Origin of the sequence: Enterococcus sp. FSL R5-0957 (assembly GCF_038008005.1) — a bacterium.
Lineage (GTDB): Bacteria > Bacillota > Bacilli > Lactobacillales > Enterococcaceae > Enterococcus_B > Enterococcus_B faecium.
In genome coordinates this window covers 115344-173014 of record NZ_JBBOYG010000001.1, presented here as the reverse complement: position 1 = coordinate 173014, position 57671 = coordinate 115344, and the positions used below count along the sequence as shown (strand labels likewise).

At 38.8% G+C, this 57671-nt stretch carries 56 protein-coding genes, 1 pseudogene and 1 riboswitch (2 of these 58 cut by a window edge); of the genes and pseudogenes, 18 read left to right on the top strand and 39 right to left on the bottom strand.

Features of this window, described 5'->3' with window-relative positions; genetic code table 11:
• A protein-coding gene (locus MKX69_RS00870; protein ID WP_341008358.1) for an ABC1 kinase family protein crosses the window boundary here: on the top strand, window positions 1-1178 show its 3' portion. Its footprint begins 568 nt before the window's first position; the window shows 1178 of its 1746 coding nt (coding positions 569-1746); the start codon falls outside the window, past its left edge; the stop codon is at window positions 1176-1178.
• A 248-nt stretch (window positions 1179-1426) separates the two neighbouring features.
• On the opposite strand, the gene MKX69_RS00865 is transcribed toward MKX69_RS00870, so the two are convergent.
• The 7 genes from MKX69_RS00865 to MKX69_RS00835 form a co-directional block, all read right to left on the bottom strand.
• Window positions 1427-1894: a YaiI/YqxD family protein gene (locus MKX69_RS00865; RefSeq protein ID WP_002307386.1), complete on the bottom strand. Its 468-nt coding sequence runs from the start codon at window positions 1892-1894 to the stop codon at window positions 1427-1429.
• On the bottom strand, window positions 1878-3251 hold the full coding sequence (locus MKX69_RS00860) for a hypothetical protein (protein WP_341008355.1): 1374 nt from the start codon (window positions 3249-3251) through the stop codon (window positions 1878-1880). Before MKX69_RS00860 ends, MKX69_RS00865 begins: the two co-directional genes overlap by 17 nt.
• Window positions 3252-3573: 322 nt before the next feature.
• On the bottom strand, window positions 3574-4062 hold the full coding sequence (locus MKX69_RS00855; RefSeq protein ID WP_341008353.1) for a GNAT family N-acetyltransferase: 489 nt from the start codon (window positions 4060-4062) through the stop codon (window positions 3574-3576).
• A 21-nt stretch (window positions 4063-4083) separates the two neighbouring features.
• On the bottom strand, window positions 4084-4686 hold the full coding sequence (locus MKX69_RS00850) for a TVP38/TMEM64 family protein (protein WP_341008351.1): 603 nt from the start codon (window positions 4684-4686) through the stop codon (window positions 4084-4086).
• 503 nt (window positions 4687-5189) lie between these two features.
• Window positions 5190-5819 (bottom strand): uridine kinase, encoded by a 630-nt coding sequence (udk, locus tag MKX69_RS00845; RefSeq protein ID WP_002289751.1) that lies wholly within the window; start codon window positions 5817-5819, stop codon window positions 5190-5192.
• Between the two features lie 83 nt (window positions 5820-5902).
• Window positions 5903-6598, bottom strand: a complete 696-nt coding sequence (locus MKX69_RS00840; protein ID WP_341008348.1) for a YjjG family noncanonical pyrimidine nucleotidase — start codon at window positions 6596-6598, stop codon at window positions 5903-5905.
• A 12-nt stretch (window positions 6599-6610) separates the two neighbouring features.
• Window positions 6611-7327, bottom strand: a complete 717-nt coding sequence (locus MKX69_RS00835) for a 16S rRNA pseudouridine(516) synthase (RefSeq protein ID WP_228173428.1) — start codon at window positions 7325-7327, stop codon at window positions 6611-6613.
• A gap of 329 nt (window positions 7328-7656) precedes the next feature.
• Between MKX69_RS00835 and MKX69_RS00830 the strand changes: the two genes are divergently transcribed.
• The 3 genes from MKX69_RS00830 (at window position 7657) to MKX69_RS00820 (ending at window position 10466) form a co-directional block, all read left to right on the top strand.
• Window positions 7657-8265 (top strand): 50S ribosomal protein L25/general stress protein Ctc, encoded by a 609-nt coding sequence (locus MKX69_RS00830; protein ID WP_002299254.1) that lies wholly within the window; start codon window positions 7657-7659, stop codon window positions 8263-8265.
• Between the two features lie 325 nt (window positions 8266-8590).
• On the top strand, window positions 8591-8914 hold the full coding sequence (locus MKX69_RS00825; RefSeq protein ID WP_002289744.1) for a DUF960 domain-containing protein: 324 nt from the start codon (window positions 8591-8593) through the stop codon (window positions 8912-8914).
• A 181-nt stretch (window positions 8915-9095) separates the two neighbouring features.
• Entirely contained in the window at window positions 9096-10466 is a 1371-nt protein-coding gene (locus MKX69_RS00820; protein WP_002289277.1) for an MATE family efflux transporter, read from the top strand.
• 129 nt (window positions 10467-10595) lie between these two features.
• On the opposite strand, the gene MKX69_RS00815 is transcribed toward MKX69_RS00820, so the two are convergent.
• The 5 genes from MKX69_RS00815 to rpsO all read right to left on the bottom strand — a co-directional run bounded on the left by MKX69_RS00815 (window position 10596) and on the right by rpsO (window position 17744).
• On the bottom strand, window positions 10596-11897 hold the full coding sequence (locus MKX69_RS00815) for a hemolysin family protein (protein ID WP_341008343.1): 1302 nt from the start codon (window positions 11895-11897) through the stop codon (window positions 10596-10598).
• A 353-nt stretch (window positions 11898-12250) separates the two neighbouring features.
• Window positions 12251-14242 (bottom strand): KUP/HAK/KT family potassium transporter, encoded by a 1992-nt coding sequence (locus MKX69_RS00810; protein WP_341008340.1) that lies wholly within the window; start codon window positions 14240-14242, stop codon window positions 12251-12253.
• Between the two features lie 143 nt (window positions 14243-14385).
• Window positions 14386-14652, bottom strand: a complete 267-nt coding sequence (locus MKX69_RS00805; RefSeq protein WP_002289280.1) for a GlsB/YeaQ/YmgE family stress response membrane protein — start codon at window positions 14650-14652, stop codon at window positions 14386-14388.
• 508 nt (window positions 14653-15160) lie between these two features.
• Window positions 15161-17287 carry a polyribonucleotide nucleotidyltransferase gene (gene pnp / locus MKX69_RS00800; RefSeq protein ID WP_341010473.1) on the bottom strand — a complete coding sequence of 709 codons (2127 nt, stop codon included), beginning with the start codon at window positions 17285-17287 and terminating at the stop codon, window positions 15161-15163.
• Window positions 17288-17474: 187 nt separating this feature from the next.
• Entirely contained in the window at window positions 17475-17744 is a 270-nt protein-coding gene (gene rpsO, locus MKX69_RS00795) for a 30S ribosomal protein S15 (protein ID WP_002289282.1), read from the bottom strand.
• 250 nt (window positions 17745-17994) lie between these two features.
• On the opposite strand from rpsO, the gene def reads away from it, so the two are divergent.
• Window positions 17995-18558, top strand: a complete 564-nt coding sequence (def, locus tag MKX69_RS00790) for a peptide deformylase (protein ID WP_341008337.1) — start codon at window positions 17995-17997, stop codon at window positions 18556-18558.
• Window positions 18559-18810: 252 nt separating this feature from the next.
• Here the strand turns inward: def and MKX69_RS00785 are convergent, their stop codons facing one another.
• Genes MKX69_RS00785 through MKX69_RS00775 form a run of 3 tightly spaced genes read right to left on the bottom strand, consistent with a single transcriptional unit; the run spans window position 18811 to window position 20895 of the window.
• The gene (locus MKX69_RS00785) at window positions 18811-19332 is read right to left on the bottom strand and encodes a transcription repressor NadR (protein ID WP_002294232.1); all 522 of its coding nucleotides are present in this window, start codon (window positions 19330-19332) and stop codon (window positions 18811-18813) included.
• A 2-nt stretch (window positions 19333-19334) separates the two neighbouring features.
• Window positions 19335-20177, bottom strand: a complete 843-nt coding sequence (locus MKX69_RS00780; RefSeq protein WP_002294234.1) for a chorismate mutase — start codon at window positions 20175-20177, stop codon at window positions 19335-19337.
• Complete coding sequence (locus MKX69_RS00775; protein ID WP_002297083.1) at window positions 20170-20895, bottom strand: NAD-dependent protein deacylase; 726 nt, start codon at window positions 20893-20895, stop codon at window positions 20170-20172. Before MKX69_RS00775 ends, MKX69_RS00780 begins: the two co-directional genes overlap by 8 nt.
• Before the next feature lie 175 nt (window positions 20896-21070).
• Here MKX69_RS00775 and MKX69_RS00770 point away from each other — a divergent pair, with 175 nt between their 5' ends.
• The 4 genes from MKX69_RS00770 (at window position 21071) to MKX69_RS00755 (ending at window position 25797) form a co-directional block, all read left to right on the top strand.
• Window positions 21071-21367, top strand: a complete 297-nt coding sequence (locus tag MKX69_RS00770; protein ID WP_086324352.1) for a hypothetical protein — start codon at window positions 21071-21073, stop codon at window positions 21365-21367.
• 255 nt (window positions 21368-21622) lie between these two features.
• Window positions 21623-21797: riboswitch (Lysine riboswitch) on the top strand.
• Window positions 21798-21934: 137 nt separating this feature from the next.
• Window positions 21935-23527: an ABC transporter permease subunit gene (locus MKX69_RS00765; RefSeq protein ID WP_002297081.1), complete on the top strand. Its 1593-nt coding sequence runs from the start codon at window positions 21935-21937 to the stop codon at window positions 23525-23527.
• A gap of 12 nt (window positions 23528-23539) precedes the next feature.
• Window positions 23540-24280: an amino acid ABC transporter ATP-binding protein gene (locus tag MKX69_RS00760; RefSeq protein WP_002317066.1), complete on the top strand. Its 741-nt coding sequence runs from the start codon at window positions 23540-23542 to the stop codon at window positions 24278-24280.
• Between the two features lie 167 nt (window positions 24281-24447).
• Window positions 24448-25797, top strand: a complete 1350-nt coding sequence (locus MKX69_RS00755; protein WP_341008332.1) for an amino acid permease — start codon at window positions 24448-24450, stop codon at window positions 25795-25797.
• Window positions 25798-25924: 127 nt separating this feature from the next.
• On the opposite strand, the gene MKX69_RS00750 is transcribed toward MKX69_RS00755, so the two are convergent.
• Complete coding sequence (locus MKX69_RS00750; RefSeq protein WP_341008330.1) at window positions 25925-26515, bottom strand: TMEM175 family protein; 591 nt, start codon at window positions 26513-26515, stop codon at window positions 25925-25927.
• 146 nt (window positions 26516-26661) lie between these two features.
• Here MKX69_RS00750 and brnQ point away from each other — a divergent pair, with 146 nt between their 5' ends.
• Window positions 26662-28014 carry a branched-chain amino acid transport system II carrier protein gene (brnQ, locus tag MKX69_RS00745; protein ID WP_341008329.1) on the top strand — a complete coding sequence of 451 codons (1353 nt, stop codon included), beginning with the start codon at window positions 26662-26664 and terminating at the stop codon, window positions 28012-28014.
• 735 nt (window positions 28015-28749) lie between these two features.
• Here brnQ and MKX69_RS00740 read toward each other — a convergent pair.
• The 7 genes from MKX69_RS00740 to treR form a co-directional block, all read right to left on the bottom strand.
• Window positions 28750-29124, bottom strand: a complete 375-nt coding sequence (locus MKX69_RS00740; protein WP_002289815.1) for a hypothetical protein — start codon at window positions 29122-29124, stop codon at window positions 28750-28752.
• A gap of 116 nt (window positions 29125-29240) precedes the next feature.
• Window positions 29241-29723: a low molecular weight protein-tyrosine-phosphatase gene (locus MKX69_RS00735; protein WP_002307364.1), complete on the bottom strand. Its 483-nt coding sequence runs from the start codon at window positions 29721-29723 to the stop codon at window positions 29241-29243.
• 51 nt (window positions 29724-29774) lie between these two features.
• Entirely contained in the window at window positions 29775-30353 is a 579-nt protein-coding gene (locus MKX69_RS00730; RefSeq protein ID WP_002289813.1) for a TetR/AcrR family transcriptional regulator, read from the bottom strand.
• A gap of 28 nt (window positions 30354-30381) precedes the next feature.
• Window positions 30382-31383: a Holliday junction branch migration DNA helicase RuvB gene (gene ruvB, locus MKX69_RS00725; RefSeq protein ID WP_002289812.1), complete on the bottom strand. Its 1002-nt coding sequence runs from the start codon at window positions 31381-31383 to the stop codon at window positions 30382-30384.
• A 12-nt stretch (window positions 31384-31395) separates the two neighbouring features.
• On the bottom strand, window positions 31396-31998 hold the full coding sequence (gene ruvA / locus MKX69_RS00720) for a Holliday junction branch migration protein RuvA (RefSeq protein WP_002290528.1): 603 nt from the start codon (window positions 31996-31998) through the stop codon (window positions 31396-31398).
• Window positions 31999-32167: 169 nt separating this feature from the next.
• Complete coding sequence (gene msrB, locus MKX69_RS00715) at window positions 32168-32614, bottom strand: peptide-methionine (R)-S-oxide reductase MsrB (protein WP_002294252.1); 447 nt, start codon at window positions 32612-32614, stop codon at window positions 32168-32170.
• 76 nt (window positions 32615-32690) lie between these two features.
• Window positions 32691-33404 carry a trehalose operon repressor gene (treR, locus tag MKX69_RS00710; RefSeq protein WP_002294254.1) on the bottom strand — a complete coding sequence of 238 codons (714 nt, stop codon included), beginning with the start codon at window positions 33402-33404 and terminating at the stop codon, window positions 32691-32693.
• 222 nt (window positions 33405-33626) lie between these two features.
• Here treR and treP point away from each other — a divergent pair, with 222 nt between their 5' ends.
• The gene (treP, locus tag MKX69_RS00705; RefSeq protein ID WP_341008320.1) at window positions 33627-35615 is read left to right on the top strand and encodes a PTS system trehalose-specific EIIBC component; all 1989 of its coding nucleotides are present in this window, start codon (window positions 33627-33629) and stop codon (window positions 35613-35615) included.
• Window positions 35616-35699: 84 nt separating this feature from the next.
• Here the strand turns inward: treP and MKX69_RS00700 are convergent, their stop codons facing one another.
• The 8 genes from MKX69_RS00700 to MKX69_RS00665 all read right to left on the bottom strand — a co-directional run bounded on the left by MKX69_RS00700 (window position 35700) and on the right by MKX69_RS00665 (window position 44940).
• A complete protein-coding gene (locus MKX69_RS00700; protein WP_341008318.1) occupies window positions 35700-36260 on the bottom strand; it encodes a Maf family protein in 561 nt (186 codons plus the stop codon).
• A 21-nt stretch (window positions 36261-36281) separates the two neighbouring features.
• Window positions 36282-38390: a DNA mismatch repair endonuclease MutL gene (gene mutL, locus MKX69_RS00695; protein WP_341008316.1), complete on the bottom strand. Its 2109-nt coding sequence runs from the start codon at window positions 38388-38390 to the stop codon at window positions 36282-36284.
• Between the two features lie 17 nt (window positions 38391-38407).
• Window positions 38408-41053 (bottom strand): DNA mismatch repair protein MutS, encoded by a 2646-nt coding sequence (gene mutS, locus MKX69_RS00690; protein WP_002297135.1) that lies wholly within the window; start codon window positions 41051-41053, stop codon window positions 38408-38410.
• Window positions 41037-41450: a YlbF family regulator gene (locus tag MKX69_RS00685; RefSeq protein ID WP_341008313.1), complete on the bottom strand. Its 414-nt coding sequence runs from the start codon at window positions 41448-41450 to the stop codon at window positions 41037-41039. Before MKX69_RS00685 ends, mutS begins: the two co-directional genes overlap by 17 nt.
• Window positions 41428-42225, bottom strand: a complete 798-nt coding sequence (locus MKX69_RS00680) for a TIGR00282 family metallophosphoesterase (protein ID WP_341008310.1) — start codon at window positions 42223-42225, stop codon at window positions 41428-41430. The genes MKX69_RS00685 and MKX69_RS00680 overlap by 23 nt, the downstream gene beginning before the upstream one ends.
• A 407-nt stretch (window positions 42226-42632) precedes the next feature.
• The gene (locus MKX69_RS00675) at window positions 42633-43406 is read right to left on the bottom strand and encodes an HAD family hydrolase (RefSeq protein ID WP_341008308.1); all 774 of its coding nucleotides are present in this window, start codon (window positions 43404-43406) and stop codon (window positions 42633-42635) included.
• Between the two features lie 19 nt (window positions 43407-43425).
• Window positions 43426-44061, bottom strand: coding sequence for a DNA alkylation repair protein (locus MKX69_RS00670; protein WP_002297142.1), 636 nt, complete (start codon window positions 44059-44061; stop codon window positions 43426-43428).
• 27 nt (window positions 44062-44088) lie between these two features.
• Window positions 44089-44940, bottom strand: a complete 852-nt coding sequence (locus MKX69_RS00665; RefSeq protein ID WP_341008303.1) for a formate/nitrite transporter family protein — start codon at window positions 44938-44940, stop codon at window positions 44089-44091.
• Window positions 44941-45201: 261 nt separating this feature from the next.
• Here MKX69_RS00665 and rpsD point away from each other — a divergent pair, with 261 nt between their 5' ends.
• Window positions 45202-45813: a 30S ribosomal protein S4 gene (gene rpsD / locus MKX69_RS00660; RefSeq protein WP_002294265.1), complete on the top strand. Its 612-nt coding sequence runs from the start codon at window positions 45202-45204 to the stop codon at window positions 45811-45813.
• A 139-nt stretch (window positions 45814-45952) separates the two neighbouring features.
• Complete coding sequence (locus tag MKX69_RS00655) at window positions 45953-46492, top strand: biotin transporter BioY (RefSeq protein ID WP_002297927.1); 540 nt, start codon at window positions 45953-45955, stop codon at window positions 46490-46492.
• A 74-nt stretch (window positions 46493-46566) separates the two neighbouring features.
• On the opposite strand, the gene MKX69_RS00650 is transcribed toward MKX69_RS00655, so the two are convergent.
• From MKX69_RS00650 to MKX69_RS00625, 6 genes are all read right to left on the bottom strand, one after another.
• Window positions 46567-47076, bottom strand: coding sequence for a QueT transporter family protein (locus MKX69_RS00650; protein ID WP_341008300.1), 510 nt, complete (start codon window positions 47074-47076; stop codon window positions 46567-46569).
• A gap of 506 nt (window positions 47077-47582) precedes the next feature.
• Window positions 47583-48344, bottom strand: coding sequence for a 3-oxoacyl-ACP reductase (locus MKX69_RS00645; protein WP_341008298.1), 762 nt, complete (start codon window positions 48342-48344; stop codon window positions 47583-47585).
• Window positions 48341-48562 carry a DUF2829 domain-containing protein gene (locus MKX69_RS00640; RefSeq protein WP_002290506.1) on the bottom strand — a complete coding sequence of 74 codons (222 nt, stop codon included), beginning with the start codon at window positions 48560-48562 and terminating at the stop codon, window positions 48341-48343. The genes MKX69_RS00645 and MKX69_RS00640 overlap by 4 nt, the downstream gene beginning before the upstream one ends.
• A gap of 18 nt (window positions 48563-48580) precedes the next feature.
• The gene (locus MKX69_RS00635; RefSeq protein ID WP_341010471.1) at window positions 48581-50167 is read right to left on the bottom strand and encodes a helix-turn-helix domain-containing protein; all 1587 of its coding nucleotides are present in this window, start codon (window positions 50165-50167) and stop codon (window positions 48581-48583) included.
• Entirely contained in the window at window positions 50167-50868 is a 702-nt protein-coding gene (locus MKX69_RS00630; protein ID WP_271134759.1) for an LrgB family protein, read from the bottom strand. Before MKX69_RS00630 ends, MKX69_RS00635 begins: the two co-directional genes overlap by 1 nt.
• Window positions 50861-51271: a CidA/LrgA family protein gene (locus tag MKX69_RS00625; RefSeq protein WP_002294274.1), complete on the bottom strand. Its 411-nt coding sequence runs from the start codon at window positions 51269-51271 to the stop codon at window positions 50861-50863. Before MKX69_RS00625 ends, MKX69_RS00630 begins: the two co-directional genes overlap by 8 nt.
• Window positions 51272-51596: 325 nt before the next feature.
• Between MKX69_RS00625 and MKX69_RS00620 the strand changes: the two genes are divergently transcribed.
• From MKX69_RS00620 to MKX69_RS00600, 5 genes are all read left to right on the top strand, one after another.
• Window positions 51597-52331 carry an MIP/aquaporin family protein gene (locus MKX69_RS00620; protein ID WP_002290500.1) on the top strand — a complete coding sequence of 245 codons (735 nt, stop codon included), beginning with the start codon at window positions 51597-51599 and terminating at the stop codon, window positions 52329-52331.
• Window positions 52332-52482: 151 nt separating this feature from the next.
• Window positions 52483-53442 carry an IS30 family transposase gene (locus MKX69_RS00615; protein WP_002330482.1) on the top strand — a complete coding sequence of 320 codons (960 nt, stop codon included), beginning with the start codon at window positions 52483-52485 and terminating at the stop codon, window positions 53440-53442.
• A 255-nt stretch (window positions 53443-53697) separates the two neighbouring features.
• On the top strand, window positions 53698-54156 hold the full coding sequence (locus MKX69_RS00610; RefSeq protein WP_341008292.1) for a helix-turn-helix domain-containing protein: 459 nt from the start codon (window positions 53698-53700) through the stop codon (window positions 54154-54156).
• Window positions 54157-54229: 73 nt separating this feature from the next.
• A complete protein-coding gene (locus MKX69_RS00605; protein WP_131774227.1) occupies window positions 54230-55189 on the top strand; it encodes an IS30-like element IS6770 family transposase in 960 nt (319 codons plus the stop codon).
• An 89-nt stretch (window positions 55190-55278) separates the two neighbouring features.
• Window positions 55279-56235, top strand: coding sequence for a hypothetical protein (locus MKX69_RS00600; protein ID WP_341008289.1), 957 nt, complete (start codon window positions 55279-55281; stop codon window positions 56233-56235).
• 46 nt (window positions 56236-56281) lie between these two features.
• Here MKX69_RS00600 and MKX69_RS00595 read toward each other — a convergent pair whose 3' ends face one another.
• Window positions 56282-57241 (bottom strand): IS30 family transposase, encoded by a 960-nt coding sequence (locus tag MKX69_RS00595; RefSeq protein WP_002330482.1) that lies wholly within the window; start codon window positions 57239-57241, stop codon window positions 56282-56284.
• Between the two features lie 94 nt (window positions 57242-57335).
• Window positions 57336-57671 (bottom strand): annotated as a pseudogene (locus MKX69_RS00590) (L-type lectin-domain containing protein) (its annotated part continues 792 nt past the right edge of the window); the annotation flags it as partial.

Below are 57671 nucleotides of genomic sequence, written 5' to 3'. Positions count from 1 at the left end.
AATTCTATCAAAAGAACAATGGCTGGAAAGAGATCCGCAGCCCCAAGATTTATGACGCTTTTTGTTCGAAAAAAGTGATCGTGATGGAAGAAATGTCTGGTAAAAACTTGAATCATTTAATGAACGCCGAAAACAAAACTGAAACTTTTATCACTGGAATTCAAAACAAGCAGCTGAAACAAGAAGTTGCAAAGCTTTTAGTTGAGAACTTTATGAAACAGGTATTTGATGATGGTTTTTTCCATGCTGATCCTCATCCAGGGAATCTGCTATTCCATGTACTAACAAAAGAAGAACAGACACAAGCTAGCCGAAAAACTGAAACAGTCCATGAAAAAGAGTTCGGTTCCTTTACTTTTCGAGCCTCTACTTCTACAGAAGACCCTGTTGCGCCATATACCGTCAACTACATCGATTTTGGTATGATGGGGCATCTTTCTGCAGGGCTTAGGCAAAAACTCACACAAGCCGTTTTAGCGCTGTATACGAAAGATGCTTATCGAATCGAAAAAGCGGTCTTGCGACTTTGTCAGCAAGAAGGCTCGTTTGATGAAAGTCGGCTCCACCAAGAACTGACAAGTTTTCTTGAACAGTATTATGATTCTCCTATTGATGAAATCAACTTGCAAGAAGTATTCACACACGTCGTGACGATTTGTCATCAAAATAATCTGCAGTTCGATCGTGATATCACGCTTTTGCTGAAAGCATTTGGGACATTAGAAGGGGTGATCCGCGTCCTCGATCCTGAAGTTTCCCTCATGGAAGTCGCTTCGCCTTTTGCCCAACATTATTTTCTCACTCATCTGGATGTAGAAGATACATTGAAACAAAGCGGATTAGACTTATTGGAAGGGATGAAGGCTGCGCCTAAGATCCCTCAACAGCTCCACCATCTATTAGAAATGTGGACTTCGGGACAAGGAAAAGTCAATTTGGAATTGAAAAAGCAAGACAAATTATTGAGCAGGATCGAAAGTATGATCAATCGGCTTGTTTTCGGTATGATTTTAGCTGCATTGATCGTAGGGTCCTCCCTGCTTGTCCAAGCAGCACCTGTAGAAAACGCAGAGGTCGTTTCCTTATTAGGGATATTTACGTATGCTATTGCCGCATTCGTCATTATTTTTTTGGCAATCGATGCATTGATCCAAATGTATAAGAAGAGGAAAAAGTAGAAAAAGGTTGTGACAGAAAGAATCAGTTTCAAGAAATAAGAAGGGATTTTGCATAAATTGTTTCTCAAATTTTTGTGAAAATTCGGCTTATTTTTCGAAGAGGCTACTTCTGAAACACCGAGAATAAAAAATGTGAAAAAGCTGTTCTGCACCCAGTAATAAGAACAATCAAAAAGGAACAAGGAATCCATTTATCCTGTTTCCCTGTTCCCTTTTTGATGTATTCGAGCATAAATAAAATACCTTTATTACCTACTATCTTCTGTACTTGGTAAACCTTGGTCAATTGCCTTTTTTAACGCTTGACGAAAAGACATATGATCTTTCTCCGTAAAGGGTTTTGGACCCTTTGTCCTTATGCCAGCTTTTCTTAACTTTCCACTATGATAACGTTGTTCTAGAAGCGTGCCGATATTCGCTTCGTCAAATTCTTTTCCAGAGTGATGGAACACTCGGACGCCCTTCGGCAATACAAGTGAAGCTAAACCATAATCTTGCGTGATCAAAAAGTCATTCTTCTTAACCATACCGACGATTTTATAATCCGCACTATCAGCTCCGCGGTCTACGTAGACGATTTGGACATGATTAGCGTATTCTTTGGTCGTATAATGATCCACACTGGTTACGATAATCACGTCGAGACCATAGGATTCTCCTAATTTTATGACATCTTCTTTTACTGGAGAACCATCTCCATCAATGAATAGCCTCATTCTTTTTCGCCTTCTTCCATAAATGATAAACAGTTACTAATCCGCTCAGTAAAAGACCAACATTGATCCATTTTGCCAAGATAAGCAGTTGTACACTTTCTATCGGCACTGATTCATGGTTCAGCGTGATCAATAATAGATGGATTGGCTCTCCCATTTCTTTTGCTAAAATAAACAAAAGCGTCATCAATAAAAACTGGTGGATCACACTCCCTTTATTTTGAGTAGTATACTTGACAACGATCCGGCGATCCATTGGAATAGCTGCATCAGTTTGATAATATTCCTTATTTAGCCAGCTGCCTGTTACTACGTTCCAGAAACTAAGCAGAAAGACACCTATCGCAAAACCATTTGGAATCAAGAGGACCAATAAAGAAGAACTCAGTCCAAGCAATTGCATAGCCAATGGAGACCATGATAAACGTTTCAAAATCCATGGTCCGACTATTTTTGCTGCAATCAAGCCTGCTGCATAAGGCAAATACATAAAAATCGAAAGTTTTTCTAATCCGTACAGTATGCCAACATAAAAACTGCTAAACAAAAAAAGGAAATTCCCTAGCATTCCATTTAGAAAAGTAAACAGATTTAGCCAGCTTGGCAACTTCCATTCCTTCTTCTGGTGTCCTAAAACAAACACGAACAAGATGAACAGCAGCAAGAAACCATAAATAGCAAGATCAAAAAGCCTTTCATCGAATAACAATCGGGCATTTCTCAAAAGAAACAATAAGCCAAAGAATATCAAAAATAAAACAAGCTCTCGCGTAGCTACCAGATTTCTTTTGATGTCTTTGAAATCCAGTTCGTAACGCGGATAATGACTAACCGTATGGTAGGCCATAACGTAAAAAAGTGTATAAATCGTAAAGCTTGCTGCAATCTGAGTCGGTGCAGGCAACTCAATCGCTTGATACAGGAGAAATAGCCAGATAGCTGCAAATAAGTACTTTTTCCCATCCATATTGATAAAACCTTGCGTCTTTTCGTGAAAATTGACCGTGGTATTAGCAGGTACAAGCCATGCTGCACTCAGCCCTAGCAAAACACTTGAAAAATAAAATAAAGGAAAATAAAATACGCCTAATATTCCAAGCAATGAACCAGCACCACCAATCAGCAGAGCGATCATCAGCAACGTGTAACTATCTAGACCAAATCGTAGACTGTCGACTAAAAATAGTCCAGTCATCCGAAAGGCATAAAACAGCGTAAATGGCAAAATCGTCAGCCAATTATGCGAGTCTGTTAGTCCCAAAAATAAAAGATAAGGAATAAAAATAACCGTGTTACTTAAGATAAAGGGCGTTGTTTGTGTAAAATTACGCCCAAATCGTTTGAGTTTTTCGAACATGACAATGGCTCCCTTAAACAGTCTTATAACTAATCTGCTCTTCGATTTTAGCATTAAAGGGGAAATAAACCAATTTTACAGAATATATTCTTGTAAAAAAAAATGCAGAAAGAAGCACAAGCTTCTTTCTGCATTTTTACGGTACTTGATTACTCAAGCAGACAAGCCCTTCTCCACAAAAGTCTTGCCCGACACCCCTGCATCCGGCAGGTGATAAAGATAGAAATCAATTATCCTGTGCCTCCAAAATCAATTAGGAGCTCTGTAAACCAGAGTCCTTCTCGACCCGTCGCATAAATTTACTTTAACACAGTTCCTATGTTTATGCGAGAGCTTTTTTCATTTTATAATCGACCATTTGAAATCCTTGACCGATATCTGAAATAAGTTCTTCTGTAATCTCAAATCCTTCATGCTTATAAACCTCGATTGCTTGATGATTCCCCTGATTCACTCGCAAAAAGATCTCTCTTTCCTTTGTTTGCGCAGCAAGTTCTTCATACCAGCGAAAAACTGAAGAAGTCAATCCTTGACCACGTACTTTATTTAGCAAATATAATTTACTTAAATAAATTTTTCCATTTATCTCTTCATAAGCAGTGTAACCGACCGTCTTTTCTTCGCTTTTTAATAAAAAGTAGGACACACCTTCTGCCAGTTCTTTTTGAATCTGTTTTTTTGACTGATAAGTTTTCAGCATGTAATCCACTTGTTTTTGACCAATGATCGGCACAAAAGCTTCCGGCCATACTTCTTGTATGACTGCCATCAGCTCATCCAATTCATTTTCTGTTACTTTTATTTTTTCCATACACCCACGTCCTTTTTTACATTATAAATGACCTTGCGCTTGATGGAATAAAAAGAGCATGATCATGCTATACACACCTACCGACCATGGTTTCAAGAAAATCACAATCTGCATAAATTCCCTAAAAGATAATTTCGTCAAACCAGCTACTAGACAGATCAAGTCGTCTGGCGCAAAGGGAAGCAGCAAGGTAACGACTAGTACTTTTTTGATATCTTTCGTTTTTCTTGTCAGCAATTCATCAAATTTCTGATACTTTTTTGGCGATAAAATAAGCTGGACAAAGGCTACGCCATAGTAACGGACAAGTAAAAATCCGATTGCTTCCCCAATCACTAGGCCAATACAACTATATAAAAGGCCAAATCCATTGCCAAACATCAGCATGCCCGCTACTGAGGAGATCCCTCCCGGCAAAATAGGAATGATCACTTGGATCACTTGCAGCAGAACAAATATCATCACTGCATACTTGCCAAATTGCTGGATAAACGCTTGCAAAGACGTGCTCGATCGAAAAATCCCATGATGATAAGCATAAAGAATCAACACAAAGAAAAACAACAGACCAATAATGGGCATGCTCTGAAGACATTTTTGTAAAACTGATCCTTTTTTAGACATCTATATTCCCCACATCTTTTTTCATTTATTAAAACTGCCTCCTTAGGGGGTGCGACAAAAGAGCTTTTTCAAAAAAATAAGTCGAAAACTCACACAAATTCGAGAAATAATTTTCGTAAGTTTCTTCTTATTTATTGCATCTAACCACTTCTGTTACAACCTCTCGTTAAACGGTGTTCAAAAGCTTGCATCTACGATAATAAGCCCAACCCAACGAAAAACGTGAGGAGCTGTTTTATTTGGATGCTCTTATCGCTTGATGCAAAGACAGCTTTTTTACAACCTCTACTTCACGGTGCTCAATCAGCTGACCTTCGGTATTAGCTCAAAAAACGGTAAAATATAAACAGCTATTTTCCGTTTCTTCTTTTTAATACTTAGGTCAAGATGCTGTTTTCACAACCTCTTGTTATAAATAAAAAAACAGTTGGCTGGTGACTGTTCAAAAAGCAGAATCCTTGCTTTTCAAACGGTCGCAGTCCGTTCAACTGTTTCGCTGCGCACTATTTATGGTTTAAGAAACTAGCTACTTTTGTTGTAATCAAATCAATAGCAACGTGGTTTTCTCCGCCTTCTGGAACAATGATATCCGCATAGCGCTTCGTTGGTTCGATAAATTGATGATACATCGGTTTAACAACTGTCAAATATTGTTCGATCACGGAGTCCAATGTGCGTCCCCGTTCTTCCATATCCCGTTTGATACGACGAATGATACGAATGTCATCATCTGTATCTACGTATACTTTGATATCCATCAAGTCACGCAGACGTTCGTCTTCTAAAATCAGGATTCCTTCTAGAATGATCACTTCTTTTGGTTCCTGAATGATCGTTGCCTGACTTCTTGTATGCGCTACATAGTCATACACGGGTTTTTCAATGGCTTTATAGTTCAGTAAGTCGCCTACATGCTGAATCAGCAGATCATTATCAAAGGCAAATGGGTGATCGTAATTTGTGTTCAATCGTTCTTCAAAACTCAAATGGCTCTGATCCTTGTAATAAGAATCTTGTTCAAGCATCATGATGGAATGGTCCGGGAAGTTGTTGAAAATCGCACGGCTGACACTTGTCTTTCCGCTCCCGGATCCACCCGTCACACCAATGATAATTGGCTTGCTTTTTGTCATTGACTAAAACCTCTTTCGTATCCGTTTTTTCATTCTAATCTATTATAGCGAAAAAACACGAAAATGCTATATTTTTCTGAAAATTAATCCTTTTCAATTTCCAATAATGAATAAAGTTCCTCTAATGAATCGATTCGATAAGTAGGCTGGATTTCTTCGATTTCTGGTAATTTATTTCTATTGAACCAAATCGTATCGATCCCTGCCATATTTCCTCCTTTGATATCAGAAGTCAAAGAATCACCAATGATCACAGTTTGCTTTTTATCAAAATTAGGAATGTGGGAAAAGACACGATCAAAAAATTCTTTCATCGGCTTTTGCGCTCCGACAGCTTCTGAGACAAAGATATCCTTGAAGTAATCAAGCATTCCTGCATCTGTCAATCGCTGATGTTGCGTGTGCGACACACCGTTCGTCACAATATAAAGTTCAGCATGCGGATGGACCTTTTTCAGGATTTCTAGACTTCCTGGAACAAGATCATGACCTTGGTTCAAGTAGTGGCGATAGCGTTTTTCCATTTGATCACTATCTACTGTTTTCCCAAATTGCTGGAAAAGTAACCCAAAACGACTGCCTATTATTTCTTCTCGTGATAGTCTGCCTTTTTCAAACTCCTGCCATAAATGATGATTCAAAGCCTTATAGCTGGTTTCGATTTCTGGTGTCAATGTGATTCCTTGTTCTGCAAACAAAGCACTTAAAGCATTGGCTTCAGTTAATTGAAAATCTAACAATGTATCATCTACATCGAACAATAAAGTTTTATATTTCATCTTTTTGACCTCCTATTTAAAATAAATACTTAACTTTTTCATCTCTGCTAATGTCAACGATCGATACTCGCCTACTCCCAGCTGTTCATCTAATTCCAATGGCCCCATGCTTAGCCGTTTCAAGGCGGTCACTTTCTTTCCTTGGGCTAAGAACATCTTTTTGACTTGATGGAATTTTCCTTCTTGGATCGTCAATAAAACCGTACTTTGGTGCTTGTCTGCTTTGAGTATTTTTAAATCAGCCGGCTTACATTGATACCCATCAGCGAATACGATTCCATTTTCAAATGCTGTTACGTCTGCCGGTGTCACCCTTTCGTTCACAACTACTTGATAAGTCTTTGAAACCTTTTTTTCTGGAAGTAGCATTTCATATCCCAATTGTCCATTCGAAGTGATCAGCAATAGTCCTGTTGTATCTCTATCTAGTCTTCCCACTGGATATAATGGTTGGAAACGATCGGCACTTGCAATCAGATCGATTACTGTCGTCTTTTCTGGATCTGATACAGCTGTAACAGCTTTTTCAGGTTTATTGAGAAGATAATAGGACTCATTTGTTTCTAAGCGTTCACCTGCTACTTCGATTTGATGCAGTAAACTATCTACATTTCGATTTTGTCGAAATTCGACTGTGCCATCTATCATCACTTGCTTCAAAGCAAACAGCCGCTTCATTTCCTTGCGTGTCGTTTCTAATTTTTCTTCTATTAATTTATCTAAACGCATGCTGGTTCCTTTCTTATTACTACTAATTAATTATACCTTGAATATTCTTGCTTGCAAATACATCATCATAGTTATTCCTTGACTTAATTAACAGTTCACGTTACGGTTAAATAGTAAAGTGAATTGGATTTCTCATACACAGCGTAATGACCTGGTGGAGAAAAGTTGAATCCTGACTTTCTAAGGGGAGATGCGCGCATCTCTCCTTTTGCGCTTTTTTAAGCGCCCTGCCTTCGATGATGTGCACGAGATTAGCCTTTAGAATTCACTTAAATAAAATCTGTCCGTTACCAAAGCAGACAGTCACATTTTAAGGAGGAATTTTGGTTATGTCAGTATCATTAGAAGTAAGTAAAAGAGAAGTACGTCCCCGTTCTTTAAGAAACAAACTTCGTCACGAAGGGAAAGTTCCAGCTGTTGTTTATGGGTATAAAGTAGAAAGTACCCCTATCTCATTCGATGGTTTGACACTAAGCAAATTGTTGCGTGAACATGGAGCGAACACAGTTATCACGATGGACATCGATGGACAAAAAGTCAATACATTGGTTCACAAGATCCAAACGAACACTTTTACCAATCATTTCGAACATGCAGAATTTCTATCTGTAAACATGTCGGAAGAAACAGAAGTCGAAACAGAAGTCGTTCTTGTTGGCGAATCAGTTGGTGCTAAATCGGGTGGAGTGTTAGCTCAAAACTTGTATACAGTAGTCGTATCTGCTACACCAGACAAATTGCCTGAACGAATTGAAGTTGACGTGACAAACTTGGAATTAGGTGATTCTATTACAGTAGCCGATCTTCCAAAAAACGACGATTACAAATTCGTGACCGACAGTGAAGAGCAAATCGCTGCTGTAGTCGCTCAAAGTGAAGAAGAAGAAAGCACAGGTGAAGGTGGCGAACCAGAAGTGATCGGTTCAACAGAAGAATAATACTGAAACAATCAGGTGGTGTTAGAAGCGGCGGGTCAGCAGCTTTTAACACGCCTTTTTTTCTTTCTAATCGTTTATTTTCATATGAGGCTTCCACTTTTACAAATAGCTTTGCAAACGAAAAATCCTAATTTACCAAGCTTTTCCTCGCATACTTTTATCGTACCTTTATAAAAATTTATACTTTGAAAAAAAGTATTCAATTATTGTTGCATTTTTCCTGATTCTTTATTAGAATGAACCCTCGTTGAAGTAAGTATTTCTAGTTTATCCTAGGATTAATTATAAAAATAAAACATTCGTTGATTCGAAGGAGGTTAAACAGATGTTTGAAAGTTTTGATAGCAGCCGCAACCGTTACGCTTCAGTTGGTGTCGTATCAAGTTTGCCAGATGAATTGATTGACAGTATATGGTTTATTATTGACCTAGATCTTAAGGGAGTCATTCCATTAGAAAATATATTAACCTTTGATTTGATCGAAAATCGTGGAAAAGTGACGATGCATTTTTCTCAAGCAGGAAGCAATGTGGAAATGGATATTGATTTGCCGTTTGCCTATTCGAACCAATTTCCTGCTCAAGTATACGCCTATGATGACGGTACGAGAGAAACGATCCTTTTACCAAGTGAGATCAGACAATATTAAGGTGATAGATAAACGTGGATGTCCCTTATTTTACAGACCAGGCCAAGTTGTTGATTCTTTGACTCAATTCTTGGCTTCTTTTTATGGAGTTTCATAAATTATCATTGATTTCTAATTGGTATTCTCAGGATAAACGCTATATACTACTAACTAAATTTTAAAGATATAAGGAGTTTAAAAGATGCGCGATTTAACAAAAGGAAGCCCCGCTAAACTGATTTTGATGTTCACTGTTCCTTTACTGATCGGAAATGTTTTTCAGCAGTTCTACAATATGATCGATATGATCATCGTGGGTCAGACGCTAGGTAAAAATGCGCTGGCAGCGGTTGGTGCAACTGGAAGCCTGACATTTTTGATCATTGGCTTTGCCCAAGGTTTAACAGCTGGTTTAGCCATTATTACCGCACAACGTTACGGTGCAAAAGATTATCGGGGTCTGAAGAAAAGTTTTGCTGCTAGTGTTGTCATTAGTCTTGTCGTCACTGTGATTTTAACTGTCCTAAGTCTCCTGTTTATTCGTCCGATGCTTCAATTGATGCAAACTCCTCCTGAAATACTTGATCAAGCACAAACATTTATTTCAATTATTTTATTAGGGATCTTTGCATCAGTCAGTTTCAATTTGCTTTCTAATGTCATTCGCGCACTTGGTGACAGCCGCACACCACTATTCTTTCTGATCATTGCGGTCATCATCAACGTCGTACTTGATTTGATCTTTATTATCTATTTTGGCATGGGTGTGGAAGGTGCAGCTATTGCTACAGTAATCGCACAAGTTTCTTCCAGCGTACTGTGTCTAGTGTATATCAAGAAAAAAATGCCTTTGTTACAGTTACGCAAAAAAGATTTCAAATTTGAAAAAGAAGAGTTTGCTGTACACCTAAACGCTGCTTTGCCAATGGCGTTTCAATCTTCGATCATCGCTGTTGGTGCTATCGTGTTACAAGCAGCACTAAATAGTCTAGGGACAGATGTCGTAGCTGCTCAAGCCGCTGCTGGTCGTATCGACCAATTTGCAAATCAGCCGATGATGTCATTTGGTATTGCAATGGCAACTTTCACTGCACAAAACTATGGTGCGAAAGAATATGGCCGAATCTTGCAAGGGGTACGTCAAACTTTACTGATGAGTGTCGGATTTAGTCTCTTAGCAGGTGCTATCGTCATTTTCTTCGGTCATTTCTTTGTTCAATTGTTTGTTAGCCCATCAGAAACACGTGTATTTGAATTAGCACAAACCTACTTCAATATCAATGGGTCTCTTTACTGGATCTTAGCAGTCCTGTTCATTTTACGCTACACACTTCAAGGGCTTGGACAAAGCAAGATCCCTACGATCGCCGGTATGATGGAATTGCTTATGCGTTCTTTTGCAGCTATCGTTCTTACAGGAATGTGGGGATACCCAGGAGCAGCAGCAGCTTCTCCTTTAGCTTGGATCGGTTCTGTTGCCGTGTTGCTTTACTCTTATATGCGTTCGATGAAACAATTGAAACACATGGGTGAAGAGGAACATTTCACATTAGAACATGCAGAAGCAAGATAGCCTTGATTAAAAGAAATCGTTGCGGCTAAAAATGAAAACTTTTATTGAAAATATCTTCTTCGTTTACCGAAAACAGGTTTTTTAGATAACAAAAAGGCTGTGATAAAAAATGTCACAGCCTTTTTTCTTTTATTCTGTTTTTCTTTCCGTGGACTCTACTTTGAAATAATCGATATGTGCATGCTGGTATTCTAATACCGTGAAATGGAATGATGCAATCTCAATGATTGTTCCTGCTTTTATTTCTTTATATCGGCTAGAAGCAAAGCCCGCAAGTGTAGTAAAATTCGTTTCTTCAAACTCTGGAATCTCTACATGAAAATAACGCTGAAAATCATCTAATGTTAGTTTGCCGGAGATGATATAAGAGCCATCTGACTGTTCCGCTATCAATGCTTCGTCCAAATCTGTCTCATCTCGGATTTCCCCGACAATTTCTTCCAAAATATCTTCAATTGTCACTAAACCGCTTGTTCCTCCGTATTCATCTTTTAAGATAGCAATATGCTTTCCCTTTTTTCGCATGATCGTCAATAATTTTTTTATAGGGATCGTTTCAGTTGTTACGATCGGCTCTTCAATCAACTGTTCTACTGTCAGCTGGTCATCTTTATAAGATTGCTTGATCAAATCTGGCAAGGTGACATAACCTAAAACATTGTCTTTTGATTCTAAGATAACCGGATAGCGAGTATGTCCTTGTTCAATCGAAGCTCTTATCGCTTCTTTGACTGTTTCTGAAGCTTCGAATACTTGCATGGACGTACGGTCTACTTGTATATCTTTTGCCAAGGTATCATCAAATTCAAACACGTTTTCCAAATAATGATATTCTTCTTTGGTCAACTCTCCTTTTTCATAAGAATTCAATGCGACTAATGTCAGCTCTTCTTGAGACAATGTCTCTTCTCCTTCAGATACGAGACGCACACCTAAAAGCTTTCCTAGACCCGCTGCCGAATGATTCAATACCCAAATAAAAGGAAACATTACTTTATAAAAATAATGAAGTGGTTTAACTACGAACAAGACGACCTTCTCCGTATTGACGATACTATAGCTCTTAGGAAGCAGTTCGCCAATAACCACATCGATATACGTAACTAAAATAAATCCCAGCGCCACAGAGATTGTACTGCTAATAGCCGAACTAAAAGGTAGTTTACCGATCACTGGTTCTAGTAAAGCCGCGACAGATCCTTCACCGACCCACCCGATGATCAAACCGGTTAGCGTAATTCCTAACTGACTAGCTGATAAATAGTTATCTAAATGGTGTGTAACATGAAGAGCTAGCTTGGCGTTCTTTACATTTTCCTTTTCTAGTTGTTCCAATCTTGATCGTCTGATTTTCACTAAAGCAAATTCACTTGCTACAAAAAATGAAGTAATTGCAATCATCAAAAATAAAATAATGAAATTGATAACCATATTATCCCGCCTTTCTCTTTTTCTATTGTACCCTTTTTCTACAAAAAGATTGAAAATAATGCGTATTCATATTTAGGAATAAAAAAGGAGATGCGGCATTTTTCAGCCACATCTCCTTATCACTTCAAAATCATTGCGTTACTTGTTGCTAAACAGCTTTTTCATGACCTCTGATAAAAACGGTATTCAAAAGCTTGCATCTGCGGCATTAAGCCCAAACAGATGAAAAACATGAGAAGCTGTTTTTATCTGCTCGTTCTTACTGCTTGTTGCAGTACAGCTTTTTCATGACCTCTGATAAACGGTGTTCAAGTAGCTGACATTCGACATTAGTTCAGGTCAAAGCGCTACTTTCACAACCGCTCTTTCAACCATGTTTTCCGAGTATTTCCAATGATAAGCGGAACAGTTTCATGTTTTACTTCGCTGTACTCTAGCCCAAACCATGTTTCTGGCGAGGTAGCGATTTTTTTGATTGCCAGTTTTGCCTGCATGATTTGACGTTGCCATTTTCCTAGAGTTGTCACATTGGAAACTACTTCATCAATCAGGACAAATTGGAAATCGCCAACTTCTCGCCCTGGTGTCAGAGAGTATCTTTGTGGCTGTTTTGGCAAACGGCCTTGTTTCATCAAATCATGGATGACTTGGCGAACATATACGTTGATTTCCTGTTGGACCCTGAAACCTAAGAACAGATTCACTTGGACAATAAAATCAGTGTCCATCATGTCTACTTGATATTCTTTCGTATATGGCTCATCCGTTACTTCAACATGAACAAACCAATAAACTCGTGCTCTTTTAGGCCGTTTATCTAAAATCGAATAGATGAACTGTCGGCCAACTTTATCTTCATCCATATCAGGAACCAAGAAGACCACATTTGTCTGATAGATTGGTAAAGACGTATCATCACGTAATTCTCTAAGCTGCGGGATATAATCTCTCAAAGACACATCCTCGGTTGACGATTCGCGAATAATGTTCCCTTGTTCCCAAATAAACATCACGACTAAGATGATCAAACCAATCAGAACGGCTACAAAACCGCCTCGGAAGAATTTGACAACACTTGAGATAAAGAAAACGACTTCTATCGCACCGAAGAAAAAGGTAACTAAATATGCAAGCCAACGAGAATGCCCATTTTGGATAAGATAAAAGTAAAGCAGTGCTGTTGTCATCAACATCGTCACAGTGATCGATAGACCGTAAGCAGCTTCCATATGATGAGACGTTCGGAATGTGACAACCACTAGAGAACAGGCGATCCATAAAATCAGATTGACTGCTGGGATATACATTTGCCCGATACTGTTCCCAGGATACATGATCTTTAACCGAGGCAGCAGTTTCAACTTGATTGCTTCTGAAACTAGCGTAAACGACCCTGTAATCAATGCTTGCGAAGCAATGACTGCAGCGACTGTTGCAAAAGCAACGCCGATCACGATCCAACTTTGAGGCATCATTTGGAAGAATGGATTCAGGTTCTTGATTTGCTGTGCTTCAGGGTTTTGATAAACATTCAACAACCACGCAGCCTGCCCAAAATAATTGATAACCAAACAAATTTTGACGTAAGGCCAGCTCAGACGAATATTTCGTTTGCCGACATGTCCAAGATCGGAATAAAGCGCCTCTGCACCTGTCGTAGCCAGGAAAATATTTCCAAGAATGAACAAGCCTAATTTGTTATCTGCACTAAAAAGCAGCTGGATTGCGTAATAAGGGTTCAATGCACGGAGAACTGTCCAGTCTTGACTGAAGTTCATTAATCCCATTACGCCTAAAAAAGTAAACCAAGCGAACATGATTGGTCCGAATGCTTTTCCGACAATATCTGTACCAAAGCGTTGGACCATGAATAAAACAAAAATAATAACTAAAGTGATAATGACGATCACGTTCTGGTTATTACCGAACCGGTCAAAAAACTGCGGAATTCCTCGCAAGCCTTCAATCGCAGTCGTTACCGTCACAGCAGGGGTCAATACCCCATCTGCTAGTAAGGCAGCTCCTCCGATCATTGCAGGAATGATCAAATATTTCCCACCTTTTCGGACAAGTGTGTAGAGTGAGAAAATTCCACCTTCACCATGGTTATCTGCATTCAATGCAATCACGACATATTTGATTGTTGTCAGTAGAGTCAATGTCCAAAAAATCAATGAGACTGATCCGATAACAAAATCAGGATTGATTCCTGACAATCCGCCATTATCTTCAATAATCGATTTCATAACGTAAAGCGGACTTGTCCCGATGTCTCCGTAGACGACTCCCATCGCTACAAGCAGGCCAGCCATTGATATCTTTTTGGTATTGTGCGTTGTTGCCACGTTTTTCCCTCATTTCTTGTTATATGGATATCCTTTAGGTAAGCTTGAATGATAGATGATATTCTTATCCATGACACCCGCTTTCCTAAATTGCTTCTAATTATCCAAGTAACACACTGAAGTGTCAACTTATTTGAATAAAATTATTCTTTCTTTGGACGTTCTCTGATACGTCTTGCCACAAATGAATAAAGAGCAAGGCAAAAAATTGCACCCAATAATGCTGGTATCAAATAAAAACCGCCGAGTTCCGGTCCCAGTGGTCCTAGTAAAAATTCGCCGAGCCAACTACCTAAAAAACCGATAATGATATTTCCAGATACGCCTCCCGGGACTTCCTTTCCTAAAATTGCGCCAGCTATCAAACCTAATATACCGCCGATAAATAACGACCATAAAAAATTCAGCATCTCCTTTCCCTCCTTTATCCATATTTCTCACTTTTATTTTACGCTTTATTCAGAAGGACTCCAAAAATATGCGCCAAGAAACTCCAGAAAAAAAAAGTTGTGACAAAAGTGTTCAGCTTATTTCCGTAGAAGCTGCTTCTGGAACACCGTGAATCAGAGGTTGTGAAATCAGCGGTTTGACCTGAGTATTAGAGAAACAAACGGAAAAATAGTTCCTCATATTTTGCCGTTTTTTGAGCTAATATCGAGGGACAGCTGATTGAACACCGTTTATTGGAGAGGTTGTAAAAAAACTGTTCTGCATCAAGTAATAAGAACAGCTAAGTAAAAACAGCTCCTAATGTTTTTAACTTGGCTGGACTTATTACCGCAGATGCAAGCTTTTGAACGCCGTTTATTCGAAAAAAAAGGACTGTGACACGGCTTTTGTCACAGTCCCCTTTTTTCGAATAATTATTGTTCCCCTGTCACCTTCACGATCACAAGTACATTATTCCTATGAATTAAATTATTTTTCTTCATTTTTCGTTGAACCATCTTCGTTCAACATTGCTTTTCTTGACAGATTTACGCGTCCTTGTTTATCGATTTCAGTTACTTTCACAAGGATCTCATCACCTAGTTTAACAACATCTTCGACTTTATTGACACGATCGTTTGCTAATTGGGAAATATGGACAAGTCCATCTTTTCTTTTGATCAAGTTGACGAATGCACCGAATTTTTCGATACGGACAACTTTCCCTAGATAAACTTCACCAACTTTGACTTCTTTGGTCAAATCTTCGATGATCTTGATAGCTTTTTTGATCATTTCTGCATCAGCTGAAGCAATACTTACTTTTCCATCTTGATCGATATCGATTTTCACACCAGTTTCATCGATGATTCCGTTGATCGTATCGCCGCCTTTACCGATAACATCTTTGATTTTAGCAGGTTCGATCTGGATCATTTCGATTTTTGGTGCATATTGGCTTAATTCTTCACGTGGAGCAGCAATCGTTGAAGTCAATTCTTCTAAGATTTCCATACGTGCTTGTTTTGCTTGAGTTAATGCTTCAGTTAGGATTTGTTCTGTGATTCCTTGAATCTTGATATCCATCTGTAAAGCAGTGATACCATCTTTTGTACCGGCAACTTTAAAGTCCATATCGCCAAGATGATCTTCCAGCCCTTGGATATCAGTTAGGATCGTATAGTTTTCACCATCAGAAACAAGTCCCATCGCAATGCCGGCGACTGGTGCTTTGATTGGTACACCTGCATCCATCAATGCTAATGTGCCAGCACAGATACTTGCTTGGGAAGAAGAACCATTTGATTCCAATACTTCTGCTACTAAACGGATCGTATAAGGAAATTCTTCTTCTGAAGGGATTACTTGTGCTAACGCACGTTCACCTAATGCGCCATGTCCGATTTCCCGACGCCCTGGAGAGCCTGCACGTCCTGTAGAACCAACAGAAAATTGAGGGAAATTGTAGTGGTGGATGAATCGTTTGCTGACTTCCACCCCTAAACCATCAATGATTTGGTGCTCTCCTAGAGGTGCGAGTGTACAAGCTGATAAAGCTTGTGTTTGTCCTCGTGTGAACAAACCTGATCCATGTACACGTGGCAATAAGCTGACCTCTGATGACAATGGACGGATTTCATCCAATTTACGCCCGTCAGGACGGATCTTATCGATGGTGATCAATTCACGTACGACATCTTTTTCAAGATCTTCTGTGATTTGTTTAACTTCTTTCAACAAGTGATCTTCATCTTCATGACCTGCAAATTTCTCAGCATAAGCTTCGCGGATATCGATCTTCACTTGCTCGATATTATCTTCGCGAGCAAGTTTTTCTTCAGTCATTACTGCTGCTTTCATTGTAGCGTAAGAAGCATCAAAGATTTCTTTTTTCAATACTTCATCAACTTGCAGTAAAGTCACTTCCATTTTTTCTTTCCCTACTGCTTGAACGATTTCTTCTTGGAAAGCAACTAACTCTTTGATAGCGTCAAAACCAAACAGCAATGCACCAAGCATGTCTTCTTCTGAAACTTCTTTCGCGCCGCTTTCAACCATATTGATGGCTTGTTTCGTTCCGGCAACAGTCAATTCGATATCTGTTTGTTCTGCTTGTTCTACTGTTGGATTCAAGACGTACTCGCCATTTACACGACCAACTTCTACGCCTGCGATTGGGCCGTCAAATGGGATATCTGAGATTGATAGTGCTAAAGAAGAACCTAGCATTGCTGCCATAGCTGGCGAGCAGTCTGTTTCTACACTCATCACGATGTTCGTTACTTGGACTTCATTACGGAAGCCTTCTGCAAACATCGGGCGAATTGGACGGTCGATCAAACGGGCAGTCAATGTGGCTTCCGTACTTGGACGGCCTTCTCGTTTGATGAAACCTCCAGGGATTTTCCCTGCTGCATACATTTTTTCTTCATAATTGATCGTTAATGGGAAAAAGTCTGTATCTTTTGCTTCTTTAGAGGCCACAGCTGCACTTAAGACTACTGTATCTCCATAACGGACTAAAACGGCTCCGTTTGCTTGTTTTGCTAGCTGACCGACTTCGATTTGTAAGGGACGGCCACCCCATGTCGTTTTGAATACTTGTTTTTCTGACATAACTTCTCCTTTTCCTTCTCGTGAAAGCAAGACGCTACTAAACAAATGAAAACTGCCGAAAGCCGTCTTTTGAGCAGCTTTCATTTGGTTAGTAGGAGTCCATCTAGCTTGATCACGGAATTTTACTTAATTGATATACGAGTAAAAAAAGTGAGATTCATGTGAATCCCACTCTTTTTGACTAAAATTAACGACGCAAGCCTAAACGTTTGATCAATTCGCGGTAACGTTGAACGTCAGTTTTACGTAAGTAAGCTAACAAGTTACGGCGGTGACCAACTTTTTTCATTAGGCCGCGGTATGAATGATGGTCTTTTTTGTGCACGCGTGCATGTTCATTCAAGTGGTTGATTTCTTCAGTTAATACAGCGATTTGTACTTCTGGAGAACCAGTATCCCCTTCATGGCGAGCGTATTCGTTGATGATTTCATTCTTGCGTTCTTTTGAAATTGCCATTTCTTTCACCTCTTTCGATTATTCCCCTGCGACTGAGTAAAACGTTGGTGATTCGCTTAACCAAGTGGCAGGTCATGTGCCTAGAGCACACAGCTATACTTTACCTGAAACCGGGTTGAAAATCAAGTAGTTAATCATTAAGAAAAGGTAGTTTTCAAACAATCTTACTACTACTTTTCCATTTTTGTGGTAAACTATAATGCGAAAATAGACTTGAAACACAGTCTTTTAAGAAAGGGGTACATATTCCATGATTACAATGGATGATATCATTCGTGAAGGAAATCCGACCTTACGCGAAGTTGCAAAAGAAGTTTCTCTTCCATTAAGCGAAGAAGATATCTCTTTAGGAAAAGAGATGCTTGAGTTCTTAAAAAACAGCCAAGATCCAATCAAAGCTGAAGAACTACACTTACGAGGCGGTGTTGGCTTAGCTGCTCCTCAATTAGATATTTCTAAAAGAATCATTGCTGTTCACGTACCAAGTCCTGACCCAGAGGCAGATGGACCTTCTCTAAGTACTGTTATGTATAATCCTAAAATTTTGAGCCATTCTGTTCAAGATGCTTGTTTAGGGGAAGGTGAAGGCTGTTTATCTGTTGATCGAGAAGTACCAGGATATGTTGTTCGCCATGCCAAAATCACTGTGTCTTATTATGATATGAATGCTGAAAAACACAAGATTCGTTTGAAGAATTATGAATCGATCGTCGTTCAACATGAAATCGACCATATCAACGGTGTGATGTTCTATGACCACATCAACGATCAAAATCCATTTGCACTAAAAGAAGGCGTATTGGTGATCGAGTAGAGAATTGGCAGGTTCCTTCGATACTATGCTACAAGAAAGCTTTATAAAAAAGGGGAGTGCTCAAAAGCTGCGCTTCCCTTTTTTATGTTTCTCCACTAATCGAAATTTAGATAGACATCTAGAAATCGCAATTCCAAAAAATTCTGTGTATTGGATACGCATCTTTTCTTATTTTTTCTTATTTCTTCCATATGGGTGTTTATCTCAGAGATGATAGAATAGTTTCTAGGATAAAAAGTAGCAGCTACGATGTTATCCTTCGTAGAGGATTCCTGCTTCAGCTAGTTTTTGTTTGATGTTTTTCAGCATATGCTTTTCTGGGTAGCGGATCGTATGCAGATGGATGCCGCCTGTTAATTCGGATAACAAAGTAGCATTACTTTTTTGATAACGTCTCATAAAGGAATCGATATCTTGTGGCGTTTTGATGTGCAAAGTTCCTGCTAACTCACCGTAAAGGGGATGTTCCACAATTACATCAATGATTTCACCACCATTTTCAACGATTAGTCTCAGTTCTTCTTCTGTTTGATCTTTTCCATGCTGGACAGCGATTTTACTGATGTGCCCAGTATTGGTTTCTTCTGTTTCGAGGATATAACCTCTTGCTGTTGCCACGATACTTTTACCTGCAGCTCGTAGTAAAGCAATATCGCCTACAATGATCTGACGGCTGACTCCAAAAGTTTTCGCAAACTTGCTAGCACTCACTGGTTTTTCTGTATTTGCCAAGGTTTGCATGATTTGTTTTCGCCGTGTCTCTCCTTCGATCACACTTATTCCTCCTTCATTTTGTTTTGGTATTCGCGCGAGTGTTTCATCAAATCAACATACGTGTCTGTTATTGTTTCCTTATATCCCTTATTTTTCAGCAGACTAACAACTTTATCCAATACTTGCTGCTCTCTTTTTGCATCATAAACTGCTTGGTTTTCTTCTTTTTTCACTTGTCCTATTTTAGTTACCGTATCCATTCTTTTTTCTAATAAAGCAACCAACTCTCGATCGATCATATCGATCTTATGACGTAATGTTTCAAGAGACTCTTCTGTTAGTTCTTCCTCTACTGTCTTGATGATACGAGCAGGATTTCCTGCAATCACTACATTGTCGGGAAAAGATTTGGTCACAACCGAACCTGCGCCGACTACTACGTTGTCCCCTAGAGTGACACCCGGCGTGACGATAACTCCTCCGCCTAACCAAACATTATTACCGATTTTAATGGGTTTTGCGTACTCCAGACCGCTGTTACGTTTCACTGGATGTAGTGGATGCGTCGCCGTGTAAAGCTGGACATTCGGAGCGAACATGCAGTTATCACCGATTTCAATCGTGCTGACATCTAAAAATGTACAATTGAAATTTGCATAAAAATTCTCCCCAACAAATATATTATATCCGTAATCAAAATTGATAACTGGCTCCATATAGATTTTTTTCCCTGTACGGCCAAAAGTCTCTTTCAACAATTGGGATCGCAGTTCCGCTGATTCTGCTTGGTTGATGATTTGGCTTTGACTTCTTGCAAACATACGGTCGGCAACCAGCTCAGGATCATTGGCAAAATAAAGCTCGCCTGCAATCATTTTTTCTTTTTCGGTTTTGAATTCAGTCATAATCTGCTCCTAATTCTTGTATTTTTTTGAAAACAACCGCTCCGTCTTCTTGAATAAACGTATAAGGCTCCGCTAAATAAACAGGCGTTTGATTGATTACTAAGATTTTGGCTGACGGCTGGCGAAACTGTACCAGATCACAAAACGGATGAACTTGAAAACTCGTTCCAACAATGACGATCAGCTCTGCTTGGCTGACGGCATAAGCCGCCTGCTCCATGACTCCATCTTGAAACCCTTCACCATATAACACGATGTCTGGGCGTATTTGTCCTCCGCATGCTTGATGTTTGTCGCTGTGAAGATATTCTTTCCAGTCTACCGTTTGTTGACACTTTCGACAATGACATTGATACAGACTCCCATGAAAATTGACGAGTTGCGGGCTTTTAGCCTTTGCGTGCAAACCGTCGATGTTTTGGGAAACAACCCAAACATTTTTTTCTTTCGCTAGATGTGCTATTTCCAAATGAATGATATTGGGTTTTGCTTCAGGATGATAAATCTTTTTGACAAATTGATAGAATTTATCCGGTTCATTCACCATTGCTTGATGACTCAGCAAGTATTCCGGCTGCTCCATCCCGTGGTAGATTCCTGACAAAGATCGATAGTCTGGCACTCCAGAAGGTGTGGATACCCCTGCACCGGTCAAAAATGTAATTTGCTGATAAGCTAATATCTCTTTTGCTGCTTCGTCTACTGTTAATTGTTTCATGTTTTGTCACCTCACTTTCCATTATAGCCCATACTCGAACAAATTTATTGTTGAAAAGTCAGAAAAATGGGAATAAAAAAGTGTTATGGGCATTTGAGTAATTTATCACAATGTTCACTGACAAAAGAATGAAAACGTGTTACAATACTGCTGTATAAAAGTGAGGTGAATCGATATGTTACCATTCTTTATTTATTGGGGCGTTATTCTGGCTTGTATCGCCTGGTTAGCGTTAAGCGTTTATTTCTCTGTTTTTTATCTTGTACGCAAAGAAAATGGAAATCTTTGGGCTTTTGCTTTATTCAACGTGATTGCCGCAATTGTTTTAGCCATTACATTAGCCGTATATCGAACATGGGGCTGGGGAATCACCCAATACTCAAGTTTGATTTATCTAATATTAGCCATTTATGGCGTCGTTGTTATTTTGCAAGCGATCCTAGGACGCGAGCCAAAGAAAGCGGCAGCTTAAATGATCGAGATGGAACTGGACACAGGAAATTTTCTGTTTCAGTTCTTTTTTTATTGTATTACATACATTTTTGTGTATAATTATACTATCGTTTACAATGGATAGATGATTCACATTTTGATTCTTTTTTCGGTAAAAGTAAAGATTTCTATATTTATCAGTATTTTTTCAAAAAACAGCAGTTATAGATTGACAAAGCCTTTCGAGTATCGTAAACTTTTTTTGTATAAATAACTGAATACGAGATGCCTCAATCAATGAGGTAGAGGTCGCGAGAATCATTAACCCTGTGGAGTGAAGCAAACATGGAGAAGCAGGAATAGGGAGGATCGCCGAAATGTGCACTTTTTTGCTTGGAGTGTATGTTGGGACGCAAGTTAAGAGCTTGCGGACTGTCTTAGCAGTGATGCTAAGTTGCGCTATGTTTTGTGAGAGGTTTATCACCTTATGGAATTTTAGCGGCCTTTTTATATCTATAAATCGGTCGCTTTTTATTTTTTCAGATAAAGCTTTACCGCATTTCATCTAGACCGCTCGTGTATCATATAATCAGAAAGGGAGAAAAAAATGAAAAAAAATATGGTTTCAGTTGCCGTACTATTTGCTTTTGTCTTCTCACTATTCAGTGTGGGATCTCTGGCAAATGCAGATGAAAAAACACCGAGCGATGAGTTTCGCGTAGGTATGGAGGCTGGGTATGCACCCTTCAACTGGTCTCAACAAACAGATGAGAATAATGCCTTGCCAATTCAAGGCCAAAATAGTTACGCCGGCGGTTATGATGTTCAAATCGCTAAAAAAGTAGCAGATGGTTTAGGGAAAAAATTAGTCATCGTCCAAACGAAATGGGATGGTCTGGCTCCTGCCCTTCAATCAGGCAAGATCGACGCGATCATCGCCGGAATGAGCCCTACTGCTGAACGACGAAAAGAAATTGATTTTACCGATCCTTATTACGAATCACAATTAGTAGTAGTAGTTCAAAAAGATAGCAAATATGCAAAAGCAAAAAGTTTAGCAGATCTTTCTGGAGCAAAGATCACTGCTCAGTTAAATACATTCCACTATACCGTGATCGATCAGATACCAGATGTGCAGAAACAACAAGCAATGGATAATTTCTCAGCAATGAGAACAGCTTTAGCTTCTGGAATGATCGATGGTTATGTCAGCGAACGTCCGGAAGGTGTAACGGCAACTAGTGTGAACAAAGACTTGGAAATGCTTGAATTCAGCGGTGCAGATGGCTTCCAGACAAACCCGGAAGATGTTCAGATTTCTGTTGGTATGCGTAAAGGCGACCCGGATATCCAAAAAGTAAACCAGATTCTTTCTGGCATCTCTAACGATGAACGAACCAAAATTATGGACCAAGCAGTCAAAGATCAGCCTGCTGCAACTGATAGTGAAGAAAAACCTGGCATCATTTCTGATTTCACTACGATTTGGAAACAATACGGTAATATGTTCTTACGAGGTGCTGGACTTACCTTGTTCATCGCATTGATCGGGACAGTTGTCGGTACTACACTTGGATTACTGATTGGTGTCTTCCGTTCGGTACCTGAATCAGGAAATGCACTGACTCGCTTCTTCCAAAAAATCGGAAATGCACTTCTTTCTATCTATGTCGAAGTATTCCGCGGGACACCGATGATGGTACAAGCAATGGTCATCTTCTACGGTCTGGCACTCGCTTTTGGCATTTCATTGAACCGAACGATTGCCGCTTTGTTTATTGTCTCTCTCAATACTGGAGCTTACATGACAGAGATCGTTCGTGGGGGGATTTTTGCAGTAGATGAAGGGCAGTTCGAAGCTGCGCAAGCCATTGGTATGACCCATGGCCAAACGATGAGAAAAGTTGTTATTCCACAAGTTTTACGGAATATCTTGCCAGCAACAGGAAATGAGTTTGTTATCAATATCAAAGATACAGCAGTTTTAAGTGTAATCGGCGTAGCTGATTTGTTCTTCCAAGGAAACTCTGCTTCCGGTGCGAATTTCCAATTCTTCCAAACATTTACGATCGTCGGGATCATCTACTTAGTCATGACCTTTACGATCACCAGAATCCTGCGGGCGGTAGAAAAGAAAATCGATGGTCCTTCAGCTTATACCAAGCTTGAAGAAATCGACAATTCAAATTTGCAGGAATAAGGAGGAAGAATCATGAATGAAAAAATTATTGAAATCAATCATCTAAGAAAAAGCTTCGGTGAAAATGAAGTATTGAAAGATATCAGCGTAACAGTCAATAAAGGTGAAGTTGTGACGATCATCGGTTCTTCCGGTTCTGGTAAATCTACTTTCTTGCGCTGTATCAATTTACTGGAAAAACCAACAGGCGGCGAGATCATTTATAATGGAGAAAATGTATTAGCTCCTAAATATAATTTACCTAAATATCGAACGAATCTAGGTATGGTTTTCCAATCTTTCAACCTGTTCAACAATATGAACGTCTTGGAAAACTGTATGTCTGGTCAAACAACTGTCCTGAAACGAGATAAAGAAACTGCCAAAAAAGTAGCAATCGAAAATCTGGAAAAAGTTGGTATGGATCGTTATATCGAAGCCAAACCAGCACAATTATCTGGTGGACAGAAACAGCGTGTCGCAATTGCTCGGGCATTATCAATGAATCCAGATGTATTGCTATTCGACGAACCTACTTCGGCGTTAGACCCTGAAATGGTTGGTGAAGTGCTTAATACGATCAAAGACTTAGCACATACTGGCTTGACAATGCTTATCGTGACGCATGAGATGGAATTTGCAAAAGATGTATCTGACCGTGTCATTTTTATGGATAAAGGTGTGATTGCAGAAGAAGGTACACCAGAAGATATCTTTGTCCATCCGAAAGAAGAACGTACAAAAGAATTCCTTTCACGTATTTTAAATGCTTAGGATCAATAGCTGATCGAGACAGGGAGCTGCGGTGTTTACCGCAGTTCTTTTTTATGAATTACTCATAAAAGGTAAATTTCTGAAAATTTTGGAATCTTAGTTGTGTTTTTCAGAAAACTCTCTTAATATGGAAGTAATTAAACTTTTTTAGTTAGGATGATTTAAAAATGAATGAAGAGCAAGAACTGCAGCGTGGACTGAAAAATAGACATGTCCAACTGATTTCTATTGGCGGAGCGATTGGAACGGGGTTGTTTTTAGGTTCCGGAAAGTCTATCCAGCTAGCTGGCCCTTCGATATTGCTCGCCTATCTTATTACTGGATGCATCTGTTTTTTCATTATGCGTGCGTTAGGCGAACTTCTGTTATCAAATACCAATAACCATTCTTTTCTGGATTTTGTTGCAGAATATCTTGGCAAAAAAGCGGCTTTCATCACTGGCTGGACGTATTGGTTCTGCTGGGTATCGATTGCAATGGCCGATTTAACAGCCATCGGAATGTATGTACGCTACTGGGCGCCTGGTGTTCCTCAGTGGCTTCCTGAACTGATTGCATTAGGTCTTCTTCTTTGCTTGAATATGGTGGCTGTCTCATTGTTTGGTGAGTTAGAGTTTTGGTTTGCATTGATCAAAGTTGTAGCGATCATTGCCTTTATCCTCGTAGGAGCTTATATGATCCTCACCCACTATACGACAGATATTGGCACAGCCAGTATCACGAATCTATGGTCTCATGGCGGATTCTTTCCAACTGGTGCAAAAGGATTTATCTTAGCTTTCCAAATGGTAACCTTTGCTTTTGCTGGGATAGAATTAGTTGGATTAGTCGCTGGAGAAACAGAAAGTCCTGAAAAAGTGTTGCCGGAAGCTATCAATAATATTCCTATCAGGATCATCTTATTTTACTTAGGATCTCTTTTTGTCATTATGGCAATCTATCCATGGAACAGCTTGAATCCAGATAACAGTCCATTTGTAGAAGTATTTTCGGAAATTGGGATCACGATTGCTGCTTCCTTGATCAATTTAGTCGTATTAAGTGCAGCAGCTTCTGCCTGCAACAGTGCAATATATAGTACAGGACGTATGCTTCGTTCTTTAGCGCAAGAAGGCAGTGCCCCTAAAAAATTCAAAAAGTTAACAACACATCATGTGCCAGGGAATGCTTTGACATTTTCTACTATCGTCATTTTCATTTCTGTTATCTTGAATTATGTTATGCCTAGTGAAGTATTCACACTAGTAAGCAGTATTGCCACTACTTGTTTCTTGTTTATCTGGAGTATGCTTGTCTACACGCACATGAAATATCGTAAAAGTATCCTCGGCAAAAAAGCTCATTCATTTAAAATGCCGTTGTACCCATTTAGTAATTATCTGGTATTTCTTTACATGGCCTTTGTGTGTGTCGTCTTGTTCCTAGGAAAAGATACGAGAATCGCTTTATTACTAACACCTGTGTGGTTCTTGCTTCTATTACTGATCTATCATATGAAATATGAACGTAAGAAGTAAGAAAGTAGTTGTGACAGAAGTGGTCAGCTTCGAGAAATAAGAAGGAATTTACGAAAATTGCTTCTTAAATTTTTGTGAAATTTCGGCTTATTTCTTGGAGTTAAACGCTTCTGTCCCAGCCTCTTTTCTATTTCCCCGGAAACAACCGCTGATAATAGGCATCTGCTTTTTTATAGGAAAAAATCCAAATACCAGATACAAAAAAACGTCCGAATAACCCGATCAACGGTACAAAAAAGACACCGGCAATCAAGCATAAGTTAATCATCATGGAGATAAGACTTCGACGGTCCTTTGACAAAACTCTCACGACATGGGAATCTGGTTTATTTGCTTTCATGATTTGCCTCATCAAGATACCAAAAGAAAAACTCCACATCGTGTATACTAAGACATAAGCCATCTTAGGCCAAAAAGCTTCAGGGTTACGCCCGACCCAACTAGTAACAGAAGGACATAAAGTCAGCCAGAAGAACCAAAAGATATTCGACCAGACCACTCGGTAATTAATTCGTTCTGCCATCTGAAATATACGATGATGGTTCACCCAGATCACCGCAACAAATATAAAGCTGATGGTATAAGCTAATAATGTATTTCGGATGACCCATAAAGAATGAAAGCTAGATGGATTAGGGATCTTGATCTCTAATACAAGAACTGTCAAAACAATGGCTACCACTTCATCAGTAAATGCTTCTAATCTCGACTTTGTCACGATGATTCCTCCTCAGATGATTCAGCGCTTTTATTTTATCACTTACGTTATTAAATAACCATCGTTTTATATAGGAAATTTTCTGAAAATTGTTGCATATTTTTCGAAATTTTGTTACTTTTAAAAAAACCGTAAAGGAGTTATGTATGACAAAAAAATTATCATTTAAAGACTATCTTTTTATAGGCTCCATGCTTTTCGGTCTATTTTTTGGTGCTGGAAATCTTATCTTTCCCGTTCACTTGGGACAAGAAGCAGGCGCAGCTACCTTTTGGGCGAATCTAGGTTTCTTGGTTACCGGTATCGGTCTTCCCTTCTTAGGGGTGATTGCCATTGGTGTATCGAAAAGCTCAGGTGTATATGAATTAGCAAAACGGATAAATCAAACATATGCGATGGTTTTTACCATCTTGCTTTACTTAGTTATCGGACCGTTTTTTGCTTTACCTCGCCTTGCAACCACATCTTTCGAGATTGGTTTAGCACCATTTATCGATCCTAGCAGACAGACGCTATATCTAGCAATTTTCAGTATTGTATTTTTTGTGCTGGCTTGGTGGTTTTCAAGAAAACCGACAAAGATATTAGATTATGTTGGAAAGTTCCTGAATCCTGTATTTTTGGTTTTATTAGGTGCTTTGCTTCTCCTTGCTTTTTTGAATCCACTAGGTTCTGTAAATCAAGCGCCTATTCAGCCAAATTATCAAGAGCATGCTTTTTTCACAGGGTTTACTCAAGGATATAACACATTAGATGCGCTTGCTGCTTTAGCATTTGGGATCATCATTGTCACAACAATCCAAAACATGGGTGTAACAAAACCTGCTGAAATCGCTAAAGACACGATCAAATCTGGTGCGATCAGCATTATATTGATGGGAATCATTTATACTTTGCTCGCTTATTTAGGTGCTATGAGCTTAGGTAGCTTTGCTCTAAGTGAAAATGGCGGGATCACGCTGGCTCAGATTGCTGATCATTATTTAGGTACTTATGGCAGTATCTTATTAGCATTTATCGTTATATTAGCTTGTTTGAAGACCGGTATTGGTTTGATTACAGCTTTTGCAGAAACATTCACAGATTTGTTTCCGCAAAGAAATTACGCATTCTTTGTTGCACTTGCTAGTATCCTTCCTTGTTTAGCGGCAAACGTAGGCTTGACGAATATCATTCAATTTTCGTTGCCTATTTTGATGTTCATCTATCCATTAGCAATGACACTGATTTTACTAGTGTTAGTTGGTCCTTTGTTTAAGCAGCGTACGGCTGTTTATCGAATGACTACTTATTTTACATTGATTGCTTCGATTTTTGATGGGTTGAACGCTTGCCCAGAAACTATCAAACAAACACCTATTGTTCAAAATCTTTTACATGTTGCGGAAAGCTACTTGCCGTTTTTCAAATTGGGGATGGGGTGGATCGTACCAGCAGTTATCGGTTTTGTTATCGGACTGATTTGGAGTTTCGCTAAGAAAGAAGAAGTAGCAGATTGATAAAAGAGGTTGTGAAAGAGACGTTCAGCCTTGAGCAATAAAAAGTAATTTTGAAAAATAGCTTCTCATATTTTACAAAATTGTGCCTTATTGCCGATAGGCTGTCTCTTGAACACTGTTTATTGAGTGGTCGTGAAAAAGCCGCTTAGTTTCGAGTATTAAGAAATATTTTGTGAAAATGGCTTCTCACATTTTTGCATAAATTTGACTTAATACCGAGAAACTGACTTTTGAACACCGTTTATTGAGCGTCTATAAACTGACCTGAGTATTAGAGAAACAAAACGGCAAAGTAGCTCCATATACGTTGCCGTTTTGTTTTGAACTAATACCGAAGAGTAGCTGATCGAACAACATTTCTTTTATAATATAGATTTTAGACATATATATGATATAAAAATAGTTTTCGCAAAAAAAACTTAACAACTTTCGAAAACTTTCGTCACAAAATATTCACAACTAGGGACTATTATATAAGCATACCAACAAACAACCCTAACAACACTTTTTCATTTTTAACTCCTTATCCTGCTAGCTCCCCGGCTAGCAGGACCTTTTTTTATCAAAAAAACTTGTACCATCCAATCGATTCAACTAATCAACCCAATGCTGTCATGCTGTGATACTCATCCTAAAACGTTCCGTTTTACTGATATCAGCTTAAAGCATTCGGTTATTTCTGATTAGTAATGATTGATGGTACAAGCTCATACGTACTTTTCTATCTGGTATAAATTATTTTGATAACCGTTCCTGTTCCCCTGCTGGTGAAAGGATTGTTATTTTTTCAATTTGTTCTACAGGAACCATCCGGATCTGCTGCTCTTCGTTTTGTAGGCGGATCATCACTCGGTCTTTTTCGACCGTTTTTGTCGCCACCCAGCCTGAGATCGTTTCATACTTGCTACTCAAACGATTCGCTCTTACTTGTAAGATAACTAGACTATGTTCAGTAGCAGCTTTTTGCAGCTCAAGAATAAACTTTCCTTGCAATCGTACATTCTTAGCATGTTCTTCAGTGTCATTTACAAAAGAATCAAAAAGTTGATACGAAGTATGAGTAACTAACTTCGTAAGCTTCTTCATTGGCGATACTGTCTCTTCGTTCATCGAATGCACTCCTCCTTTAGCTAAGAAAGTGTTACTTAATTAATTTTATTTTACCTAACATTTTACAAAAAAACAAGGAAATGCTCTAACATCGCCTTAAAAAGAAAACGTTAACTTTACAAATTATTTGTTATTTTATTTCCGTCAATCCAAATATTCCACCAATGATCCAGGCCTTCTGTGATCAAGTGATATGTCTCATCAAAGTTATTGGTATAGTATGGGTCGGGAACATTTTCTTTTTCTTTTCCAGGAATGCTACTTAAAAACAAATGGATTTTCCCCTGCGCTGAGCGTGGTGCTCTTCGTTTCAGTTCTTCTACATTTTCTTGATCCATGCCAATGATCCAATCAAAAGTTTCAAAATCGTGGGGTGTGATTTGCCGAGCAACCATATTCGTCATATCTACTTTTTCTTGGTTTAATATTTTTTTCGTTCCAGGGTGCGGTGTCTTTCCAACTTCATACGTGCTTGTAGCAGCAGAATCCACAAAAAATTCTGCTTCCCTTCCTTCTAATGCTATTCGTTTTCTCAGCAAGCCTTCTGCCATCGGTGAACGGCAAATATTTCCCAAACAAACAAATAAAATTTTTGTCATTTCCCCATCTCCTTTTAGTGATCATTGCTTTTCCAACAAAAAATTTTTCTATTACTGTTCTTCCAACTCTTCTTTTGCATAAAGACGATAAGAATATAATTCCGTATCCTTGGCTAAACGGAAAAGCTGCATAGCGATTTCCATCGGTGTTTCTTCATATTCATTCGTGATCCAATTGACTAATACACCACTGCAACCGTAAGAAAAAAAACGAGCATAAAATAGTTTGTCTCTTGCAGAAAGTTGTCTTTCTTCATCCATTTGTTCAAAAATCTTGATAAATGATTTTTGGATCAGTTGAGAAAACTCTTTTTGTAAAATTTCTGGGTCAGAAAGCACAGTATTTGCATAAAATTCTTTCTTCTCAGCAATTGCTTTCAGCATTTTCAATGCTTGCTCTTCCCAATTATCAAGTGAAAGACATTGTGGATCTAAATAATGCAATGCATCCTCACAATAGACCCAACGAAGCAAATCGTATTTATCTGTAAAATGATAATAAAATGTTTGTCGATTGATTTTTGCTTCATTTGCGATTTTTTGGACGCTGATTTTTCGAAAAGATTGCGTTTGGCACAAATCAATCAATACGTTTTTGATCAATTGTTTCGTACGTGTTGTATCACTCATTCATTTTCCTCCAATCTAAAAGCAAAAATCATATATGATAGTCGTAACCAAAATGTTCATAGGCATAAGCAGTAGCAATTCGCCCTCTAGGTGTACGCTTTAAAAATCCTTTTTGGATCAGATACGGTTCATACATATCTTCTACCGTCTCACGCTCTTCTCCTATGTTTACTGAAAGCGTACTTAACCCTACTGGTCCGCCGCCATATAACTCGATCATTGTTCGCAACAATTTCTGGTCAACATAATCCAATCCAGCCTGATCGACCTGTAGCAAAGTAAGTGCCTGATCCGCTATAGGACGATCGATTTTCCCGTCTCCTTGGACTTGCGCAAAATCACGAACCCGTTTGAGCAAGCGATTAGCAATTCTAGGCGTTCCTCGTGATCGGCGAGCAATTTCCAATGCCCCTTCTTCAATGATCTCTGTTTGAAAAATATCCGAAGAACGTAAAACGATCTCCTGCAGATCCTGTTCGTCATAATATTCCATATGAGAAATGATGCCAAATCGATCTCGTAAAGGTGCAGAAAGCATACCTGCCCGTGTCGTCGCGCCAATCAAAGTAAAGGGAGGAAGAGGGAAATGAACCGGATGTGCGGTTGGCCCTTGTCCTACCATGATATCTACATAGAAATCTTCCATAGCTGAATAAAGCATCTCTTCTACCACTCTAGGTAATCGATGGATCTCATCGATAAACAGGACATCCCCTGCTTCCAGTTCATTCAAGATTGCTACTAAGTCACCCGGACGTTCGATAGCAGGGCCACTCGTCGTACGAATATTTACGGTCATCTCATTAGCAATGACCATGGCCATCGTCGTTTTTCCTAATCCAGGAGGCCCGTACAACAGAACATGATCTAAAGGTTCTTCCCGATTTCTGGCAGCTTCGATGTAAATCTGAAGTTCTTGTTTGACTTTTCTCTGTCCGATATATTGAGAAAGCAGCTGTGGTCGAAGAGATTTTTCCAAACTCAGTTCATTTTCGCCAGATTCTGGTGATAACAAGTATTCATCTGTCATTTGGTCTCCTCCTTATTTTTTCATCATTAGCTTGAGTGCTTGGCGTAGATACTCATCCGTTGTCTGATTATCGACTTCTTTTAATTGTTTTTCTACACGTTTGATTTCTCGATCACTGTAACCAAGAGCCGAGAGAGCTTCCATTGCTTCAGATAGAGCTGTAGCGTCTTTTGTGTTTGCTTCATCAAATAGACTAAAAGGTGTATCGATACTCAGCTCACCGAATTTTCCTTTTAGATCCAAGATCATTTGTTGTGCTGTCTTTTTCCCTACTCCTGGAAATTTCGTCAAATAAGTGACATCACTGGATTCTACTGCTTGAATCAAACCGGAGTGGTCTTCGCTTGCCATGATTGCAAGGGCACTTTTCGGACCGATTCCTGAAACACTTACTAATCGCAAAAACAGTTGCTTTTCTTCTAGCGAATCAAATCCATACAGAAGATGCGCATCTTCACGTATCACCTGATGGACATAAATTTTTATTTTTTGATTTAGTTTGCTACTGTAGCGGTAAGGATTTCCTAGTGCGATTTGGTAGCCGATACCATTGGTTTCTACTACTATGTAATAGGGGTTGATAAAGGTAACCACACCTGTCAGATATTCATACATATTCTAGTCCTCTTTCTTTTGCACACATACGTTCCCTTTATTGTAGCACATTTCACCTTGTGAAAAAAGGAGTCTGGGGAGCGTTTCTTTCAAATAGCAATCGCTTGAATAAAAAAAGAGCGGACGATCGAGTAAATCCCCGTATTGTACCGCTCTTTGTGTATTTCCATTATTCTACAAGTGATTTGAATTCCCCATAACCTAATTCATCCATCTTTTCATATGGAATGAATTTCAGTGAGGCAGAATTGATGCAGTAACGTAGACCACCTTGATCTACTGGTCCATCGGTAAACACATGTCCGAGATGAGAATCTGCTTCTTTGCTTCGAACTTCTATTCGATGCATGCCATGAGAAAAATCGGCTTTTTCGCGCACTTGTCTTTTCGTTATTGGTTTGCTGAATGATGGCCAGCCACAACCTGCATCATATTTTTCTGCAGAGCTGAATAACGGTTCACCGCTGACGATATCTACATAGATCCCCTTTTCGTAAAAATCATCATATTTCCCGCTAAATGGTCGTTCTGTTGCATTTTCTTGTGTGACTGCATAAGCCATGGGTGATAACTTTTCTTTCAGTTCTTCTTTTTCTGGTCTTATTGGTTTATCCATTAAAAATGCCCCCTTTGTGATCCTATCATAGCGCCAAAGTGGACAGATGCCAACAATTTGCTTTCTTTTGAACTATTTACACTTTTCGGCGTCGGGCAAACTCAACGAAACGGAATTTATCTAATCGGTGAACCGACTCAGAATACTCGAAACAGCGGGTATCTTCCAGATGAACGAGGCTTCTGACTACTACTGCATAAGTGTCATCGTGAAGATCCATCGCTGTTTTCATGATTTCCGTTACTTCTTCTACTGTGATCTCCTTTTGCGCGTAAGCAATCGTCAAAGAAAGCTCATTTTCAAAATATTCATAGATCGATCCTTGTGCTTGTGCTGGAGTTAAAATAGGAACGATTTCCTTTAATAGATAATCGGTGTCTAATATAACTACTTCGCCATTGATTTTTCTTTCGCGTATCAAATGCCAAACAGGCGCACCGATCTCCCAGCCAGTGATCTCGTTCAATGCTTTTGTCACTTCTGTTTCTTCTAACGTATGGATGATCGTTTCACTTGGAATACGTTGGGTCTCCTGTAGCTCTTTATAGCTAGTCAATCCAGAAATAGGAAAGTCGAAGCGATTCCGATCCAGTACGATCGAACCTTTTCCTTGTTTTTTTTGAATATAACCTTCCGTAGTCAAAAGATTCAGCGCTTTTCTAATTGTTTCTCGTGAAACACCATAAATTTTGATCAATTGGTTCTCACTGGGTAAAAGCGAATGCGGAGGATATTCTTTAGCTAAAATTTTCTGTTCCAAATCTAAAAAAATTTCATTGAACTTATTCATGTTTTTTCCCTCACTCGTTCTTCCATCATTTCTTCACTATACTACAGCTCTTTTTGTATTTCAATGTTCCTATTTTTAAGAAAAGCTTATTTTAAGCTTTTTAAAACGATATCATTTTCTCTCGTACTTTTTAATAAAACGCTTGCAATTCTCTCCGAAAAAAAGTATAGTAAATGAAGAAACAACTTGCATAGACAAGTTAAGAGAAAGGGGTTTATTGATATGGCAAAATATCAAGCAGATGCCGAGAAGCTGTTACATGATATCGGCGGAAAAGAAAATATTGCTGCAGTTAGTCATTGTGCGACTCGTATGCGTTTTGTCCTGAATGATCCAGGAAAAGCGGACGAAAAAGCGATCGAAGATATACCTAGCGTAAAAGGGATGTTCACGAATGCAGGACAGTTCCAAATCATCATAGGAAACGATGTTTCTACTTTTTATAACGACTTCGTTGCAGTATCTGGAGTTGAAGGGGTTTCCAAAGAACAAGGAAAAGCAGCTGCAAAACAAAACCTTCATCCCGTTCAACGTGCTATTGCCGTTTTAGCAGAAATCTTTACACCACTGATTCCTGCAATCATTGTCGGTGGATTGATCCTTGGATTCAGAAATGTACTTGAAGGTATCCAGTTTGAAAGTCTTGGTGGAACAATCGTTGAACACTCGAAGTTTTGGAATGGTGTCAATGCCTTTTTGTGGTTACCGGGTGAAGCAATTTTCCATTTTCTTCCAGTAGGTATCACTTGGAGTATTGCAAAAAAGATGGGTACTACACAAATATTAGGAATCGTTTTAGGAATTACGTTAGTTTCTCCGCAATTATTAAATGCTTATAGTGTAGCTTCCACAGCCGCAGCAGATATTCCATTTTGGGATTTTGGTTTTGCTCAAGTCCAGATGATTGGTTATCAAGCGCAAGTCATTCCAGCCATGCTGGCAGGGTTTATGTTAGCGTATCTAGAAATCTTCTTCCGCAAATATATCCCTCAGTCGATCTCGATGATTTTTGTTCCATTGTTTTCATTGTTACCAACTGTTTTAGCTTCACACGTTATTTTAGGTCCTATCGGCTGGACAGTCGGAAGCTGGATCTCAAATATCGTAAATACTGGATTGACATCTTCTATCAGCTGGTTGTTTAGTGCCGTATTCGGATTCCTGTATGCTCCTTTAGTGATTACTGGTCTCCACCATATGACCAATGCCATCGATATGCAGCTGATTGCAGATTTCGGATCAACGAATTTATGGCCGATGATTGCTTTATCAAATATCGCCCAAGGCTCTGCAGTCTTAGCCATCATCTTCTTACATCGTGGGAATAAAAAAGAAGAACAAATCTCGATTCCAGCAATGATTTCTTGTTACTTAGGCGTAACTGAACCTGCTATGTTCGGAATCAATTTGAAATACGTCTATCCTTTCGTCGCTGCAATGGTCGGCTCTGGATTAGCTGGCATGTTTGCTAACTTGATGGGTGTTCGAGCTAACGCGATCGGAGTAGGTGGTTTGCCAGGAATACTAGCTATCCAAGCAGAAACATGGGTACCTTTCATCATCGCAATGATCATTGCTGTCATCATTCCATTTGGCTTGACGATCATCTTTAGACGTCAGGGAATTTTGAATAAGATTGATCCTGCTGTTCCTGAAAATGCTGCTGATGTACAACTTCAAACAGCAAATGGCGCAACAGCAACGCCACAGTCTTTCGAACCTGTTTCAGCAACTGGTACGGCAGTTGCAACAAAAGAAACATTATTCGCAGTCGCTGCAGGGACCATCAAGGAAATAACTGAAGTAAATGACCCAGTTTTCTCACAAAAAATGATAGGTGACGGTTATGCTGTCGAACCGTCAAACGGCAAAGTCTATGCACCAGTAAACGGTAAAGTGACGAGTGTCTTTGAAACAAAACATGCCATTGGTATTCTTTCTAATGTGGGGCTGGAAGTACTTGTTCACATGGGATTAGATACTGTTGAACTAAAGGGTGTTCCTTTCAATGTATTCGTGAAAGAAGGAGACCTTGTCACACCAGAGACCCTGATTGCTGAAATGGATTTGCCAGAAATAGAACAAGCTGGCAAGAAAACTGACATTATTGTTGCTTTGACCAATAATGAAAAAGTTGCAGGACTTTCTCTTGACCAATCAGGACTTGTTCGCCCGGGCGAAGCAGTCGGTAAAGCTGAAGTAAAATCTTAGTCAGAGTAGATAAGTAATCTTTTCAATAAAAAAAACGGGCTATCATGGATTTTCAATCGAAAATCAGATAGTCCGCTTTTTTGTTTAAATGAATGTTTTCAGTGCCTGATTGACAGCACCAATCGGAAATCCTACGATACTGTAATAATCTCCAGAAATTTCTTTGACGAATACACTCGCAGCATTTTGGATGCCGTATGCCCCTGCCTTATCCGCATAATCCCCCGTCTCCAAGTAGCGTTTGATCTCTTCGTCTGTCAAAGGATAAAAAGTGACATGTGCTTCTGCTAGTATCCGTTCTTCTCGTTCCTTTGCTTTTAAAACAACAGCTGTATATACAGTATGTGTTTCCCCGCTTAGTTTTTTCAGCATGAATTCAGCCTCAGCCAGATCTTCTGGTTTACCCATGATCTCTTGATTGAGAACAACAGTCGTGTCATTGGCAATCACTAAATGGTCTTCTTTTTCATCTTGTTCCCAGACAGTTCGTGCTTTTTCTTCAGCCATTCTACGAACATAATCGACGGGCTGTTCGTCTGGAAATGGCGTTTCATCGATATCAGCAGGTTCAATCTCGAATTCTGAAACGATATGAGCCAATAACTCTTTTCTTCTTGGTGATTGGGATGCTAATACAATCTTCATGTTTTCCCTCTTCTCTTTGACTTAATGCGGGTCTTGGATTCGTTTGAACATCCTTTCCATATCCGAATTGGTAAAGTGAATCAATACTGGACGGCCATGGGGACAATTGAAAGGATTTTCGCATCGTGCCAGATCCTTCAGCAGCACACGTGCTTGTGCTTCATTCAAATAATGGTTGGCTTTAATCGATCGTTTGCAACTCATCATGATTGCTGTTGCTTCACGGAATTTTTTTACACTCACACTTCCAGTTGTCAGCAGCATATCGATCATCTCCCGAATAATCGATTCTTCTTCTCCATTGGGATACCAAGTAGGATGGGCCCGTACAATAAAGCTGTTTTGACCAAATTCTTCTAAATAAATCCCTGCATCTTCTAGCAAGTGTTTTTGCTCTTTTAATTTCAAAGCATCACTGTTTGGATAGTCTAACACAAATGGAACAAGCAATTCTTGCAGATCATCAGATACTTCCCCAATTTTTTCCCGGAAATATTCATACTTAATGCGCTCTTGGGCAGCATGCTGATCAATGATGTACAACCCATCGCTACTTTGGGCAAAAAGATACGTTCCGTGCATCTGTCCAAAATATTCCAATTGAGGAAAACGTTGAACTGGTTTTTCCGTTTCTAGTTTCTTGATCACTTGTTCTAATGTTTTGTCGTTTCCTTGAGTGAAATCAAATTCAGGGTGGAGTGTCAATTCTTCCTCGTAAATCTGTTCATCCTCTTCCAAGGATATATCTATTTGTTCTTCATTTGTTTCTTCCGTGTTATCCACAGTAGGAATTTCTTTCTTTTCAGATTTTTCCACTGTTTTTTCTACAAAGTTATCAACATTTCCACCAAACTTATCCACCGTTTTCGCTGTTTTTTCTGGATAAGTGGTGTTTTCTTCAGAAAAACCTGAATAGTTTTCAACATTTTCCACAGACTTATCAACAATTCTGTCAACAAATGTGTTCTTTGGTTCTTCTACGAAAAAGGTTCCTGTCTCTCGATCAAAATTCAAACTACTTGGCTTTTTAGGTTTTTCTTCTTCAAAAGCGTAGGACAAATCGATTTCGATTTGTTCTGTTTTAGGCTGATCTGGTACTTTTTTCTTGAACCGTAGATTATCCGCGGCACTTGGGATCAGGTTTTCTTGGGACAATGCTTTTTGAATGGCGTTACTAATTAGCTCTGTTAGTTCTTTTTCCTTCGACAACCGGACTTCCTGCTTCGTCGGATGGACATTTACATCGACTAAAAGCGGGTCCATCTTGATTTCCAATATAGCAATAGGAAAACGGCCGACCATTAATTTTGATCCATAACCTCCAACGATTGCTTTATTTAAGGAAAAATTCTTGATAAAACGTCCATTGATGATCGTCGATAAGTAATTCCTACTGGCACGAGTCACCTCAGGCAATGAAACATAGCCAAATAACTCAAAATCTAGATCTTTTCCTTCGATTTTCAGCATTTTTTTTGCGGTAGATAATCCGTAGATTCCCGCAATTGTTTGTTTCAAATCGCCATTTCCAGCAGTTGCCAGCATTTTGTTTCCATCATGTACTAAACGAAAAGCAATCGATGGATGACTCAATGCCAGTCGATTGACGATGTCCCCGATGTTCGCTAATTCTGTGTGCAGTGTTTTCACGTATTTCAAGCGGGCTGGCGTATTGAAAAACAGATTGCTGACGGTAATCTTCGTTCCTTGACGCAGTGGTGCTGGTCGATGCTCAATAACTTCTCCGCCTTTCAGCGACAGATAGGTGCCTTGTTTTTCTTCCTGATTTGCCGTTTCCAGAGTCATTTCAGAAACCGAGGCAATACTTGGCAAAGCTTCACCGCGAAATCCAAGCGTTCGTATGCGGAAAAGATCGTCGCGATTATGGATCTTACTTGTCGCATGCCTCTTGAAGGCATTCTCTACGTCGTCTGCCAAAATGCCTTCTCCGTTATCAATCACTTGGATCGTCCGCAGTCCCGCTTCTTCAACTAAGATATCAATCTGAGTACTGCCGGCGTCAATTGCATTTTCCACTAATTCTTTCACAACGGAAGCTGGTCGCTCCACTACTTCTCCCGCAGCGATCTGATTAGCTAAACGTTCAGATAATTCTTGGATTTTGGCCATCGATATCCGCCTTCTTCCTACAGTTGTTTTTGTAATTCATATAATGTATTTAGTGCATCCATTGGCGTCATTTCTAGTAAATTTATTTGCTTCAGTGATTCAATGACTTCTGTTTCATTTTCGGATAATTCACTGAATAAAGAAAGCTGTTGGTTTTCTTCTTTTACACGGTCTTGTATATGGTCTTGATTTACTTTTTCTGCAGGTGGTTTTATTTGCTCCTGTTTGGCTGTTTTAGTTTTCTCTTCTACTTCAGCTGGAACAGTATGGTGTCCGTTATCACCATTTTCTAGCGTATGCAGGATATCTGCTGCTCGTTCTAGTAGATTGGAAGGCAATCCTGCGATCTTTGCCACATGTATGCCATAGCTTTTATCCGCAGGTCCATCCATCATTTTATGCAAGAAGACAACTTCTCCGTCTTTTTCAACGGCTCCAACATGGACATTTTTAAGCTGCGGAAGTTCTTTCTCAAGTACCGTCAGTTCATGATAATGGGTAGAAAAGAGTGTTTTTGCTTGTACATGACGATGGATATACTCGATGATTGCTTGGGCCAACGCCATTCCGTCATAGGTTGCTGTTCCTCGCCCTAGTTCGTCAAACAAAATCAAACTGTTTGGCGTAGCATAACGCAGGGCTTGATTGGCTTCCATCATCTCTACCATAAAAGTACTTTGTCCAGCAATTAAGTCGTCACTTGCACCAATTCGGGTAAAAATCCGATCAAAAATAGGTAAAACTGCTTGTTTTGCCGGAACGAAACAGCCCATTTGCGCCATCAGAACAGTTAATGCCAACTGTCGCATATACGTACTTTTACCAGACATATTCGGTCCTGTAATCAGCAAGATCATTTCGTCTTCTGCCATTTCTACGCTGTTAGGGATATATTCCTGATGTCCTAATACTTTTTCTACTACAGGATGTCGTCCGTCTTTGATCAGAAGCTGATGCTTGTCACTGACAAGTTCTGGCCGAACATACTGATAGCGTTCGCTGATCGTTGCAAAACTTTGTAGCACATCTACTGCACTGATTGCTTTTGCAAGTACTTGTAGCGGCTGGATAGCCTTTTTGACTTCTTCTCTCACAGCTAAAAACAACTGATATTCTAAATCAACAGATTTTTCTTCTGCTTCGAGTATTTGTGTCTCCAATTCTTTTAGTTCTGGTGTGATGAAACGCTCTGCATTTGCTAAAGTTTGTTTTCGTTCATACTTCTCCAGTTCTGCATTTCCAAGATTTGCTTTTGTAATTTCTATATAATAACCGAAAACGCGGTTAAATCCGATTTTTAAGTTCTTGATTCCTGTTTCTTGACGCTCTTTTGCTTCAAGTTCTGCCAACCATTTCTTTCCGTTTCTCATAGCAGAACGGTACATATCGAGCTGCTCATTGAAACCATCTTTGATGATGTTTCCTTCCGTTATTTGTAACGGCGGATCATCTTGGATAGCTTGGTCGATCAATTGGACGAGATGGTCCATCGGCTGCATTTCTGAAAGCAGACTTTGCCATTGACCTTGATCGATTCCTTCAATCAACCCTCTGATCATTGGCACTTGTTCTAAAGAAGTTTTCAGCTGGATCAAGTCTCGCCCATTGACATTACCGAAAGCTACTCGACCTGCTAGGCGTTCCAGATCATAGACTTTCGTTAATGCTGACTGCAAATCGATACGTTCAAAATAGCTGTCTAGCAAAGAAGCGACCATTTCTTGTCTTGCTTTAATTTGTTTTGCCTGGATAAGCGGACGGTCTAGCCATTGTTTTAGTAAACGGCCACCCATTGCTGTTTTTGTTTCATCTAACAACCATAGAAGAGTGCCGTGCTTTTTCCCAGTCCGAATAGATTGGCTTAATTCTAGGTTGAATTTTGAATAATAATCCATTTTCAAAAAATGATCTGGTTGGTATTCTACTGCTTTTTGGATATGAGCTAAACTCCGCTTTTGTGTCACCGATAAATAAGTCAATAGTTTGCCGGTTGCTTCTTTTTCCAGCGGATCGACTAGTTCGCTTGTCAAAAAGCTAAATTCCGCGTTTTCTTCCATCTCATTTTGTTGAGAAAAGACTAGACCTAAACGCCCGCTTAGCTGTTCACGAAGGGTATCAGTGATCTCACTGCCTAATACGAGTTCTTTTGTCTGCAATGCAGAGGCTTCATTTAAAACAGCTTCTTCATCATGCAACCGAGCCGTCTTCAATTCTCCCGTACTTAAATCGGCATAAGCAAAGCCAAATTCATTTCCTTGACTAACTACAGCTGTTAAAAAATTGTTGTCTTTTGCCGACAATCCTTTGCTGTCCATGACTGTACCAGGAGTGACTAGCTGGATCACTTCGCGCTTGACCATCCCTTTAGTCGTCTTTGGATCTTCTACCTGCTCGCAAATCGCTACTTTATAGCCTTTTTCAATCAAGGCATCGATATATCCTTGTGCTGCATGGTGAGGTACACCGCACATAGGAATAGGTTCTTCTGCATTTCGATTTCTGCTCGTCAACGTTAATTCCAAAAGCTGTGACGCTTTGATCGCATCTTCGTAAAATAGTTCATAAAAGTCTCCTAAACGATAGAACAAAAAAGCATCTTGGTATTGGGCCTTGATGCTTAGATATTGTTCCATCATAGGAGTATTTTTAGTTTTTTGAGGCATGTTTTTCCTCCTCTATTTGTCCATTGATTTCTTCTTGTATCATAGTTGTTAAATGATGAAGCAGATCATCTGCTTCCAACAGCTGTTTTCTATAAGCTACAACAAGCGGATGCTGATCAAATTCTTGCATGAATTGATCCGCTTGTTTGATTGCTTCTTGTTCTGCTGCTGGTTTGTCATAGTGGGCAAAATGAACAGCATCTTTTTGCGCTTGTTTGATTTTTTCTCTCAACTCAGCTAAATACTGGTTTTGCTGGATCTTTTCTTCAAGTTCTTTGTAGCGAATGATCGTTTCATTCTCTCTTAAAAGTTTTGCCAGTTTCCTTACTTCTTTTTGAATTTCCGGCTCCTGCTGCAAAAAACTGCCTCTCTTTCTACTCCATGAACGGTCGATCATCGTTGATCTGAATCAGCTGGATTTCTTTTGCATGACCTGTCGTATCATCCAATTCCAAGATACAGCCGCTTAAAATCGATCGGCCTTGTTCCACAACTTCAAAACGTTTTGGTAATGCGGTCAGAAACTTTTCGATTACAGGTTCTCTGCGCATACCCAAAATACCATCATAGGGACCTGTCATCCCAACGTCTGTCAGATACGCTGTTCCTCTTGGCAAAATTCGCGCATCATTTGTCTGAACGTGTGTATGTGTACCGACCACTGCTGAAACTTTCCCATCTAAAAACCAGCCCATTGCTTGTTTTTCACTTGTTGTTTCCCCATGAAAATCTACAAAAATGATCGGCGTACGTTTTCTGGCTTCTTCTACCAGCTCATTCATTTTACGAAAAGGATCATCCAAGTCCACCATAAAAGAACGAGCCTGCATGTTGATCACTGCCAGTTCGACTTGGTTCACTTTGACAAAGACAATCCCTTGTCCAGGCGTCCCTTCCGGAAAATTTGCCGGACGAACCATCTTTTTAGCTTCATTTACAAACTCAAAGATTCCGCGGTTGTCCCACGTATGATTCCCCATCGTCACGACATCTACGCCGTCTTGCAAAAATTTTTTATAGATTTTTTCTGTGATTCCACGTCCAGAAGCGGCATTCTCACCATTTACAATCGTTACTTGCGGACGGTACTTCTTCTTCAATCTAGGAAGATATTCAGTAATCATCTCTCGTCCCATTGAACCTACTACATCACCAATAAACAATACCCGCACACTAAATTCCTCTTCTCTTTTAACATCACTCTATATTATAGTTGTTTTCAATAAGAAAGAAAAGGTCAAACAAAAGGAACTCTTTCCTGGCATTTCTTAGTTTTGAAAAATAAAATAAAAAAATGGGACTATGACAAACATCTTGTCACAGTCCCATTTCCCGAATAAACGTTGTTTCATCTACTTCTTCAGAAATAAGCCGTAATTTTACAAAAATTTGAGAAGCAATTTTCGTAAATCCCTTCTTATTTCTTGAAACTGACCACTTCTGTCACGACCTCTTCCTTAAACGGTGTTCAAAAGCTTGCATCTGCGGTAATAAGCCCAGAAAAACGAAAAATAGGAGGAGCTATTTTTGTTTGGCTGGGCTTATTACTTGATGCAGAACAGCTTTTTCACAACCTCTTTTAAATCACGCTTAACTCTTTCAATGCCTTCCAAATTCCATCCTGATCGTTTGTATCAGTGACCATCTTAGCTTCTGCTTGTACTTCTGGCACAGCATTCCCCATAGCTATCCCAATTCCTGACATGCGCAACATTTCACGGTCGTTTTGTCCATCGCCAAAGCTGATGATGTCTTCATGAGGGATGCCTACTTGTTCTGCTAAGTGCAGAATTGTCGCTGCTTTAGAACCATTTTTAGGTACGACATCTACACTGTTCTCATGCCAGCGGACAAATCGAATTTTATCATATGAAGAGAACTTCCCATCATATGTTTGATCGAAAAATGCTAACGCTTGGTATATTTCTTGTTCCTCTGCAAAAAACTGATCTAATTCAGGCAAGACAGCACCGAAAGAATGCATCGCTTCTTCCATCACCGTTACATCATTGGAAGAAGAACGCTTGATATTGTCTAAGCTGACAAAAGCTGTATCGATCTGCTCATGATGCGCTTCTTGAACGAACGCATCCAACTGGTCGCGATCTAGTAAATTCTTATATACTTGTTCATGGTCTAAAAAACCGGCCGCTCCATTACATAAAATGTAGTTCGTAAAATCAAGATCGCGAATGAGCTCTTGCGCATGAAATCGGCTCCGCCCTGTAGCAATCGTGACCAGATGACCGGCTTTGCGTAATTTTTCCAATGCTTCTCTCGTGCTATCTAAAGCTTGTTTGTTTGAATCTAACAACGTTCCATCAATATCAAAAGCAAATAATTTGCGTCTCATCTCTTGTCGTCTCGCTTTCTTATAAATACTTACTTGCCTCTCGAACAGCTAACTTACTCAAATCTGTTGTCAGCTGTCTTTTTACCCAATCGGCATCGGTCTTACTGTAATCGCGTAATGCCCAACCAATTGCTTTTTGGATAAAGAATTCCTTTGTTTGACGATCTTCGTCTATTGCTCGGATCAATAGTCCTGTGTCTGTTTGCTGTTTATAACCTAATTGCAACGTGATTGCTATTCGACGTAGCCAAAAATCTTCCTTTTTTTCAAACAATTGAAAGACCTCTTCACGCTGCTCTGGGTAGGCTTTACACCATGTGCTGTATACTTTTCTCCAAGAGTCGATGCTGTCCCACCATTCTTTTTTCTGAACTAGTGGCAACAATACGACTAAGTCTTCAAATGTAAGCCGTTTGATGTTTTTCTGGACTAAATCGATCGCTACATACTGATACTCTCTTTCGATTTGTTCATAATAATAATGAACAAAAGCTAAAACTTCAGAAATAGATAAATTTTTGCTCTCATCCAGTAACGGTTGTTGTAAAAGAGCGCGTTCCGGCTTAGGTACTCCAGCAAAGGAAAAAAGATTTTTCATGTACTTTTCCATTTGTAACGCTTTTTCCTCATTTTTTGGAAAAACTAAAACTTCCATGGCACTTCCCCTTTAATGAACGACTTTTTAGTCCACATAGGATGATTTTGACTGATTCAGCCAAGCATATCCCAGTCTCATTACTAAACCGCCACCAATATAATTTCCTGCCAAAGCAAAAAACAAATTATGTAACACATTGCTGACTGTCATTCCATCCATCTGTCCTTGAGAAGCAAAGTAAGCAAGCGTAAAGGCAGGAAAATTCGCTATCACGTGTTCATATCCTAAAAAAGCAAAAATGAAAATGATGAATACGACTGTGATCACTTTCCCGGCATCCTCTTTCATCCGCATGCTGATCAGTACAGCGGTATTGACAACGATATTCGCAAACATCCCTTCCACCAAAATCGTTGCTGCAGGTTTTGCTAGTTTTACTGCTATTGATTCTAACATAAAGTTGTCCAACGTTAAATCTTGAAATGGCGTAGTCATAGAAATTAGAAATCCACATAATATACCGCCAATCATATTGAAAAAAATACAGGCAAATAGAATCTTGGCTGCCTTACTTAAAGCAAGTCTCTGCCGAAAAACACCCACGGTCATATAAAGCATATTCGATGTTCCTAATTCGGCGTTCATGTATAGAATCATGACCAGACCCCAGCTGAACATAAATGCGTATAAAATCTTTCCTAGACCATGCGCGATATCTTCCCCCTTCATCGCGATCGCAAATGCCACAGCCGTTCCTAAAGTCAAAAACAAACAGGCGAGAACCGCTCGAACAGCGTAACGTGAAAAGCTGTTTTCAAAAAGATTCGCCTTCTTTTCAATTGAAGCATCGATTTTCTCAAATAATGGTGATACCAGATTCATTGATTTTCTCCTTAAACTTCCTTCGCTTTTTTCCATTTGCACATACCCTCTCATTTTATAAAGACAGCCTAGGTTTGTAAAGCGTTTTTATGTACTAATTATCTTGACATTCATGGATGATCTATCATATACTGTAGTTTGTGTAAAATAATGCAGCAGAAAAATAATAACTCATCCCTAGTTTGTTGCCCCGTCTCGGGTTCGATTGTGTAACCGCGGCTGCAAAGGTGAAGATTGAAGAACAAACTATATGATTATGAATTTTTCAACGGATTATTTTACTCCAAAAACTTATATTCATTGGAGGAAATTTTAATGTCTCGTTATACAGGACCATCATGGAAAATTTCTCGTCGCTTAGGCATCTCATTGTCAGGCACAGGAAAAGAATTAGCACGTCGCCCTTACGCACCAGGTCAACATGGACCTAACAGCCGTGGCAAACAATCAGAATACGGCATGCAATTAACTGAAAAACAAAAACTTCGTCACATGTACGGAATGAACGAACGTCAATTCCGTAACTTGTTCGTAAAAGCTAGCAAAATCAAAGAAGGTAAACATGGTGTTAACTTCATGATCTTACTAGAACAACGTTTAGACAATGTTGTTTACCGTTTAGGACTTGCAACGACTCGTCGTCAAGCACGTCAATTAGTTAACCATGGTCACATTTTAGTTGATGGCAAACGCGTTGATATCCCTTCATACCACGTAGAAGTGGGTCAAGTGATCTCAGTTCGTGAAAAATCACAAAACATCGTAACAGTAAAAGAAGCTGTAGAAGCAACTGTTGGACGCCCAGCATTCGTAAGCTTTGACGCTGAAAAATTGGAAGGTTCATTGACTCGTTTACCAGAACGTGACGAACTATATCCAGAAATCGACGAAGCTCTTGTCGTTGAATACTACAACCAAAGCTTATAATTTCAAAAGCTTTCTTGAAAAAGACCGCTATCTATTGGATAGCTGGTCTTTTTTTATATTTTCTATTTACAAAGTAATCACTTTGCTTTACAATTTCGTTAACCAAATAAAAATATTCAGTTAACGAAAAGAGGGTGTTATGAACCGAACATTGAAAGAATTGATACTTGCTGCGGAATTTGCCGCGATTATTTCTGTCCTTTCTCAGATGACCATTCCTTTTGGTTTGGTTCCTTTGACAGGGCAAACATTTGCTATTGGATTAACAGCAACTTTTCTCGGAAGAAAACTAGGATTGATATCTGTTGCAGTTTATCTTTTACTTGGCTTGATTGGTCTTCCTGTATTTTCAGGGATGACTGGAGGTATAGCTGTTTTATTTGGGCCAACTGGCGGATATTTGATTGGATTTCTCTTACAAACGTGGATAACTGGTTGGATGATCGAAAGAACGGATGCTCATTACTTATATGCAATCTTTGCCAATCTAATGGGCTCTCTTGCTGCATTGATCTGCGGAACGATCTGGCTGAAAATAAGTGGTGATCTTACTTTTACAACTGCATTTGCCAGTGGACTACTGCCGTTTTTACTGCCGGAAGCAATCAAGGCAACTGGAGCAGCTTATATCGGTATCTTGATGAAAAAACGGCTAAATCGATTTCTTCATACAAATTAATCAAAAAAGCAGCATGGAAGAAGACTCAACATTCAGTCTCTTCCACGCTGCCATATTTTAAATTAAACAGATCTTTATTTTGACAAATCCACTTTTTTACCGATCCAATAAATAATTATCCCACCGACAATCATTGATGCCAATTCTCCTAAAGCAATCACCCACCAATTAAAGAAAAAAGGTAGTTGATATAAAATCGTTAGCTGACCAGCTACTGTAAACATGGAAAAAGCAAATACGCATGCTGTCACAGCCATTTTGATTTTCATGTTTTTGATGCGACTAGTGATTTTATAGTTGATAAGCAATACAAGCAGCGTGCTGACGCTTCCTACTACAACATCTATCAGTCCAAGAGGAGAAGCAATATTAGCCAAAGCTACTCCCGCTGTTACCGCGACGATGTATCTTTTGTTATACAAGGACAGATAGTTGAACATCTCCGAGAGACGAATCTGAATCACTCCAAAGCTAAAGACAGACAAAACCAGCGTCACTGCCACATATAAACCAGTGACTAGCGCCATCCGAGTCACATCTGTCGTTGTCCAGCGTTTGGCTGAACGGGTATTATTTTTTTCCATGTTCTATTTCTCCTTTGCAAGATAATTTTATCTTGGTAATGACTGCGACCAAAGGATGGGAAGAAAATTCCAACTGAAGTGCCGCAGAAGGTCGTGAAAAAGCTGCCCTGCAACAAGTAATAAGAATAGTCAAATAAAAATAGCTCCTTATATTTTTCATTTGGCTGGACTTGTTACCGCAGTTGCAAGCTTTTGAACACCGTTTATCAAAAGGTAGTGAAAAAGCTGCCCTGCAACAAGTAATAAGAACAGTCAAATGAAAAATAGCTCCTCATATTTTTCATTTGGCTGGACTTGTTACCGCAGTTGCAAGCTTTTGAACACCGTTTATATCAAAAGGTCGTGAAAAGCCGCTTAGTTTCGAATATTAACGATTATTAAAAAGAATTTTTTGAACTGGCTGTTCGGCATCGAATGTCGGGAACAATCATCGACTTTCTTTTATCATCAACCATTTGGTTCTCTCTTTATTTCTTATCATACAGAAGCTTGAAAAAAACACAAGGTTATTTTAACAACCATCCGCCGTCGATTGGGATGATCGTTCCTTGTATGTAGCTTGCTTGAGGAGAGGCAAGAAATAACGTCAGCTCAGCTACTTCTTCCGGCTGTGCCCATCGCTTGACTGATGTTTCATTTGCCACCCACTCTGCCATCTCACCTTTCCCTTCAAAATCAGCCGCATTCATTGGTGTTTGGATGGCTCCTGGAGCAATTCCTTTTACTCGGATACCCTGTCCTGCGTAATCCAGAGCGAGTTGTTTGGTAAATCCGACAATCGCATGTTTCGCGCTTGTATAAGCGATCCCACCTCCACCAGCAATCAAGCCAGCAATCGAAGCCATATTGATGATCGTTCCGCTTTTTTGGCGGATCATATCAGGAAGGATGATTTTTGTCAGCTGATACATGCTTTTCACATTCGTCTCATAAATCAGATCCCACAGCGATTCGTCAGTTTCCATCAAGGGTTTGTAGGCATCCAATATCCCCGCTGTATTCAGTAAAATCGTAACTTCACCAAAATGATTTTGGCATTTCGATACCGCTTGTTGGAGTTCTTTCATTTGTCGAACATCACCTAGTGCGTAGGCAAAAGTTTCAGGAAATCGCAAAGAAAGTTCTTCCATTTTACCGAACTTTTGATCTAATCCAAATACAAAAGCATCTTGTTCAAGAAACGCTCGGGCTTGCGCAGCACCAATTCCAGAAGCAGCTCCTGTGATAAATACAACCTGTTTAGCTAGATCTGGATACTGGTTTTTCATTCTACGATCGCCCAATCATCTGCTAAAATATCACAAACTGTAGGAGCGAAGCTGGAAAAACCTTCGTCACTTGTTTTGATCAATAAGTACGGCGTCACCGGACAGCCATCAAATTCATCATCGGATACGAGAACAACATAAAGTTCAAATCCACTCCATCCTTTACGAATAATCTTTGCACCTTTTTTCAATTCTGGTAAAATTTCTTCAAATGTCATCTTTTTTCTCCTTCTTTGTTATTGTTTTAATAGTTTTTGTTTTTGAATCATTTCAAATTTTTGAGATAGTTGGATGTAATCAATTAATTTTAGTTCTTCAGTCACAATAAAATAGTCAAGATCCGCCCATGGTTTGCGGTGGACTTTACTTGTCGAAATCAGAAGATCAACTTCTCTCCCCCGATAATCTGTTGGCAGAAAAATCAGCTGATACTCATTACGGAAAAATGTCCGTAATCCCTCCTCTAACAGTTGCTCTTCAAATAATGGGAAATCTGTCATTAAAAGGATCGTGATATTTGGAAGCTGTGGAGTAAAGGCTCCTAATGTTTTAAACACAGTCAGATACCGACCCATCAAAAACGCATGATTTTTAAATGCCAGATGATTGGGATGTTTGTGTCTACTTTCAAAAAAATGTACGAGCCATTGTTTCAATTCCTTGTTTTCAATAACTAAATGATTAATAAAATCACTACTATTGCCATCAATCGTTTCTTTCGCATTAGGAAAAAGATAGGCGAAAAAATGACTGCTGAATAAATAATTTTCTGCCTCGAAGGTTAGATTTTCTGCTGGCAGCCCCTGCTCTTCCTGATAAAGAGAAAGAGCGGTTTTTGCTTCTGAAAGGGCTGTAAAGGGCGGTGTTTTTGCTTGTTGATGAAAATCAAAAATTTTCTTCCGTATCTTAGGATCACTATAATATTCTTCACGAGTCATCAGTACAAGAAATAATGCGCCTAACTCGTCTTCTACTTGAAAATAATTAGGAAATACCGGCTCCATGACTTGGCAAAATCGCTGGAACAACAGATTGTCAGAAATCAGCCGTCTTTTTTTCTCATTCAATACCACATAATGCTTCTGTGATTTTCTTAAAAAAAAGGCACCTAGCATATATTCCAATCGTCTTTTTTTGATCTCGTTCAGACGAACATTAAAAAAAGCCATGATATGTTCTGCCATATTCTTTACGTCCATTTGAGAAATCGTTTCAAATGGCCAGATTTTCCCTCGAAACAACTGCCAGAATGTCATATGCAAGTAAAGTCGAATGATTTCTTCTTCGCCTTGAGCGATATATGTACCTCGTTGCAGCCGAATTCCGTAAGTTTGCAGTTGCTGTTTCCATTCATTGATTTTTCGATGAGCAGTAGATTCACTAATGTAATGCTTTTGCGCAAATTGGTACATTGTATGGAATTCTTCAAAAAAAATGTCGTGCAGCAACTGGAATTTCAGCGTACTTTGCACGAGATAAATCAAAAAACGCTCATGTTCAATTGAATCGAGCGTATCATAAAAGTTATAACCAGAACGGTGATTTTTTGTAAACAAAGGGTGTGTCTTACCGCTAAACTGCTGATAGTTTTTAGACAGCTCGTTTAGGTATTTCGACACGCTGCGGGCATCCAGCTGAACAACTTGCGCTAATTGTGCAGCGGTATGCCAAGCTTGATCCTCAAAACTTTCTAGGAGGAGAATCTTATAATATAGATCTTTATCAAATTGTTTAAGATACTCGGAAGACAAATACACGTCTTTCCCTCCTTTTTTATGCTCGAACGTTTTGGTTATTGTAGCATAAAATAGTGGTTTTCGCATCAAAACAAGCCAGCAAAAGGCTGAAAGAATAACGGTAGCAATAAAACGGTCAATATTCCGTTGACGCATATCGCAAGTCCGGAAATGATTCCTTCTATTTCGCCAATCTCGATTGCTTTTGCTGTACCAATAGCATGAGAAGTACTTCCTAACGCCACACCGCGAGCAACTGGACTTTCGATCTTGAATAGGCGGAAAATATGAGTGGCGATCAGCGAACCAAAAATACCTGTAGAGACAACAATAGCAAGTGTCACGGCATTCACCCCGCCCATCGTATGAGATAAATCGACAGAAATAGCCGTCGTTACAGATTTAGGTAGTAATGAGATCACCATCTCTTTATGAAGAGAGAAGAAGTAACCGAACCCTACACTAACCAAGCAATTTGCGACTATTCCTGCTAAAATCGCAGCCATTACAGGATAAAAATTCTCTTTCAGTAAATGGAAGTTTTTATAAAGAGGGATGGCAAGTGCCACTGTCGCAGGAGTAATCAGCATAGTCAAAAAATTGCCCCCGATATTATAGTCTTTATAGCTGATCCCAGAAAAATGCAAAAATAAGATAATAACAACAATCGATAATACGAGAGGATTCAAAACTGGCAGTTTATATTTCCGCAAAAATTTATCAGATAATACATACACTCCTAAAGTCAAACTTAAGCCAAATAGTGGATTCACAAAAAACTCAGTCAATTTGATTTTCCTCCATTTCGTTTACAGATACCCTTCCTGCTTTTTTCTTACGGACATAGCCCAGCAAAGCTTCTACACCTTCTGCCGTTTTTCCCGCTGCAACCATCGTGACGATGGAACACACGACGACTGCTCCCAGTAAAACAGGCCATATCGAAGCAATATCATCAAAATATTCCAATAAACCTACACCAGCAGGAACAAATAAAATAGCTAGATTATTCAATAAAAAATCACCAGTTGCTCCGATTTTTTCAGGATCAACAAGATGCATTTCAAATGCTAAAAATAAAAAAAGAATGCCTAAGATACTTCCAGGAATAGGTAAATGAGCAAAAATCCGTATGCCTTCTCCTAATACAGAAAAGAAAATAATAATGAAAAACTCTTGAAAAAATTTCATCAAACAACACTCCTTACGTATAGCTTTCATTTTACTAACAAACCTTTTCTGAAAGTTTCAAAACATGCTGTTTCTAAGATACAATTTTTGAGAAAAAAAACGTTTTTTTTTTGGTATATTTATAGTTAAGCTTGGTGATTTGTGGAGAACTTTTAAAAAGAGTTGGAGTTTTACTGTTGGTCTGGTTTCTTATAAGTAATGGAATTCATTTTTTTATTCACATTTGTTAAGACTGCAGAAATCCTTCCGACACGAAACACTGCACCGATGCTTTTCGTGTTGATGTTTCTTTTTTTTTGCATTTTTATAACTTTTGGAGGTATTTATGGATTACTCACTAATGACTCGTCTTGCGGCGGAAATGATTGGTACAGCATTACTAATCGTTCTAGGTAACGGTGCTGTAGCAAACGTAGATTTAAAAGGTACAAAAGGATATGGCAGTGACTGGATGCTGATTGCTGTCGGGTATGGATTCGGGGTTATGATGCCAGCAATGATTTTTGGTGGAATCAGCGGTAACCACATCAACCCAGCATTTACAATTGCTTTAGCATCTAATGGTCTATTCCCTTGGGCTGAAGTTGTTCCTTATATCATTGCACAATTGATTGGTGCAGCGATTGGACAATTGATCGTAGTAGCTTGTTACAAACCTTACTACGACCAAACAGAAGACGTGAACCATGTGTTAGGTACATTCTCAACAATCAACAGCGTTGGTTCTAAATTCAATGGTTTCGTCAATGAATTCTTTGGTTCATTCGTTTTATTCTTTGGTGCCCTAGGTATTACAAAAGCACCATTCTTCCAAGATAATCTTGGTACAGCTCACTTAGCACTCGGTTTCCTTGTATGGACATTAGTTGCTTCACTTGGTGGTCCTACAGGTCCTGGACTAAACCCAGCCCGCGACTTTGCTCCACGTCTTGTACACGCACTTCTTCCATTGAAACATAAAGGTTCTTCTCAATGGGGATATGCATGGGTACCAGTTGTAGCACCTATCTGTGCTGGTGTCGTAGCAGTATTCTTATATAAATTATTATTTATGGCTTAATCAAAAGCTAAATAAAAAAGCTTGGTACAGCGATTGCGTACCAAGTTTTTTTATTTTTCGCCGATTGTAAAATTAAGCTAGACAACTAAAAAAGCCATTTGTGCTACACTCAAAATAGTTCTGACCAAAGAATTATAAGGAGTGAGTACAAATGACCTATACCCATCTTACAACGGATGAACTTGTAATGATAGAGTCTTATTTCAAAATAAATCAATCTGTTGCGAAAACTGCGCATTGCTTGAATCGTTCAAGACAAACGATCCATAAAGTATACCTATTCTTCAAGCAAGGAAAATCAGCCTTAGAATACTATCAACAGTATAAGAAAAACAAATCAAACTGTGGTAGACGCCCGCTTGTTTTACCCGAGGAACAATCAGAATATATTCAAAGAAAGGTTGTTCAAGGATGGACACCCGATGTGATTGTTGGTCGTGCAGCGTTTCCTATTCGTTGTTCTGCTCGTACCATTTATCGTATGTTCAAAAAGGGGCTATTTAATCCTTCTGACTTACCGATGAAAGGCAAGCGTAAACCGAATGGACATCAAGAAAGGCGTGGAAAACAAGCTTTCCGCCGCTCTATTCATGAACGTGAAAAAGATTATAGCCAATTCTCAAATGAGTTTGGTCACCTTGAAGGTGACACTATCGTAGGTCTGAAACATAAAAGTGCTGTAATTACCTTAGTTGAACGATTATCAAAAGTTATCATTACATTGAAACCGTGTGGTAGACAAGCGATTGATATTGAAAAAAAATTAAATCATTGGTTTGAATCTGTACCGAAAAATCTATTCAAATCCATCACTTTTGATTGTGGAAAGGAATTTTCAAATTGGAAACAAATCAGTAATGCCAATGATATTGCCATTTATTTCGCTGATCCAGGAACACCGTCTCAAAGAGGCCTAAACGAGAATTCTAACGGATTGTTACGTAGAGATGGTTTATTGAAATCTATGGATTTCAATTCAGTAGATGAATCTTTTATTCAATCTGTCACATCTAAACGAAATAATATTCCTAGAAAATCACTGGATTATCGAACACCTTTGGAAGTATTTTTGAGTTACGTAAGTATTGATGATTTGTCTAACTTAATTTGACAATTAAGATAATATAAAATATACCATTTTATTAATAAAAATGCATACTAGTAAATGATATAATTCTTATAACAGGTTTGATCGCGAGAAAGGCCAAATAAAACGCTCTCCAAAATGTTAAAAAAAGACAGGACGATGTATATTATACAAACAAGAAACGCTGACAACAGTGACTCGGATCCAGGAAATCAGTTTTATCCCCAGCTAGTTGGTGAATGCATGGAAAGTAATATACGTAGAAAGAGCTGATGACTAATGAATTATGAGTTTTTTTTAAGCAAAGAAGATCACAGAAGTTATTCATTACTTAAATATTTAGAAGCAAGCTCAAATTTATCAGAGTCAATATCGAATGTTCAAGAAGAGTTGTCGCTATCGACATTTCTCTTGAAAAAAACGATCGATAAGCTGAAACATGATTTACAAAAGTTCGATCTAGAGAAAAATTTGCGAGTAACCGTCAGTGAATTGGATATATGTCTGGAAATTAATGGAAAATGTTCTAGCAAAGCTCTGTTATCTCGTTATATAACGGATTCTTTATCTATGAAAATGGTATTGGCTTTCTTTCAGAAAAAATATATCTCAGTAGAAAATTTTGCTAAACAGCATCACGTGAGTTATTCTGTGGCTTATAAAGTATTACAAAGACTAAAAAGAAATCTAAAAAAATATCAAATTTTTTTTGAAACGCGAATTGTAAAATTAAGTTAGAAAAATAAAAAGGCATTTATGGTACACTCAAATTGTATTTCCGACGAAAGAAAACAAAGGAGTGTAACCATAAATGACCTACAAACATCTTACCATAGACGAACTGACAATGATAGAATCATATTATCTTCAACATAATAAGCCGGTTGAAATCGCTAACCGAATGGGACGTACTATACAAACTATTTATAATGTAGTCAATAAGTTCAAGCAAGGCAAGACTGCTCTTGATTATTGGCACCAGTATAAAGAAAATAAGAAAAAATGTGGTAGAAAAGTCATTCAATTACCTGCTCATGAAGTAGATTACATTAAAGAGAAAGTCACTCTTGGTTGGACGCCTGACGTCATTATCGGGCGAAAAGAAAGGCCTGTTTCATGCGGTATGAGAACACTTTATCGTTTATTTTCTAAAGGAATATTTGATATTGACACACTACCGATGAAAGGTAAAAGAAAACCCAATGGCCATCAGGAAAAACGGGGAAAACAACAGTATCAGCGCTCAATCCATGATCGACCTGATAATTATCCTGATTTCAATTCTGAGTTTGGTCACCTTGAAGGTGATACGATCGTTGGCATTCATCATAAAAGTGCCGTCATTACTTTAGTTGAAAGATTATCTAAAGTCATTATCACGATTAAACCCAACGGCCGTAAGGCATTAGATATTGAAACTGCCCTTAATCAATGGTTTTCTCGCTTCCCTAAAAACTTCTTTAAATCTATTACGTTTGACTGTGGAAAAGAATTTTCTAACTGGAAAGCCATTAGTAACCAACATGATATTGATATATATTTTGCGGACCCTGGAACACCTTCTCAACGCCCATTAAACGAGAATTCTAACGGGATTCTGCGTCGTAATGGACTGCCGAAATCAATGGATTTTAGAGAAGTGAATCAGACATTTATTTCCAGTGTCAGCAATCAACGTAATCATATTCCAAGAAAATCATTGAATTACAGAACACCAATCGAAATATTTTTGAGCTATGTACAAGAAGCATTTTATTCTAGCTTAATTTGACAAATCATAAAAAGAGAAAGTTGACAGGGAATCCTAAAAACATTCGGCTTTTTTTATATAATCTTTTTAACTCAACAGAGATAAGTTTTGTGGAATTGTATACGCTACCTATAATTATAAAAACAGAAAAAATGTTAAAAGATTTAAAACAGTATTATCCTCTGTCTGCTTATGAAAAAAAGAAATTATTCCACTTTTTAGCAATCAACCTGTTGGCTGAACAAGCTGATTCTTTAGATATTGCTAGCAATCAGTCGCCATTTTTTTCGGATATAGGATTTTACCACTTAAAAGGAGTATTAGGAGAAAAATCCGTTATTTTTATCAATAAGACACTCTCTTGGCTTTATCTTCATGATAAATTGGATCAAAAATACTTGAAAAAAAATGAAGATGAAACAATCGAATGGTTGAATGAACGATTCATTGAAAGTTTTGAAAATCAGTTTAATCTGTTGCGAGAAGAGACGAGCCAATTGATCCGAAGAGAGTTAACCAAAATACATTTTAAACTTTTGCATTACACTATTAATAAAGCTGATGAATTTCCACTTGATGTTTCTTTTTTTAGAGAAAACTATCCAGCATTTTATTGCTATTTGATAGAGTATATAAATGATCTAACGTCAAAACGCAAAGAGTTGCTTCAAGATAAATTTTTTCTTTTTTTCAGTTATTTATTATTATTGATCAATCACATACCCGTTCAACTGATTTCTGAACCAGTAAAGATCATCATCGATTTTTCTTATGGTGCTGCCTATAATCAATTTATCAAGAAAAATTTAAGCTTGTACATTAATCTGAACACGGAAGTGATAGAGGCAGGAAAGCCTGAGTTCCCGGATGTTATAATCACGAATAGGAATAATCTATATGAAGAAAGTGCATCTCAAGTAGTGGTTTGGCTCGATCCGCCAAGAGCAGTAGACTGGGGGAATCTTACAAAGATTTTGTTGACTATTCAAGAAGAGAAATACAAAGACAGCAAAATTGACAAGCAAATAGACGATTTTCCTGAAGAAATCATCGACAGGATCGAATAGTGAACTTCTTTTAGAAAGTCCGACTGCTTTTTCTAAATCTTAATTGTCAAATTAAGTTAGACAAATCATCAATACTTACGTAACTCAAAAATACTTCCAAAGGTGTTCGATAATCCAGTGATTTTCTAGGAATATTATTTCGTTTAGATGTGACAGATTGAATAAAAGATTCATCTACTGAATTGAAATCCATAGATTTCAATAAACCATCTCTACGTAACAATCCGTTAGAATTCTCGTTTAGGCCTCTTTGAGACGGTGTTCCTGGATCAGCGAAATAAATGGCAATATCATTGGCATTACTGATTTGTTTCCAATTTGAAAATTCCTTTCCACAATCAAAAGTGATGGATTTGAATAGATTTTTCGGTACAGATTCAAACCAATGATTTAATTTTTTTTCAATATCAATCGCTTGTCTACCACACGGTTTCAATGTAATGATAACTTTTGATAATCGTTCAACTAAGGTAATTACAGCACTTTTATGTTTCAGACCTACGATAGTGTCACCTTCAAGGTGACCAAACTCATTTGAGAATTGGCTATAATCTTTTTCACGTTCATGAATAGAGCGGCGGAAAGCTTGTTTTCCACGCCTTTCTTGATGTCCATTCGGTTTACGCTTGCCTTTCATCGGTAAGTCAGAAGGATTAAATAGCCCCTTTTTGAACATACGATAAATGGTACGAGCAGAACAACGAATAGGAAACGCTGCACGACCAACAATCACATCGGGTGTCCATCCTTGAACAACCTTTCTTTGAATATATTCTGATTGTTCCTCGGGTAAAACAAGCGGGCGTCTACCACAGTTTGATTTGTTTTTCTTATACTGTTGATAGTATTCTAAGGCTGATTTTCCTTGCTTGAAGAATAGGTATACTTTATGGATCGTTTGTCTTGAACGATTCAAGCAATGCGCAGTTTTCGCAACAGATTGATTTATTTTGAAATAAGACTCTATCATTACAAGTTCATCCGTTGTAAGATGGGTATAGGTCATTTGTACTCACTCCTTATAATTCTTTGGTCAGAACTATTTTGAGTGTAGCACAAATGGCTTTTTTAGTTGTCTAGCTTAATTTTACAATCGGCGATTCAAGAAAATCCCCCTCGACCTTCAATGTATTTCTGATAGTTATCTTATCGTTTCCTCCAGCTTCAGCGATGGCCCCATAATCACTATCGTTGACTTTTACATCAGCTGTTGATGTGACATTCGATGGAAGTCGCGTGACAGCGACAGCATTTTCTTGAAAAAAAGTACCTGTTGAAGAAGTAAACCCCCAATTTACTTCTGTAGAACCAAACTGCCTAATGAGATCAGGTATAATCCGAGAAGAGCGACCGACACCTTCCAAATCATAAGTAAGACTTCTTTGCTCCGCGTCCCATTTAATTATTAACAAGCGCCATGTGCCATTAGAAAGAAA

Coding starts and splice junctions, on each gene's coding strand:
- ruvA (WP_002290528.1), bottom strand. CDS start 31,998: ATGTATGAATATCTGACAGGTGTGGTTACCTTTATCAACCCCTATTAC.
- mutL (WP_341008316.1), bottom strand. CDS start 38,390: ATGGCCAAAATCCAAGAATTATCTGAACGTTTAGCTAATCAGATCGCT.
- MKX69_RS00830 (WP_002299254.1), top strand. CDS start 7,657: ATGTCAGTATCATTAGAAGTAAGTAAAAGAGAAGTACGTCCCCGTTCT.
- MKX69_RS00655 (WP_002297927.1), top strand. CDS start 45,953: ATGAACCGAACATTGAAAGAATTGATACTTGCTGCGGAATTTGCCGCG.
- MKX69_RS00755 (WP_341008332.1), top strand. CDS start 24,448: ATGAATGAAGAGCAAGAACTGCAGCGTGGACTGAAAAATAGACATGTC.
- MKX69_RS00735 (WP_002307364.1), bottom strand. CDS start 29,723: ATGACAAAAATTTTATTTGTTTGTTTGGGAAATATTTGCCGTTCACCG.
- MKX69_RS00645 (WP_341008298.1), bottom strand. CDS start 48,344: ATGAAAAACCAGTATCCAGATCTAGCTAAACAGGTTGTATTTATCACA.
- MKX69_RS00675 (WP_341008308.1), bottom strand. CDS start 43,406: ATGAGACGCAAATTATTTGCTTTTGATATTGATGGAACGTTGTTAGAT.
- rpsD (WP_002294265.1), top strand. CDS start 45,202: ATGTCTCGTTATACAGGACCATCATGGAAAATTTCTCGTCGCTTAGGC.
- mutS (WP_002297135.1), bottom strand. CDS start 41,053: ATGCCTCAAAAAACTAAAAATACTCCTATGATGGAACAATATCTAAGC.
- MKX69_RS00635 (WP_341010471.1), bottom strand. CDS start 50,167: ATGCGAAAACCACTATTTTATGCTACAATAACCAAAACGTTCGAGCAT.
- MKX69_RS00605 (WP_131774227.1), top strand. CDS start 54,230: ATGACCTACAAACATCTTACCATAGACGAACTGACAATGATAGAATCA.
- MKX69_RS00805 (WP_002289280.1), bottom strand. CDS start 14,652: ATGCTGAATTTTTTATGGTCGTTATTTATCGGCGGTATATTAGGTTTG.
- MKX69_RS00640 (WP_002290506.1), bottom strand. CDS start 48,562: ATGACATTTGAAGAAATTTTACCAGAATTGAAAAAAGGTGCAAAGATT.
- MKX69_RS00850 (WP_341008351.1), bottom strand. CDS start 4,686: ATGTCTAAAAAAGGATCAGTTTTACAAAAATGTCTTCAGAGCATGCCC.
- MKX69_RS00775 (WP_002297083.1), bottom strand. CDS start 20,895: ATGAAACAATTAACAGTAGACGAAGCAGCAAAAGAGATATTAGCTTAT.
- ruvB (WP_002289812.1), bottom strand. CDS start 31,383: ATGACAGATGAATACTTGTTATCACCAGAATCTGGCGAAAATGAACTG.
- treP (WP_341008320.1), top strand. CDS start 33,627: ATGGCAAAATATCAAGCAGATGCCGAGAAGCTGTTACATGATATCGGC.
- MKX69_RS00840 (WP_341008348.1), bottom strand. CDS start 6,598: ATGAAATATAAAACTTTATTGTTCGATGTAGATGATACATTGTTAGAT.
- MKX69_RS00595 (WP_002330482.1), bottom strand. CDS start 57,241: ATGACCTATACCCATCTTACAACGGATGAACTTGTAATGATAGAGTCT.
- brnQ (WP_341008329.1), top strand. CDS start 26,662: ATGACAAAAAAATTATCATTTAAAGACTATCTTTTTATAGGCTCCATG.
- MKX69_RS00610 (WP_341008292.1), top strand. CDS start 53,698: ATGAATTATGAGTTTTTTTTAAGCAAAGAAGATCACAGAAGTTATTCA.
- def (WP_341008337.1), top strand. CDS start 17,995: ATGATTACAATGGATGATATCATTCGTGAAGGAAATCCGACCTTACGC.
- rpsO (WP_002289282.1), bottom strand. CDS start 17,744: ATGGCAATTTCAAAAGAACGCAAGAATGAAATCATCAACGAATACGCT.
- MKX69_RS00685 (WP_341008313.1), bottom strand. CDS start 41,450: ATGATCGACCGTTCATGGAGTAGAAAGAGAGGCAGTTTTTTGCAGCAG.
- MKX69_RS00700 (WP_341008318.1), bottom strand. CDS start 36,260: ATGAAGATTGTATTAGCATCCCAATCACCAAGAAGAAAAGAGTTATTG.
- MKX69_RS00825 (WP_002289744.1), top strand. CDS start 8,591: ATGTTTGAAAGTTTTGATAGCAGCCGCAACCGTTACGCTTCAGTTGGT.
- MKX69_RS00650 (WP_341008300.1), bottom strand. CDS start 47,076: ATGGAAAAAAATAATACCCGTTCAGCCAAACGCTGGACAACGACAGAT.
- pnp (WP_341010473.1), bottom strand. CDS start 17,287: ATGTCAGAAAAACAAGTATTCAAAACGACATGGGGTGGCCGTCCCTTA.
- MKX69_RS00665 (WP_341008303.1), bottom strand. CDS start 44,940: ATGAGAGGGTATGTGCAAATGGAAAAAAGCGAAGGAAGTTTAAGGAGA.
- MKX69_RS00615 (WP_002330482.1), top strand. CDS start 52,483: ATGACCTATACCCATCTTACAACGGATGAACTTGTAATGATAGAGTCT.
- MKX69_RS00820 (WP_002289277.1), top strand. CDS start 9,096: ATGCGCGATTTAACAAAAGGAAGCCCCGCTAAACTGATTTTGATGTTC.
- MKX69_RS00625 (WP_002294274.1), bottom strand. CDS start 51,271: ATGAAATTTTTTCAAGAGTTTTTCATTATTATTTTCTTTTCTGTATTA.
- MKX69_RS00670 (WP_002297142.1), bottom strand. CDS start 44,061: ATGGAAGTTTTAGTTTTTCCAAAAAATGAGGAAAAAGCGTTACAAATG.
- MKX69_RS00865 (WP_002307386.1), bottom strand. CDS start 1,894: ATGAGGCTATTCATTGATGGAGATGGTTCTCCAGTAAAAGAAGATGTC.
- MKX69_RS00860 (WP_341008355.1), bottom strand. CDS start 3,251: ATGTTCGAAAAACTCAAACGATTTGGGCGTAATTTTACACAAACAACG.
- udk (WP_002289751.1), bottom strand. CDS start 5,819: ATGACAAAAAGCAAGCCAATTATCATTGGTGTGACGGGTGGATCCGGG.
- MKX69_RS00835 (WP_228173428.1), bottom strand. CDS start 7,327: ATGCGTTTAGATAAATTAATAGAAGAAAAATTAGAAACGACACGCAAG.
- msrB (WP_002294252.1), bottom strand. CDS start 32,614: ATGGATAAACCAATAAGACCAGAAAAAGAAGAACTGAAAGAAAAGTTA.
- MKX69_RS00730 (WP_002289813.1), bottom strand. CDS start 30,353: ATGAGTGATACAACACGTACGAAACAATTGATCAAAAACGTATTGATT.
- MKX69_RS00620 (WP_002290500.1), top strand. CDS start 51,597: ATGGATTACTCACTAATGACTCGTCTTGCGGCGGAAATGATTGGTACA.
- MKX69_RS00770 (WP_086324352.1), top strand. CDS start 21,071: ATGTTACCATTCTTTATTTATTGGGGCGTTATTCTGGCTTGTATCGCC.
- MKX69_RS00780 (WP_002294234.1), bottom strand. CDS start 20,177: ATGACTGAATTCAAAACCGAAAAAGAAAAAATGATTGCAGGCGAGCTT.
- treR (WP_002294254.1), bottom strand. CDS start 33,404: ATGAATAAGTTCAATGAAATTTTTTTAGATTTGGAACAGAAAATTTTA.
- MKX69_RS00855 (WP_341008353.1), bottom strand. CDS start 4,062: ATGGAAAAAATAAAAGTAACAGAAAATGAATTGGATGAGCTGATGGCA.
- MKX69_RS00815 (WP_341008343.1), bottom strand. CDS start 11,897: ATGGTTATCAATTTCATTATTTTATTTTTGATGATTGCAATTACTTCA.
- MKX69_RS00765 (WP_002297081.1), top strand. CDS start 21,935: ATGAAAAAAAATATGGTTTCAGTTGCCGTACTATTTGCTTTTGTCTTC.
- MKX69_RS00760 (WP_002317066.1), top strand. CDS start 23,540: ATGAATGAAAAAATTATTGAAATCAATCATCTAAGAAAAAGCTTCGGT.
- MKX69_RS00740 (WP_002289815.1), bottom strand. CDS start 29,124: ATGAACGAAGAGACAGTATCGCCAATGAAGAAGCTTACGAAGTTAGTT.